The sequence below is a fragment of the Undibacterium umbellatum genome, assembly GCF_014284125.1.
GTDB lineage: Bacteria > Pseudomonadota > Gammaproteobacteria > Burkholderiales > Burkholderiaceae_D > Undibacterium > Undibacterium umbellatum.
Genome location: NZ_JACOFX010000023.1, coordinates 1 through 57,671 on the forward strand (window position 1 = coordinate 1; position 57,671 = coordinate 57,671).

Here is a 57,671-nt window from a genome sequence, read left to right on the forward strand (position 1 = left end):
ACTGACGCTATGGATTACTTGAATCATCGACCTAGAAAATGCCTTGGCTACAAAACACCGCACGAAGTTTTTATGGCTCAGATACAATCGCTATAACACAGGGTTGCACTTCGAGCTTGAATCCGCCTTTCAAAGCAGCAGACCAAATAAGAAGAATCGGCAGCAAGGTCGTCACACGACTCGCTTCCAACGTTGTAACTTGCAAACCACGCCGAGCCAATAGCGTATCCTCAAACGTCGCTGCACTTGGCCAATATTCCTTACTTTGAGACACATGCTTTAGCCGAGCAATTATTTCGCAAATCCAATTTATGGCGACATCTCTTTTATTCACGACTAAAAGAAACAGAAGTACCGCATGAATACTTGAGGCATGATGGTCATACGGTGGCAAAGCCGAAATACTATGTGATTTAAGCAAAGAAAGTGTAGCATTCAAGTAGAATTGCACCATTCCTGACGGCTCTTCTTTTGACTCTACTTCGAGAAAAGCCCAAATACAACCTTGCAGTCCCAAACGACCAAGCTCACTAAGAACGTTATCTGCAATGAATAAATTGTCGCTAAATTGAGACGCGAATGCGTCTTCAGTAATGTAATACGGCAATAATTTTTTGTGATATCGGCTAGCTGAAAGAAGCATTTGGAAAAAAATTTCCAAATATTCTTTCGTAAGCACTTCGTTGCCAGCTACCATTTCTGAATGAAAGGTAGCCCACACTCTTAGAACTGCATACTCTGAAAGGCGGTAAGGGGCTAACAAATTCTTTGCATCATCTGCCCACAACTGCAAAACGCTAAGGGTGGTACGTATTGCTCGTAATGCTAATAACTGTTTCTTCAATAGCTTAGATTTTGACGCAATATCTTTTCCATTTGCGTCAACTAACAGAGCATCTATAAGTTGACGACCACTAAATAAAGATAGTTCAGGTGTAGCGACATTCGCCAAAGTCCGTCGAAAAAGTGACTTGTTAGAACCTGATAATGCATTTTCATCTAGCAGTCCACGCTCTACCCATCCTGCAAGCTTTGACCCATTGACAGTTTCTACGTCTGCGTTGTTCCGGTTTTTCCAGCTTTCAAGATAGACCTTCATATCCTGATTTATGCTCGATAGATAATCACCGTTAGTTATTATTACCAATCGAATCGGCAGCTTGCGGTGTTCCGGTCGAATACTTGAAGCGATGTATGTCTCAACTTCATCCACCGATGGGCGTATTGCCTGAACTGAACCTCCATTCCATTCCGAACGCCCTATGTTTCCACATTTGACTAACCAAAGACAAAGAACTGGGGGCTTAAATGCTGTATGTTCAATAGACACAATATCGACGCCATATTGTCTGGGGCCTTTCTGAGCTCGGCAAACAATTTCATGATTTCTTGCGACAAGCACAGTAGGCAAAAATGCATCCAGCTCGCCCTCTTCTTTCATCAACCCAAGAAATTCTTCTAAGAGTAATCGAATACTGCTTGAGATCATTCAATTCCCCTTAAGATTTCTGCTCGACGTAGGATTCCGCCAATTGGGTCGCATAGTTCTGATGAAGGTAAATCTACTCTATGGCTATATTGATTTAACTCAAATACTTGTGGTCTTGCATCCAGCCCTATCCAAGTCGCCACACGTCTTCCTTGAGCGATATTCACGTTAGTTGAAATCGAAGAAAATATTGAACGCACCTCAGCACCTCGAATAATTTCTCTATTTTCTTGCTGGCGCACAGCTCGTAAAATTTGCGTTTGCAATGAGGTTGGTCGCAATTCATCTAAGACAGGTAAATTTTCAATTGCCTTTCGTCGTTCTAAACAATACTTATATATGCTCGCATAAAATTCTCCAATGACAGTTTTTTTTGAATGCACTATGCATCGTTCGCATAGAAAATTTTCGACCGCTGTGGGATACTCTTTCTCAATTTCATATAACATCTGGCCAGCGATATTAATGCCTTCTGGTTGCATTGATGGCTCCTCAGCAAAAGTCACTACGAATTCACAAACTGATTGTCCGTCATGTAAGAGGCCAAGTAATTTTCGAGCCACGTTATAGCGCTGACGATCATCTACATTTTCCAAAGTAAAAAGGTCAAGAGATGGATTTCTTCCGATAACACATCTCGTCAGCATTTCTCGCAAAGTAACATGGGGAATGTCTGTCCTCACTAGCCATGCGGTTAAAAGTTTTCCACACAAATCTTTTTTTGATTTAATTTGAGAAAACACACGCTCCAGCATTAGTACTGGATTTATTTTTCTGTTCGCTCCCAACTCGATTAAAAGATTCAACGCTTCAGATTGCATTTTTGAGCGTGAAAGACAGGTTACAATAGCAGTATCAATCTGCCTTAAAAGAGCGGGTTCAGTTATTTCATTTTGGAAGAGCCGTTCGATCACGGCTTTCATTGTCCAGGGCTGAGTTCTAAATGGCCAAACGCCTCTGGTAATACTTGATAGCAGCGCAGGTATAGCTGGCGAGTCGCCAATCTCCATTTCATGAAGCAGCAGCTCTTCAGCCTTTTGACTAAACTCGGCAATGCGTACTATTACTTCCCATGCTTGCTGCCTCCAAGTAGGTGAAGATGATGCTTCAATTAGTCTTTGAAGAATATTTTTTTCAGATTCTAGTATTGCTTTCTGATTTGCAGGAAAACTTTGAGTGCTAGCATGCAAAAGTAAGCAAGAAATGATGTTTGAATTTACCCCTGATATAGTGGTTGCCATATCAATTGCTTGGCTTGGCAATGCGCCTCCAAATGCAGTTGCCCAAGCTATAATCATTAGCTCGTTGATTGGTGATTGCACGCTAAATATCAATCCACAAGCGCGTGCCAAGTCAGGTTCTGCACAGAACGCCCCACTTAGCTTAGCGGCACCAGAGTACTGATACTCCATAGGTAAAGATTCAACAAAAGCAAGGTAGTTCATAACTGATTTTGCATCTGTACTAGGTATATGCTCAACTGCTTCCATTAGCGCTCTAACAGCGTCAATATGTCCCTCTTGTAACCAAGCACACAGTAATTCCGTTAATTCGTCAAGACTATTAAATTTTGAGGCTAATGCTAAAAGAATCGACTTTTCATCTTCGAACGGCAGTTTTATCCACTCAGTCCAAAAGTATGAGCCTCCTTTAGAAATTGCAGCTCTCAATATATCGATTTGCTTACCTTCGTCATTCTTGTGATGGAAATCTTTATCGCTCATTTCACTTCTCTCTTCAAAACACTTCCTGTCATTAACATCAGAATAGCTTTCTTAAAGCACAAGCATTCCTTGGATAAGCCATCTTACTGATTTTTTCAATTAAGCCTCAATTCTTGCCAAACAGTTCACGAGTAAAGCAATTGTCGACATAAGAAAATCAAAACTAATGTTGTATTTTAAATACGATAACTGCTATTCAAATCTCCATCCGCGTAAAAACCTTCTGCTAGCCTTGAGATTACATTAGCATTGACTTATTTCAATTAAATTGACATATTTTTAATTAAAATATTCCATTGCAAACCATCCCCGCCCCCCCCTGCGGACGTTTGCCTTTGCATTCCCAACCCTTAAAAGGACAAGGAATTTCGTGCTGCACAGATCAGGCGTCATCTTGGTGCGATGAATCAGCATAAGGCTTTACCGGTGACGGGGTCTCGGAAAGGTTTGCTGCGTGGTGGTGAATTTGTTGTCGACTGAATCTATCAGCGCGCAGCCTGGCCCTCAATCACAGCGCCAGAAGCCGCCGCTGAATCTGGAATTTTCTCCGCGTGATTATGTGACTTATCTCTTGTCCATCGATGCAGAGATTGAGCATTGCCTGATGGTGCAATACCTGTATGCGGCTTACTCGCTGGGTGGGTCGCAGGTGCCTGATGTGTATCGTAATGCGGTTCGTAACTGACAGTGGGTGATACTGGGTATTGCCAAAGAAGAGATGGGGCGTTTGATTTCTGTGCAGAATTCTTTGCGGCTGATTGGTGCGTGGCATCCCCGCAGAGCTGGGCTTAGACTGCCAATTACCGTTTAAGCACTCACCAATGTCAGCCTCGCCTATTGCAAATAATCGGATGATGGCCTGCCCGCGCAGGCCATCCATTATTTACGGCATCAAGGTGAAATTGACGGGCACCCATTGGTAGCTGGCACCTGTCTTTTTCAAGCGCCCCATGCCGGGAAACTGTATGTGTGTAGCGGCGACAATGACACCGTCTTTTGCTGCCTTGACGAATATTTTCTGGCGCATGGCAGAGGCTTCTTTGGCATGGCTATCAAAAGTCACCGTCACTTCAGGCTTGTCGAGTTGCACTGCGGCGACGTGGATCAGGTCGCCGACTACCAGCATTTTTTCACCCTGGCTTTCCAGCAGATAAGACGTGTGGCCTGTGGTATGCCCCTGGGTGGAATGCGCTGTCAGGCCGGGCAGCAATTCACCATCCTTGCTAAAAGTTCGCAGTTTGTTGGCAGCCTTGTAGGGATTGACCGAAGCCATTGCGCCCTGGAAAAAAGCTTTGGAATCTGCGGGTGCCTGTTCCATGTTTTTTTGGTCCAGCCAGTAATCTGCCTCTGCCTGGTTGACATGTATGTTGGCATTGCTAAAAATCATTTCTCCATTGATCATCAAGCCGCCCGCATGGTCGGGATGAAGATGCGTCAGGTAAATATCGTCTATCTGCGATGGTTCATAACCAGATGCCCTCAGGTTGGCAATGAGCTTGCCCAGGCTGGGGCCAAACAGGCTGCCAGTGCCTGCATCTATCAGTATCAGCTTGTTGCCAGTGTTGACCAGATAGACATTCACCGAGGTTTCCAGCGGTGCTTGCAAAAATGATTTGGCCAGCACTTCCCTGGTTTTTTGTTCTGGCTCCATGAGTATTTTATCGACCGGCAGCTTGATGGTGCCGTCGCTGAGTGCAGTCACTTCAAATGCGCCCAGCATGCTGCGGTAATACGCAGGTGCAGAAGTTTTTACCATGGGTGCGGCGGCATATGCGGCACTGCCAGTCACGCCGAATGCAGCAGCGATAGACAGGCATAAAGCGGCGCGGCTTAACTTGTGCAGGGTGTTCTTGATCATCTTGTTTTCCTTCAGGCTTTTCGCCGTGTGTTTGATGTGAGAGATTCTATTTCTTTGCGAAAAACGATACAATCATCATCAATGCAAACCATCTTTGCGATTTTCGCAAAGCAAAGGAAAGACAGCCATGTTCGATGCCATACAGATTTTTTTGGAGGTGCATGAGGCTGGCAGCCTGTCTGCTGTGGCGAAAAAGCATAATGTGGCTGTGTCGTCCATCTCCCGCAAGATAGATGCGCTGGAAAGCGAGCTGGGCATCAAGTTGTTCCACCGCAGCTCAAGGCGTTTGCTGTTGACCGATACCGGTGAGCAGTTTTTGCCCAGGGCAAAAAACATTGCGGCAGAACTGGATGACGCCAGACAGGCCATGTCTGATTTGAATGGCGACCCACGCGGTTTGCTGACGGTGACGGCCCCTTCGGCTTTTGGCAGGCGGCATGTCGCACCGGCTGTTGCCAGTTTTCTTAACCGTTATCCATTGATGGAAGTTGACCTGCATGTCAGCGATGAAATCGTCGATTTGTCCACGCGCAGGGTGGATGTCGCTGTGCGCATAGGTGTGTTGCCGGACAGCGACCTGGTTGCCAGCACGCTGGCACCACTGCACAGGCTGACCTGTGCCAGCCCGGCTTATCTGGCGCGCCATGGCAGGCCGGCCACGCCGCAAGATTTGCTCAAGCATGATTGCCTGACGATCGCGACACCGCCGATACCCGCCGGCTGGTGGTGCTACCCCGGCGTGAACCGGGAATTGAGCCTTCCGGTACGCGGCAGCCTGCGTTCTGACGATACCGAGTCCTTGCTGCATGCGGCACTGGCAGGCATAGGCATCGTCCACCTGGCCAGCTGGATGGCATGCGATGCGATAGAGTCGGGGCAATTAATCTCGCTCTTCCCTTCAATCAATCATACCCACACCAGGATACGCCCTGGCATACATGCAGTACGCATGCCAGGGCGCTCACATGCGGCAAAAGCGCAATTGTTTATCGCTCATCTGCGCAGTACGTTTGGTGAGCCGCCCTATTGGGACAGGATATTGCACAAATCCGCGTGATAATATTCCCGGTATTTGCTCATCGCGGAGACCATATGCGCCCCACCAAATCGAACTGCCTTGCAGCAGCACTTGTCATTGTCATTAGCAGCCAGTTAACGGCTTGCATGCATGTCGATATCACAGACAAACAATACATACGCCCTGACAGCGCGACTGGCTATAAGCTCAAGCAAAAATTGACGCAGGACGATATACAAAAAATCAATCCGTCGGTGCAGCTCAGGGATGAAACTGTTATCGCCACCGACCAGACCAGACTGGAAGGTTTGGCATTCCAGCAAAATGCCAGCAAAGTCACGGTGCTGTATTTTGGGGGCAATCTCTCGCATGTAGAAGACTCGCTGCCCTTTATGCTGAAGACTATAGGCAGTTGCAATGTCAATCTGGTGAGTTTTGATTATCGTGGCTATGGCCGCACGGCTGGTGTGCCTGACATTAACAATATGCAGGAAGATGCCTTGAAAATTTATGATGCCATGCGCGCAAAAACCACCGGCAAGCTGGTGGTGCATGGGCATTCCATGGGGAGTTTTGCCACTGGCTTTATTGCTGAAAAACGTCAGCCCGACGGCATCATCCTGGAAACCACGGCCAGCAATGTCAGGGACATGGTGGCGCTGTCCACGCCCTGGTATGCCAAGCCTTTTGTCAGCGTCAATATCCAGGATAGTTTGCAGCAGGTGGACAACATCAGGGCGATGTCAAACTACCATGGCCCGGCACTGGTACTGACGGCAGAAAAAGATAAGCAAACCCCGGCAGAACTTGGACAGAAAGTCTATGAAGCGATTCCATCCAAAGCCAAACGCCAGTTGTTCATCAAGGATGCCGGACACAGCGGCTTGCTGAGACGTGAAGATGTCCAAAAAGCGTATTGCGAATACATACAGCAAGTCAGTTTATAGGGAACTAAGCTTTATTTCAGATTCGCCAGATACATGGCGAGCGCCTGTATTTCTGCCTCTTTCAAACCTGCGGTACTGGCGCTCATGGGTTCGTAGATACGTTCGCCTGTCCGGTCGCGATAACGTTTGATGCTTGTTTTCAGGTAGTCAATTTGCTGGCCTGCCAGTCTGGGTGTGCTCTCATTACCTTGAGCATGCCCGGCATGGCATACGGCACAACGGGCGGTGTATAGTGCCTGCCCTGTCAGTGATGTTTCCTTGCCTGCCGGTTCTACTGTTTTGCTGGCATAAAAGAGCGCGACATTGATGCGCTCTTCTTCTGTCAACAGCTTCATCAAGCCTTCCATGAATTTTTCTTGCCGCTGGCCGCGGGAAAATTTATCTATTTGCGTCAGCAAGTAACTGGAGTTTTGCCCAGCCAGATTCGGCACATCGCCCTTGACGCTGCTGCCATTGACGCCATGACAGACATCACAGAAGAAAGTGACTTTCTTGGCGGCGGTGATGGAGGCACTGGTAGCGGCATTATCTGCCAACACCTTTTTCATACGTCCGTCCAAAGGCGAAACCTGGGCCTGGCTCTGGGATGCCATGCCAAGCAGGGAGGCCACAAGAACCAGGTACATGCCAAAACGAGTGGGTAACACCATCATTGCCTCCGGGGACATAAGGTCAGCGCGGGCGGTGCCTGAACAGGCGAGCGCAATGCAAATATTCTATAAGTCTGTTTGTGTAAGAAAAGACAAATGCATGTGAAATTGATTTGCATCAATGGCCGGAGATGTTGGTTTTGCAGAGCAAATTGTCAATAAAACGACGATAATTTCGCAATTTCTCTCGTGAATTGTCGAGAAACCGCAAGGGAAGTAGGGGATTCGGGGTATAATCCTATTGCAAAAGAATTCTCATCTTCTGATAAATCGCTGTATTTCTGACGAAGTGTTTCTTATATTAGCGCTGAGTAGCGTTCTGGTAACACGCTGCTACAGACTTGCTTTACCTTGCACTAATTACTGGCCTTTAGCACATTCTTCTGGTTGGTATCCAAGCACTGTGTTGATGTGATGGCAAAGCCATCTGTGCACAGCCTCTTTCAACACTCACACTCTTTTCGTCTTACCGTATCAGGCGATCAACAGTGAGTTCACCGTAATCCCTTGCAGATGATTATGTGATCGTCTGCCATCAGTGGCGCAGTCTGTGTACGGTGTCACGCCCTACTATAAAGATGAAAAAACCATGGCAAAAGAAGAACTGTTGGAAATGAGTGGTCAAGTTGAAGAAGTGCTGCCCGATTCACGTTTTCGTGTGAATCTGGAAAACGGTCACAAACTGATCGCTTACACGTCCGGCAAAATGCGTCAGCATCATATACGCATACTCGCCGGTGACAAGGTGACGCTGGAGTTGTCGCCTTATGATTTGAGCAAGGGCAGAATTACTTTCCGCCATATTGAAACACGTGGGCCATCTGGTGGTGGTCAACAGCGTCGCCGTTACTGATCATTGCTGACTTAGCAAATAGAGCAGATGTGAAATTTATGGGGCATTGGCCCCATATTTTTTTCTTACTCCTGATTTATTCTATCGCACGCATTTCATCTATCAAACTGGCGCTGTACCCAGTTGCGCACACCATCCAGGCTGCGAAACTCTGCCACTGACCGACAGGCAATCCGGGGATGCCGGACTTGCAGCATGTTCGACAAGGCCGAACCTGGCCCTAGTTCCAATACACACCGAATTCCATTTTCTGCCAATGCATCCATACAGGCATGCCAGTGTATGGTCTGCGTCATTTGTGCCAGCAAGCTGCTGCGTATGTTGGCAGGCTGGCTGATTTTTTCGGCATTGATGCCTGCCAGTACAGGAATATCTGTTGTGCACACTGGCGTGTCATCAAGCAGCTGGGCAAAGCCAGGTGCAGCAGCTTGCATCAAGGGTGTATGTGAAGCGATATGTACGGCGACTTCTGTACAGGTAATATCATGTCCTGGCAGGCTGGCCAGTTTTGGTATTGCAGCACTCATCTTGCTTGCCAGGCCAGCGAGAATGACTTTGTTGTCAGCGTTGATGATGGCGACATGCAAATCATGACCGACGGTGAATCGCTGGAGATCAGCAAGGACAGCACCAGACACTGCCAGCATGCGCTGCGGCATGTGCACACATGCCTGCATCAGGGCAGCGCGGGCAGTGGCGACGTGCATTGCAGCTTGCACTTCTATGCTGCCACTGACAGCGTGTGCGGCGATCTCGCCTATGCTGTATCCGGCAATCAAGTCTGGTGTGGGTATATCATCCCGCAGTGCCAGCCAGTTGGCCAGCGTCGCTGCAATAATCAAAGGCTGGGCATAGCGATTTTCAAACAGAAGATCAGGCGATGAAAGTGCATCTGCCAGCGTATGTTGCTCTATGCTTTGCCTCAACGCCTCTTGCACGAAACTGGCAGCTTGCCCGTGCTGATTTGCCAGCGCAAACATGTGCGCAGATTGTGCACCCTGCCCTGGACAAAGCAGGGCAAATTTATTCATGATTTCCCGTTGCAGAAAATTCCTTGATGCAGCAATGTACAAAGCAAGTGGCTGCCAGCAGGTCTGCAGTGCCGCCTGGGGACAAGCTGCGTGCGATAAATTGTTGATGACAGTTTTCAGCCATGCTCAACCATTGCGGATGAGCCGTGCCACCCTGCTCCATAAACTGCTGTGCCGCATCCCTGGCATAGGTGATGCCTGCTACACCACCACGGTGATACAGATTGGTGTCACTGATATGTGCCATCAGCGTAAAGAAACTATCAACCTGCGCCTGATACAGGCTGCGGCCTTCACGCAAACTTTGTTCAAGACGTGGCAGAGCCAGTTCAAAGACAGATGGGAAACCCAGCGCTGCCTCTTCCCGAGCACCACTGGCGGCATATTGTCTTGCTGCCTGCAAGCCATTACTCAGGTCTTGCGCATCTGCTGGGGTGCTATGTGCAAGCAGTGCCAGGCCCCATTGCGAGGCTATAGCTAGCCGCAAATTTGCAGCATTCAATGCCTGCCCATGCGAAATACAATAGCCTACCGCAGCACTCAACATACCCACAGCAAAGATGGCACCACGATGTGTATTGATGCCTCTGCTCGCAGTTAACATGCGCTTTTCTGCTGTCATGCCTAGTTGTTTTAATACATGGAAGCCAGCGTCATTTGCACCTGCATTGGCAATGTCTCTGAAGTAATGACGCAATGAAAACAGGCTGCGCATGAAGCAGGCTGCATCCATATCATCATGGCTGCCATTGTCGCGCAAGGATACCAGGCCAGGCTTGGGATACAAGACCAGCTCGGCATGCAGGCTGCGCACTGCCAGTCGGGCAATTTGCTGCGCTCTCTGTTTTTGGTGGTGTGGATGGGGGACGGTTCGTGGCTGAGGCAGGCACAAATCAGTTATCCCTTGTGGACTGTAACAGTTGAAAACAGAGTGCCTTACGCTTGCGCGAGGATCATGGCTGCGTTGCAAATGCTCGCGATGGTCCACTAGCATGGCAATTCACCCTCCGGCAAAAGATCAAGCAGGCTTTGCCTGGTGCGCAGGCTGACGCCATGCATGTCTTTCACCATCACACGCTGCTGGTTAAAGTCTTGCCCTGCATGGGCAGCTTGTATCCATTCTTTCCAGGCAACTGCCGCCTCACCGGGGAACACAATTTCGCCATCGATGGGCAAGGTTTGCTGCTCATGCAGCAAAGCCAGGCCTGCGCGTAGCTGAGCCTGTTGATAAGGGCGGAACAGGATGTCGATATCTGAAGTCGCGTTCAGGTAATCTTGCCCGGTTAAAAATTGCATGGCAACAGACCCATACACGCGCAGTTTGATACCCGCCATCAATGCGTGCTGGTGCATGCTTTGCAAACCTGCCTGCCATGCAGGCGGAACGACGGCAACGACAGTATGCAAGGACAAGGCAGACTGATGGAGAGCGATATGCTCTGCCTTCACCCTGGCGGCAAAGCGCAGCTTGTTGCCAGCGACAGGTGGCAGTGGAAAACCTATGCACACCTCATCTTCCGCAGCATCAGGCTGACGGCGTGTGACTACGGCTGGCCATTCTTCTTGCTGCCATTGCCTGAGCAATTCGGGCGCCGTGGACGTGCGCAAGATTCCCGCCCAGGCTTCTTCAGAAAGCCAGACCAGATCATGTCTTTGATATTGCACGATACTCTCCATGCCTTACTCTACTTGCGCTGTTTGCGCCGCTTGTAACATCACCGCATCTATCACTTGCTGCGACTTGCGGCGGCCACCGCGTTGCTGGCCAAGTTCACTGCGCTGGTCGCGGGGATCGGCCTGCAACAGGGCATCACGCAAGCACTGCGCGAGATCACCATTCCATATTGCCTGCACTCCGCCCATGCGTTCATAGTTTTTGGGGCCGGGCGCGAATACGGGATTGTGCAGTGCCAGTGCAGTCAGCTTTTCTTCTGCCACCTTGGTGATGCGTGCCATCGCGGGCAAGCCCATGACGCGTATGGTCGCGCCTGGCAAGGCATAGCAGGCATCAGCCATCATGCCGCTGGTGACAAAGCCGCCAGACAGTGCCTGGTCATATACCAGGGCGATGATCTTGTGGTCAGACTGTCTCGCCAGTTCCAGGCATTTACCCAGATGCGCCATATAGCTGTTAATGCCCAGCATTTCGTCGCGATGGCGCAGGCGCTGGCCCTGGGTGTCTACCAATAATAGTATCGGCCTTTGCGGATAATCACGCACCGTCGCCAGCACTGCCCTGGCTTGTGCCAGCGCTATCTCCACGCCTATGGGTGTATGGCTGCTGGTGCCAATGACACTGATGCCTTGTCCATCCAGGGTCGCAGTCCCAGAGATGAAATCATCGGCGATAGTGACCTCATGGCCGTGGGGAAATAATTGCGCCAGCAATTGTCGACTATCCATGTTGTCGCTCCGTCTGCCGGATGCTGGCTGTCAGTTGTAAGAAGACCTGGGTATCCAGCATGGCAATATCCTCTGGATGTTCTACACCCATCGCGGCCCAGATATCCATGGGGTCGGTCTTGTTGCCAAAATCTTGCAGGCGCGCTGTCAGCATTTCTTGCTCTGCTTCCAGCGCTGCAAGGCTTAGGGCGACTTCGCTTTGTATGCTGTCCTGCATGCCTTGCACTATGGCTGCCTTGAATGCGGCATCATCATCTGCCACCAGCATCTTGCAATCACCGAGCAGGTAGCGATGTTTGCCGCCCGTGGTACGCCACACCAGCGCACGGTCACGCGAATCAAATTCTTCTACGCCGTTAGCGGTCTCTATGACTTCAGGGCCTGACATGGCGAGGCGCGCTTCTTCTGACATGATGATGACATTCGCGCAGCGCGAAACGATGCCCATGCCGCCAAAGCAGCCATTGCTGCCACCGATGACGACAATCACGGGGATGCCAGCAGCACGCACGGCCAGCAAGGCCCGCATGACTTCAGACACGGCAATCAAGCCAGCATTGGCTTCATGCAGGCGCACACCGCCTGACTCTGCCAGCAGCACCAGTGCCTGCGGCTTGTGGATGACGGCAGCCCGCATCAGGCCCACCAGCTTGGCGCCATGCACTTCGCCAACTGCACCGCCCATGAAGCCGCCTTCCTGCGCAGCGACATAAACCTGCTTGCCATCGATAGTGCCGCGACCGATGATGACGCCATCATCAAACGAGACCGGTGCATTCAGTTGCGGCAGATGCGGGCTGGTCCATTCTTTTGCGGGTGGCAGAAATTCTGTGAAATCGCTGATCAGCGCGGCCACTCTTTGCCTGGCGGTTGCCTCCAGATAGCTGCTCATTTGGCTTGCTCCAGACAGGCCTCTATGGCCTGATCCATACGCAGGCTGACAACAGCAGGGGTAGCCCCCATATCGTTGATGGCGATGCGGCAATCGGCCAGTTGCCAGCGCTGGTTGAAATCATTCATCACGGCCTGCCAGATCACGCCAAAACCGACGGCGGCTGTGTTGACTTCTATTTCGCAGGCCGATTGCAAATCCAGCGACTGCACCAGCACTTCAAGATTGCCTGAACTGACCACACCAACCAGTTGCGCCGCAGAGCCCAGCTTGCGCTGTCCTTGTTCAAAGCGGTATACCAAAGTTTCCATGATGCCCCTTACCAGTTCCTGAAGCGCTTGGGCGGCTGATATAAACCGCCAGATGCGCGTACCAGGTCTTTCATATTCTTTGCGGCCAGCAGATCACGCGTGGCCATGCGTTTGTCTATACCCAGGTCTTCTGCCCGTTTGATAATGCCGCGGTCACGCAGGTTTTCTGCCATGCGTTTGTCACGTGCCAGGCCGACTGGCGTGTAACCTGCTACACCACGTATCGCCTGTTCGCGCTCTTCTTCACTGCGACACAGAAGCAGATTGGCGATACCTTCTTCAGTCAGGATATGGGTGACGTCATCACCATAAATCATCACTGGTGGTATCGCCATCTTCGCTTGTTCTGCTAGTTGCCAGGCATCGAGTTTTTCTACAAAGGCGGGTTGCATGTGTTCGCGAAAAGTCTCAACCATCTGCACCACCAGCTTTTGCCCGCGCGGTATCTGGTTGCTGCCTGCACGCGCTTCGCGCCCTGCTTTTAGCCAAGCCGGGCTGGCATGACGACGGCCACGTGCATCAGCACCCATATTCGGTGCGCCACCAAACCCAGCTATGCGACCCAGGGTGGCAGTCGATGAATTACCCTGCAAATCGATTTGCAGGGTGGAGCCTATGAACATGTCGCATGCATAATGCCCTGCAGCTTGCGAGAGTGCGCGGTTGCTACGCATGGAACCGTCAGCACCGACAAAGAAGACATCGGGCCGGGCACGGATATAGTCTTCCATACCCAGTTCAGAACCAAAGGAATGTACGGATTCTACAAAACCCGCTTCTATCGCGGGGATCAGGGCCGGATGCGGGTTCAGCGCCCAGTGGCTGGCGATCTTGCATTTCAGACCCAGCGATGCTGCATAGGTGGGCAATAGCAATTCTATCGCGGCAGTATCAAAGCCTATGCCGTGGTTGAGTCGCTTGACTTCATATTCGGCATAGATGCCCTTGATGGCCATCATCGCCATCAAGACCTGTATTTCGGAAATCAAGGCCGGATCGCGGGTGAACAGCGGTTCTATGTAATGCGGCGTCGGTGCCTGCACCACAAAATCTACCCAGCCTGCGGGGATATCGACACGCGGCAAGACATCGACTATTTCATTGACCTGTGCAATCACGATGCCGGACTTGAATGCCGTAGCTTCAACTATCGTCGGTGTGTCTTCAGTATTGGGGCCGGTATATAAATTACCTGCGCGGTCTGCCGACTGCGCAGCCACCAGGGCCACGCGCGGTGTCAGATCGACGAAATAGCGCGCATACAATTCCAGATAAGTATGGATGGCACCGATATTCAATTTGCCCGCAGAAACCAGCTTGGCCAGCCTGGCTGCCTGCGGGCCGCTAAAAGAAAAATCCAGTTTGCTGGCGATGCCCTTATCAAATACATCCAGGTGTTCAGGCAAGGCCAGCACGGATTGCAACATGTGCAAATCATGCACATGCGCCGCATCCAGTCTGGTCAGTGCCTTGGCCAGAAAGTCTGCCTGCTTTTGATTATTCCCTTCCAGGCAAACCCGGTCGCCTGTTTCCAGTACCGCATGCAGGCAGTCGCCTATGCGCTGCAGTGGGAATAGTTTGCCCTGCAAATCATTGCCCAGCACTTCCGCAGCCCTTTGCAGGCGCTGCTGACGGTTCGATTGCAGAGTATTCCAGCGCCCGGCTGCGGTCATTGTTTTCTCCATTTATCTGTCATTGCACACAAACATCCCCATGTATTGTGGTCATGGCTTGCGCTGGTTATCCGCCTTTTGTGTATCAAAGAAATAAGTCATGCGCTTGCGTGGACTCAGGTACTCGTACACTTCGGGAGTCAGTTGGCCGGGCTTGAGGCTGGCGGTGATGTCGAGTATGGGTTCATGTATCAGGTCGAGGATAATGGCCTCGGATTTAGGTACACTGGGGTCATAGATCAATACGCTGGGGCGCAGGGGTTTGCCCGAATTGACCCCCACTACCATGCCCAGGGTGCCGTCACTGAGTTTGACGATAGTGCCAGGCGGATAGACGCCCATGCAGCGTATGAACAAGTTCAGGGCTGGTGCATCGAATTGCTTGCGCTGATGGGCAAACATATACGACATGGCTTCATAGGGGCTGAGTGAATCGGCAGGATTGGGGCGATTGCACAAATTGTCATAGGTATTGGTAATGGCGACTACGCGTGCCAGCGGCGAAATACGCTCCGCTTTCAGCTGTTGTGGGTAACCACTGCCATCTGCCATTTCGTGATGTTGGGCGATGATCTCAGTCACGCCCTTGGGCAAGTTCAATTTTTCTGCTATCTGCTGGCCATAGTGGCTATGCATCTGCATGAGATTTTGCTCAGCCTTGGTTAGTGCAAAGGTCTTGTTGACGATGCGATCAGGAATTTCTACCTTGCCTATGTCGTGGAACATGCAGCCCATGCCCAGTTGCCTGATGTCTTCTGCTGGGAAAGATAATTCTTTTGCCAGCATCATGGTCAGTACAGCGACATTCAGCGAATGATAATAAGCTTCTTCCCCGACGATCTTGTCGTTCATGAGATGAATGGCGATGTCTTTATCGACCAGCAAGGAATCCAGCATTTGCTGCACCAGTTGCTCTGCTTCGCGCACAGATTCTTGCGGGCGCGAAAATAAATTCTTGGTAATATTCTTGAGCGTATTGGCAGCTTTGAGCAATTGCTTTTCACATTGGGCTATGGCATCACGTTCCTTGACCAGACGATCAATGCGCGCTTTTTTCTCTGCGATCAGGGCCAGTTCTTCGGGACTGTGCTGAATGACAGGTTCAGGTTCCACGGCGCCTGCAGTTTTTGGTTGCGGCGGCAATGGACGGTTATCGGATTTTGCCGGGCTGACCCTGATGGTTTTCAGTCCCAGTTGCTTTATGGCATTAATCTCTTCCTGGCTCTTGATCTTGAAACTATTGAGGGCAAAGGAATGTTCCAGCCAAGAAATATCCAGATGCACATATAAACCTATGCATAATTGTTCAACTGGAACATCAACGGTAATGGGGGCTGCGCACATGTAATCACTTTAAAGCGGAATTGAGCTCATTGTAGCAAATTGCTGATTTTGTCCATTTTCCAACAAAAGCCCTGGTCAATGTTGACAAGTTTGCGCGGGCTGCCTGAATATGACTGACACGCACATCTTGCTTTCGGCATAACAACAATACAACGACATTCCAGGATAAATCACATGACACGCCCACTTGCCAGTTACAAGTATTACGACTTTGTCATGGCAGCCTTCGTCACCGTCTTGTTGTGCTCTAACCTGATCGGGGCTGCCAAGGCTGCGCAGGTAACGCTGCCTTTGTTGGGGACAGTTACTTTTGGTGCTGGGGTGCTGTTTTTTCCTGTGTCTTATATTTTTGGCGATATCCTGACCGAAGTTTATGGCTATGGCCGTGACCGCCGCGTGATCTGGGCAGGCTTTGGTGCGGTGTTGTTTGCAGCGCTCATGTCCATCGTCGTACTTGCTCTGACACCGGCAGCCGACCCATTTAATACTGAATACCAGACGCACCTGAATGCGGTGTTTGGCAATACCCCGAGAATCATACTGGGTTCGGTCACTGCATTTTGGTGTGGCAGCTTTGTTAATAGCTATGTACTGGCCAAGATGAAAGTGGCGATGCAGGGCAAACGTCTGTGGATGCGCACCATAGGTTCAACCATTTGCGGTGAATTTGTTGATTCCAGCCTGTTTTATGTGATTGCTTTTTATGGAGTCTGGTCAGACAGCCAGTTAATCACCGTCATGGTCGCACAATATATTTTGAAGACCAGTTGGGAAATCGTGATGACACCAGTTACCTATAAAGTAGTGGCTTTTCTGAAACGTAAAGAGAACGAAGATTACTATGACAAAGATACTAATTTTACACCTTTTCAGCTAAGGGTCTGAATAGTCACAAACATTTCACTTGAGAAATTTAATTGTGTATTTAGTAAAAGCCGGCAAGATTGCCAGCTAAAGTTTCAGGCAATCTGGTCGTTCTAAGTGCGAACAGCCTTATTTCCAGCACTTATGCCATGTTTCCCTTAAAAGTATTCCGCATCTTTGAGCAAGCCGCCGAAACGCCGCATGCTACCAGCCAGTATCGCCGCCCTGCCGCTCATGCTCAAGCACAGGATGGCAAGTCCGCCAGCGAAGAACTGACCTGGCCAGAAGTTGAACGCCGTCAATCAGACAAGCGGCACAGCGCTGACCGCCGCGAAAAACAGCAAGCCATTTTGCTCAATACCCGTAAATTGCAAGGCAGGCGCAAAGACCCGGGACGTCGATTAAGCGACAAACTGGCGTCACCGAACTCGCGCATCCATTTTTCGATCGAGGGTTAGCGCCGCACTTTTTTCAGTTGCCTGCTCTTGCACCCAGCTTGCGCATCATGGTTTCCATCAAGCACCATTTGGTAAAACCACTCTGTAACAGGTTAACCCCCACAAACGCAGTAAAGGCCAGCCACCACTGATTAAGAAACAGCGGGCTGCCTGGGATCCCCAGCGCCAGACTTAACAGGATAAAGCAACCTGCAACGATACGTACGATTTGCCAGCTAGTCATGATGAAACTCCTTGTTGAAAATCAGGGTGGCTTTTATATGCGCTGTAATACAGCAGTGGTATCACCACCAGGGTAAGCACGGTGGAGACGAAAATACCGAAGATCAGCGAGATCGCCAGTCCATTGAAAATGGGGTCATCGAGAATGAAGAAGGCACCCAGCATGGCAGCAAAACCGGTCAAGGCAATCGGCTGTGCACGTGTGATAGCCGAGCTGACTATCGCATCCTTGAACACCATGCCCGCAGCGACCTGCACATGGATAAAGTCCACCAGCAAAATCGAGTTCCTGACGATGATACCTGCCAGTGCGATCATGCCTATCATACTGGTGGCAGTATATTGCGCGCCCAACAAGGCATGACCAGGCATGACACCGATGATGGTCAGAGGTATCGGTGCCATGATGATCAAGGGTGTCAGGTAAGAACCAAATTGCGCCACCACCAGCAGATAAATCAGAATCAGGCCCACGCCATAGGCAGCACCCATGTCGCGGAAAGTTTCATAGGTAATCTTCCATTCGCCATCCCATTTCAGGCTAAAACCGCGATACGGATCAGACGGTGTATGAATGAAAAATTCATTCAGCTTGCCGCCATCAGGTGCGATGATTTTTGCAATCTCACTACGCATGGCGAACATGCCATAGAGCGGGCTGTCTATCGCACCCGCCATGTCAGCAACAACATAATTGACGGCCAGACCATCCTTGTGAAACACAGGTTGCTCGCGCAGTGTGTCAGAGATGTTGACCAGCTCACGCACAGGCACCAGTCGCCCCTGGGCTGACCTGACACTCAGGCTCAGCAAGCTATCCAGATTGCCTTGTTCAGTTACCGGCAATTGCAATTGTATGGCCGTCGCAAATTTGCTTTCATCATGCAGATAGCTAGCCGTGTCGCCATGCAAACCGGCACGTAGCGTCGTCACTATGGTGGACTGGCTGACGCCCAGTGCTGCTGCCTTGCGCTGGTCTATCAGCAAGACTTTGCGAGGAGCATTGACTATACTGCTGTCATCAATATCCACCACACCCGCAGCCTTGTTGAACACCGCACGAACGACTTTGGCGGCTTGCTGCCTGCCATCATCGGTTGGCCCATAAATTTCAGCCACGATGGCTGCCATCACTGGCGGGCCGGGCGGCACTTCCACCACTTTGACATTGGCAGCATAGCGCTTGCCGATTTCCTGCAAGGCTGGCCGCAAGCGGCTGGCGATGGCATGGCTTTGTTCACTTCGATGCTGCTTGTCCACCAGATTGACTTGCAAGTCACCGACCTCACCGCCAGCGCGCAAATAGTACTGGCGCACCAGGCCATTGAAATTGATTGGTGCGGCCGTGCCTGCATATGCCTGGTAATCCGCCACTTCCGGCACCCTGGATAGATAGGCACCCAGCTCGCGCAATACTGCCGCGGTTTTCTCCACCGGAGTACCAGCAGGCATATCGACGACCACCTGGAATTCTGACTTGTTATCAAACGGCAGCATCTTCAATTGCACCCAACCCAGCACAGGCAAAAGTACCGACATGGCGATCAGTGCAAATATCGCCAGTGTCAGCTTCCAGCCATTCTTGCGCCCCTTGCGATCATCAAGGAAGGGGCGAAAAATCCTGGTAAATATACTGCCCAGTTTTTTCTGCAATTTGCTCTCATGCACACCACCACCATGCTTCATCCAGATGCGCGCCAGCCAGGGCGTGACGATGAAGGCAATTGCCAGCGACAACAGCATACCCATGCTGGCATTGATGGGAATGGGGCTCATATACGGCCCCATGAGGCCACTGACAAAGGCCATGGGCAACAGGGCCGCGATCACGGTCAATGTCGCCAGGATAGTGGGGCCACCGACTTCATCGACCGCAGCGGGTATGATTTCTGCCAGTGATTTATGCGGGAAGAGTGCCTGATGCCGGTGTATGTTTTCGACGACGACGATGGCATCATCGACCAGGATACCGATGGAAAAAATCAGGGCGAATAGCGATACCCGGTTCAGGGTAAAGCCCCAGGCCCAGGATGCAAACAGGGTTACGGTCAAGGTCAGTATCACGGCCGTACCGACGATCGCTGCTTCGCGCCGCCCCAGTGCAATGAAGACCAGTGCCACTACGGATGCGGTGGCAAACAATAATTTCTGTATAAGTTTCTTTGCCTTGTCGTCGGCAGTCTGGCCATAGTTGCGTGTCATGCTGACTTCAACACCCTCGGGTATCAAGGTATTGCGCAACTCAGCTACACGCTGTTGGATGGCATCCGCAACAGCGACTGCATTTTGTCCTGGCTGCTTACTGATGGCGATGGTGACGGCTGGATATTCAGCGGCATCCTTACCTGTCTGACCATGCCAGACGTAACTGCTGGCTGGTAATGCCCCATCGACTACTTTGGCAACATCACTCATGAAAATGGGCTTGCCTGCCTTGACACCAACCACCACTTCAGACACAGCACCTGCATCCTGCAAAAATGGCCCGGCATCAATGGCGATGCTGCGATTGGCACGGGTCAACTCACCAACTGGCAAACCCAGATTGACGGCTTGCAGACTGTTTTGCAAATCGGTGACGGTCAAGCCATTCGCCGCGAGCTTTGCAGGATCAAGTTCAATATTGATAGCGCGTCCTGGGCCACCTGTGGTACTGATTTCGCGCGTACCTTTTACCCGTTTAAGTTCGGCTTCCATGCTGTGGGCCACGCGTTCGAGATCATAGGCTGCGGTCTGCGGATTCTTGCTCCACAATGTCAGCGCGACTATCGGTACGTCATCAATGCCTTTGGGTTTGACGATGGCTTCCAGTGTGCCCAGCTTGGCGGGCAGCCAGTCACGATTGCTGTGAACAACATCATACAAACGCACCAGTGCTTCCGTGCGTGGCACCCCAACTTCAAATTGCACCGTCATGATGGCCATGCCTGGCCGCGACACCGACATCACGTGCTCGACATTGGCGATTTGCCCCAAGACTTGCTCAGCCGGTATCGCGACTTGCTGTTCTACCTGTTTGACAGAGGCACCGGGAAAAGGAATCAATACATTCGCCATCGTCACATTGATTTGCGGCTCTTCTTCGCGTGGTGTAACGATGACGGCAAACACGCCAAGTAAAAATGCCACCAGGGCCAGCAAGGGCGTTATTTGTGCCGTTTGAAAATATTGTGCGATGCGGCCAGAGTATCCCAATTGTGTAGACATAAGATATCCTTAGCGCGATTGCGCAGCGGAGAGCGGATTGACAAGCACTTTTTCACCTGCCGAGACTCCAGCCAGCACTTCCTGCTCACTGCCAGAGACAGGACCTGGCTTGATCTGTCTGAGCATGGGCTTGCCCTGAGGGTTGACGACATACACGGCGTACAATTCCGCTCGGCGGATCACTGCTTTGGCAGGTACATACAAGCGCACATTGTCATCTTTACCCAAAGCTTTCGCCGGGAATTGCAAACGTGCGAACATACCAGGTGCCAGTCCGCTAACTGACGGCAAAGCCAGGCGTAATTGCACAGTATGCGTACTGGCATCCGTCACTGGCAGGACGATGAATTTATCTACCTTGATGAGGCGCTGCGCAGTTGGCAAAGCTGGTATCTCTACGGTAATTGACTGATCATGCGCAAGTCTGGCAAGCTGGGCTTCTGGCAGCGTTGTCGTCACGCGCAAGGCACTGGGGTCGAACACTGCCATCAATGCTTTTCCTGGCGTCACCATATCCCCCTGGCTGACATAAACGTCCGCGATGCGGCCTGAGTAAGGTGCAGTGAGGTTATAAAAACCTGATTGTGTTTGCACAGCGCCAGCCTGGGCAATGAGAGAATTGGCATCTGCTGTGGCGGATTTGAACTGTGCTTCTGCCCGATCAAGTTGCGCCTGGCTGATGTACTGGCGAGAAAACAATTGCTTCTGTCTTTCATAATCCTTGCTTGCCACTTGCAGGCTGGCGCGTGCTGCCTCGACCTGAGCCTGGCTTGCGCGAGCCTGCTGGTTAGCGGCGCGACCATCCAGGCGCGTCAGTACTTGTCCAGCCTGTATGTTATCCCCAGCTTTGGCAGGCAAATCGGTGATGGCACCCGATACCTGAGCCGCGATCACTGTTTGCCGAACTGCTTCAACTACACCATCAGTTGTAATACTGCTGGAAGCAAGACTGGACCTGACCTCAGCTACCTCAAGACCGGCAGCCGCAACTTGCGATGCGAACAACACAGCGAACAACACAGCAAACAAAGCAAACATTTGCCTCATTATCAATTTAATTGATGGTGCGCAGGGTCTGGAAGTCATGTACTTAGCCTCGATTAAGAAATGGCACTTCAGAGAAAATCGTTTGCATGAGCCACGAACATATAATATTCTTATTTGCGCAATTACGCAAATAGTAAATTAAGCGTGCGAAATATTCTCTACTCAGGGTATGATAGAAACATTCCCAATACTCACTTGCATTCCTATGGATGGATTGTCTGATCAGGCGCTGATACAGGTCGCCCATTATTTTTCAGCACTCGCTGAGCCTACCCGCCTGCGTATCCTGAACTGCCTGCGCGAAAAAGAACATAATGTCGGTGAACTGGCTGAACGTTGCGCCTGCTCGCAAGCCAACGTCTCGCGCCATCTTTCTACTCTGGCCAAACACGGCCTTGTGGCACGCGAAGGGCGAGGCACTTCGGTTTATTACCATATCGCTGATGAGTCGATTTACGCCCTGTGCGATCTGGTATGTGGTAACGTGGCACGGCAGTTTGAATCACAAGCGGCCTTATTGAATGGCAAGCACAGCGCTTAATTAAAAGAACGGTATACCAGGCTGGCTGCAACACACGCCAGCAAAACAATAAAGATCATCTGTACTTTTTGAGGTGGCAGGCGCAAGGCGATGCGCCTGGCCAGCAACATGCCTGCTATCGTAGTGGCCACAAACATGGCTGACAGCATCACCGGCAAATGCACGCCACTCAGCAATGCTGATCCAACTCCCATGGAACCAACGATGCTGACAACCAGCAGCGACGTGGCGACCGCTACATGCATACTGGCATTGGTGTAATGCCTGAGCATGGGGACGATGACAAAACCGCCGCCCACACCCAGCAAGCCCGTCATGAAGCCAGACATCGCACCTATACCGGCGATGACTGCCCCGGTTTTAAAAGTCCAGTCAAAACGGCCTGTGCTGCTATTGATACGTGCCATGGCAGCACGCTTGTCGTCATCACAGTCAGGTGAGCGCAGTTGCATGATCAGGCGCACCGCCACCACAGCCAGGATGGCCGCAAACACCAGCATCAGCCATTGCTGCGACATGCGCTGGGCAACTTGCACGCCCAGCAGGGTCGGCAGGCTACCCGCCACCGCCATCAGGATGGCAGCGCGGTAGCGTACCAGCTTGCGTACCAGACCTTCAATCGCCCCTATCATGGCGGCACTGCTGACGGCCAGCAAGGCCATAGGCATTGCTTGTTGCATGCTGAAGCCCTGGGTATACACCAACGCAGGCACTGCCAGTATGCCACCACCAGCCCCGGTCAGGCCCATAATGAGACCGACCAAAGCACCGATGAGCACCACCAGGAATTCTGCCGCTGATATGAACATGTCAGTATGGATAAAGAAAGATGCGCTAGTGTATTCCTTGATAGGATACGCGTCGAGACAGATTAGGCAAGTTAATAGCACTCAAGCATGACAAATGTCAAAATGTGCAACAATTTTGCTATTATTCTGTAGAGCGCCTATTCGAGTCCATCATGAAACCTACCGTACAAAGTTACTTCGATACGCAAACCTGCACGGCTACCCATATCGTGTTTGATGCCCCTGGCGGGTATGCGGCCGTGATAGATCCCGTACTGAATTATGAACCCAAGTCAGGGCGAACGACGACCAGGTCTGCCGATCAGGTGCTGGAATTTCTAGCTGCCAATGGCCTGACACTGCAATGGCTACTGGAAACCCATGCGCATGCTGACCACCTGTCGGGCGCGAGGTATCTGCAAGAAAAAGCTGGCGGCCAAATCGCCATCGGTGAAAAAATTACTGAGGTACAAAAGGTGTTCAAAAGCCTGTTCAACCTGGATGCAGAGTTCCCGGTCGATGGCAGGCAGTTTGATGTCTTGTTTGCTGCGGATACAACATTCGATATCGGTAAATTATCAGCACTGGCCTTGTATGTGCCTGGACATACCCCGGCTGATATGGCATATGTGATCGGGGACTGCATCTTTGTTGGTGATACCTTGTTCATGCCTGACGTGGGCTCGGCACGCTGCGACTTTCCAGGCGGTGATGCCAGCCAGTTATATGGCTCGATACAAAAGATCTTGTCCTTTCCGCCTGAGACCAGGCTATTTCTTTGCCACGACTACCCACCTGCAGGGCGTGAGGTTTGCACACACACCACGGTCGCCAGGCAAAAGGCCGAAAACATCCATGTGCGCGATGGCGTCAGCGAAGCCGACTTTGTTGCATTGCGCCAGAAGCGCGATAGCGGGCTGGAAATGCCCTACCTGCTGATACCCGCCATACAAGTCAATATCCGTGCTGGTGCCTTACCCGAAGCAGAGGACAATGGCATACGTTATCTGAAGATACCATTGAACGCACTATAACCCTGAGCAGGCCACGATCATGAGCAATAAAATCAAGCGTATTGCCATCAGCACCGGCGGCGGCGATGCGCCGGGTTTGAATGCAGTGATACGTTCAGTAGTATTGGCAGCCGAACTGCGGGGCTGGGAATGCTATGGTATACGCGAAGGCTTCAATGGCATCTTGCTGCCTGAACGTTATCCTCACAATGGCGTAGTGCGCCTGACGGTAGACCAGGTACGCGGCATAGGACATCTGGGTGGCACCATACTGGGCACCACCAATCATGGCAATCCCCTGCGCTTTGCCACTACCATGCCGGATGGCAGCGTGCAGGAAATAGACCGCAGTACTGACATCCACAGACACCTGAAGCAAATGGATATTGACGCCCTGGTCTGCATCGGTGGCGACGGCACGCTGACCATCGCCAATGCACTGCATCTGCAAGGCTTGCGTGTGGTGGGTGTGCCCAAGACCATAGACAATGACCTGGACAAGACCTTTACCACTTTTGGTTTTGATACTGCGGTCTCTTTCGCAACCGAATGTGTGGACCGCCTGCACAGCACGGCAGAAAGCCACCAGCGCATCATGGTGGTGGAGGTCATGGGACGTTATGCTGGCTGGATCGCTCTGCACTCTGGCATAGCGGCAAATGCGCATGCGATCGTCATCCCTGAGATAGCTTACGACATAGAAAAAATTGCGGCGATGATACGCAATCGTGATGCCAATGGCCGTCATTATTCTATCGTGCTGGCAGCCGAAGGGGCATTGCCTGTTGGTGGCCAGCATCTGGTGCAGGCAACGGCTGGCAGTGGCTATGTAGAAAGGCTGGGCGGCGTGGGAGAGCAATTGGCCCATGACCTGCAACTACTGACCGGCAAGGAGGCACGTGCTGTCGTGCTGGGCCATTTATTGCGTGGAGGCAGTCCAACTGCATTTGACCGTTTATCTGCCATGCGCTTTGGTGCGGCTGCCGTGCGTGCGCTGGATGAAGGTCATTCCGGCATCATGGTAGCGCTGGCTTTTCCGAATGTGAATTATGTGGCACTGGAAGAAGTGGCAGGCCGCATGAAAGCCGTGCCGATGGACAGCGACACCCTGCAAACTGGTCGCGACATAGGTATTTGTTTTGGTGACTGATGTTGCGAGAAATAAGTCAGTTGACGCACAGGCTATTCCTGACAAAATCTGCAAACTGGCTGGCAGGCAAAGGACGTGAGTAGTAATATCCCTGCACTTCATCACAATGATGTTCCCGCAAAAACTCAAGCTGCTCTGCCGTTTCCACGCCTTCAGCAATCGTCATCAGCCCCAGACTCTTGGCCATACTGATGACTGCACTGACAATTGCGCGGTCTTCAGGGTCACTGTTAATATCTCGCACAAAACTCTGGTCTATCTTCAGCTTGTAGACCTTGAATTGCTTGAGATAACTGAGTGAAGAATAGCCCGTACCAAAATCATCGATGGACATGCGTATGCCACGTTCGTGCAGGTTATTCATGACGGCAATCGCGCCTTGCGGATCATGCATGGCCACACCCTCAGTCAATTCCAGTTCCAGGCAGGCGGGCGGCATATCAGCTTCCTGCAGTATGCGGGTCACCAGCGCAGGCAAATCATAGTGGCGGAATTGCACCGCCGACAGGTTCACTGCAATCAGCAAATTCTGCAAGCCATCTTTCTGCCACTGCTTCCATTGCGCCACTGCGGTGCGCAAGACCCATTCACCTATGGGCAAGATCAAACCACTGTCTTCTGCCACCGGAATAAACTCGGCGGGCGATACATTCCCAAGCACCGGATGCTGCCAGCGCAACAGCGCTTCTGCGCCGAGCACGGCCCCGGTCTGCATGGCAATCTGTGGCTGGAAATGCAGCTGAAATTGCTGCTTCTCCAAAGCCTGGCGCAAGGCATTCACCAACTCCAGATGACGGGTTGAACGCTCCTGCATTTCCTGGGTGAAGAAGCGATAAGAATTTCTGCCCTCTCGCTTGGCCCGGTACATGGCTGCATCGGCATTGCGCGACAAGGTTTCCAGATCTTTGCCATCATTCGGATAAATCGCAATACCCATGGATGCAGTGACATTCAAATCATATTCACCCAGATGAAAAGGGGCATTCACCACTTGCATGAGTTTTTGCACGACTTGTTCAACTGTGTGTTGATCCACCCCTGTCAAAAGCAAAATGAATTCGTCACCACCCAGGCGCGAAATTGTATCGTTCTCGCGTATGGCGGCAACCATGCGCCTTGACAATTCCACCAGCAAGACATCTCCCAGGCTATGGCCCAGGGTGTCATTGATGTCCTTGAAGTGGTCAAGATCAAAAAAAATCACAGCCAGCGCATCCTGATTGCGTTCTGCCAGGCTCAGTGCATAGCGGGCCAGTTCATCAAGCAAAGTACGGTTGGGCAAACCTGTCAATGCATCATAATGTGCCAGATACTTGATGCGTTCTTCGGTGCGTTTTTTATCGCTGATATCTTCCTGTATCGACAGAAAATGTGTCACCACGCCCTGCGCATTCCTGATAGGTGAGATATGCGCCAGGTCAGTATGCTCCAGGCCGTCAGCATAGCGATTGATCAATTCGCCTTTCCAGCTTTCACCCCGGCCCAGTTGCGCCCACATATCCGCATACACTTGTGGGGAAGTTTTACCGGTTCGCATAATGCTAGGCCGATGGCCCAGCACTTCGGCCAGTTGTTTGCCTGCATTTTTCAGGTAAGCTTCGTTCGCGTATTCTATCTTTATGTCCGTATCTGTGATGACGATGGCATTTGAGCTTTGCTCTACCGCTTGCGAAAGCTTGTGCAGATTCTCTTCAGATTGTTTGCGCTCCATGCCTATGGCGATCAGGTTAGCGGCCATTTCCAGCAAGTTCAGAGAAAACAGGTCTGGCACTGAGGGCTGGTGGTGGTAAATGGCAAATGCACCGATGACTTTTCGCTCAGCAGAACGGATAGGTTCGGACCAGCATGAACGCAAACCTGCCTGCTCTGCCAGCCGCCAGTAATCATGCCAGTAAGCATGGGTGGACAGATCAGTGGCAATGGTCCGCTCGCCGGTAAACAAGGTATTACCACAAGATCCTACGCCCTCACCGATCACCACACCTTCTATCGCCATGGAAAAAGCTTCAGGCAAACTGGGGGCAGCTCCAGTGCGCAAATGCCTGCCATCCCTGTCGAGCATCATGATGGAGCACAGGCAGTCCGGCAATAGCGACTCGACCTTGAGAACGACATCAAGGAACAATTCTTTTTGAGTGATGCTGGCGGTAATCCGCTCCAGCATAAAGCTGCGCAATTCCTCCATTTGCAAGGCGTGCAGGCGCGCATCTTCAAGTTCGAAACGATTCAGGACATGGCTGACATCAATGGAAAATTCCGTCAACAAATCCTGCGCTGCTTCGTCAAATGCGTTTTCATGCCCGGCATATAAATTGAAGGTTCCAACCACCTTGCCATTCTTCAACAAGGGCAAGGCGGCAGAAGCGCGCCAGCCTTGCGCTGCACCGCGCTCATGCCAGGGCGCAGTACGCGCATCATGTAAAAAATCCTGACACCAGTAAGGCTGATTATTCAAATATGCATGAGCACTAGGACCACGTGCGGTGACATCAGCCGGATTCACCGAGATATACAAGCCATCGAGGTAACTGGAACCAGCTCCAAATGAAGCGACAGGCTGAAGCACTTGTGTTCCCTCCGCTACCAGGCCTATCCAGGCCATTTTCAAACCACCTATGGTGACTGCATCTTCACAGATTCGTGGCAGCAAATCGTCCTTGTTCTCCAATCGTAATATCGATTGATTGCACTGACTCAGGGCATTGTAAAGCTTGCTTAGACGTTCGCTTTTTTTGGCGGCCTGATGACGCTGATCTTCGATATCGGCCAGCTTGGCCTGAGTGACGGCCAGCCAGCCCATGATGCTTTCGTCCATGCCAGGTTTGACCTTGACAGGGCTAGCGAAGTTGCCCTTGCCGAGATTGATCAGGGTAGAGGATACTTCCCGTATGCTGCCCCCCAGGCTCATATTCAGGGAGCGGTAAGCGCGCCACAGCAAGCCCACCAGCAAGATGCCAAGCAAAATAAAGAGTACTCGTACCCGCATGGCAAACTGGGCAGCCTGTTCTACCAGCGCGATTCCGCGTTTTTCCATCAAGTCACGCGCTTCCGCAATGGGGCGTAAGATCGCCAGTTTGGCTGTGCGATATTGCTCGTCATACAGCAAGTGACTTGCCTGCTCCCTGGCAGCCTTCACGTCCAGGCCAGGCTTTTCTATCAGGGCAATGGCCTGGTACTCTATCGCAGTAAGCGCGTCTGAATTCTTCTTGGCCCGCTCCAAGAGGTCTAATTCCTCCTGGCTAATGCCGGTTTTACGAATGAGGTCCATCAGTGGGATATGTAATCCGGCATGCACAACCGTTTCTGAAGATCTGGGCAGACTGGCTGGCACCAGGTCCCAGAACAAATTTTTGCCCAAGGCAGCTCGTGCCGCCTTGCCATTACGTACATCAAGAATTTGCTGGTAATAGGATTTATAGACTGGATCTGCGGTGACCACATAAGCGCGTACCATACGCGTCAGGTCATCTGAGCTTTCTTGTAACTCCATGGAGAGGGCATGGGATTCAAAGCGCAACTCATTGCGGCGGTCCACTTGTTTTTCTGAATACACATACCAGCCAAAAACCAGCGTAAACACAGCAAACACCACTAGCGTCAGCCAGAAGCTACGTGCATAGATGGATAAGCTGTTCTGCGAAGTCATTGCATCCGTGCTTTCAAGAACCGGGCAACTACAGTCAGCACACGGCGTGCTGACTTGAGAACTATTCTAAAACAAGTTTCCCCTGATACAAGCGATTACTTGTCATGGTTTGTTGCTTACTACTCGGATTTGGGATGTATCCTGACCAGAATGATACGTGGGCCATTCATTTTCTTGACGACAGCATCAAAGCGGTCAAATTCAACCTTTTGCCCTTCTACCGGCAAATCGCCCAATTTATGCATGATCAGGCCGCCTATCGACTCTACCTCATCGCTATCGACGTCAAAGCCCAGCGCGCTGCCAAGGGTGAACAAGGGCAGGCTACCCTTACCTATCAAGGTGCCATCATCGAGCAGGGTCCAGTCATTTTCATTTTGACGGAATTCATCGCGTATCTGGCCAACCAGGGCGCTTAGCAGATTATCCAGCGTCAGGAAGCCGACAGGTTTGCTGCCACGGTTACCGACAATGGCGAAATGCGGTGCACCTTTACGGAAGCGACGGAATAATTCCAATGCGGGCATGGTCGGCGGCACAAACTCAACCTGGCGCAAATGCTTGCTCAAGTCATCCAGCGGCTTGCCTGCCTGATTTGCCAGGAACAAGTCTTTCAGATGCAACATGCCGAGCACGGTTTCTTCATCCTCATCAAAATAGGGATAACGGCTGAAACGGTTGCGCGCTGCGGTTTGCATGTTTTCTTCAATACTGGAACCCTTGTACATGGCTACAACTTCGTTGATGGGACGCATCAGGTCAGAAATCTCCAGACCACCAAAGTCCAGCACCTGGGCCATGATGCTCCATTCATCGCGGGTCTCTTTTTCACCAGTATGGCTGCCGCGCAAGATAAGCTTGAGTTCTTCTGGAGAATAATGGGCATCGCCACCATGGCCAGCACTCAGGCCTATCCATTTCAAGAGCTTGTTGGAACTCCAGTTCAACGACCAGATGGCAGGATACATGGCCCAGTAAAACGCATACAGGGCGGGTGCCGTCCATAACGAGACGCGCTCGGGCATGCGTATCGCCATCGATTTGGGGGCCAGTTCACCCACCACGATATGCAGGAAGGAAATAACAAAGAAAGCAAAAAAGAAAGAAATGCCGTGTATCAACTCTTCAGAGTCGATACCAACGAGAGAAAATAGCGGATGCAGCAAACGGGCAAAGGCAGGCTCACCTATCCAGCCCAGGCCCAGCGATGCCAGGGTGATGCCTAGCTGGCAGGCGGATAAATAGGTATCCAGGTGTTGATGCACCGTGAATAAGAGGCGGCCTCGCAAACCTGAGGTCTTCGCCATACTGCGCACCCTGGTCTGTCGCAACTTCACCAGACCGAATTCTGCCGCCACGAAAAAGCCATTCAACAAGACCAGTAACAGGGCAGCCAGCACCAACAATAAATTATCCAACGCTTAACCTTTTTTATGAACGCCCCGACACTTTAGACTAAATTGCCTCTTTTTGCATGCAAATGCAATGGCTTAGGCCAGTGTTCCCCTTGAAAAAACGCTCGCCTGCAACATTTACATCCAGATATATGTGTGTAAGCCGCATGACAAAACCCGTGAATTGCGTTAAAAGCTTATGTTCATCGCATTTTGAGGAGGAAGGCTTGAGCTTAGACAGTGTTTTAGCGGAAATTGAGATCCGCCTTGGCGAATATCCTGCACTCAATGATATCCAGCACCTGCGAGACCTGATTGCAGAAATACGCCCACACCGCCCGCACGACATCACCAGGGCCACCGACAATTTACGCGCCCTGTGCTTCGTACTGCAAAGTAATCCGGCATGGCGCAAGTCGCTACGCTGTTATCTGGTACAGGTTTTGACCACGCGCAAACTGGTGCATTTATTTACCGATGTGGGTATCACCCAGAATATTGGTTTCTGGTCGGCGGCGAGACAGAGATTTTTGAATAAATTTTTGCCGCCTCTGATGAATGATGACTACATCAAGGATGTGTTTGGCCAGCTGTTTGATAAAAAAACTGACCATATCTGGATCAATGGCGTGACAGACCTGACCTGGATGGATTTGCTCAAGGCCATAGGCTTTCGTTCACCTGCCCCACGCACCACCTATGCAGCGCTGACCTGTGAAATCCTGAGTGCGGTACAGGTGCTGTCTTACCGCATCACCAATATCGGCCTGGAAGCTGAACTGGTGCGCAATTATCCTGATATAGAAAAATTCGAGTCTCCCTTCTTGCGCCAGAATGATGCCATCAATGACTATGTCATTTGCTATAGCAAATGGCTGGCAGACAAACGCCAGGAACGTGAAGATAGCAAACATATCGAAGTTCTGCTGACCCAGTGCGAAGACATTACCAACCGCATACGCAAGACCGCAGCCCTGCAGGGTGTGTCCATCAGCCTGACCCGTTTGCTGTTGCAACTGATACAAAGCATAGCGCGGCTGCGCCAGTTGCTCGACATGCTCGACAGTCGCAGCACTGAACATGCCGCTGCCATCGGCACCACGCTATTCAAGGAATTGTCTATTGCAGAAAACCAGCGCCATAGCCTGCGCAATCTGATGCAAAGCAATACTGAACTTTTGTCCCTGCAAGTGACAGAAAGAGCCGGAAAAAGTGGCGAGCACTATGTGACCAATAACCGTGCAGAATGGCTGGATATGTTGCGCTCAGCCCTGGGGGCTGGCTTCATCGTCGGCTTCATGGCGCTCATCAAAATCTTGTTTGGCACCCTGGCGCTGGCACCGTTTGGTTATGCGGTGCTATACAGCCTGAACTATTCAGGCGGCTTCATGCTGGTGCATGTACTGCACTTCACCATTGCCACCAAACAACCGGCCATGACGGCAGCCTTGCTGGCGCGCGCGATTGACGGTGGCAAACAAAAACTCGATGAACTGGCAGAACTCATCGTACTGGTGCTGCGCTCACAATTCATCGCCATCGTCGGCAATATAGGGCTGGCCATCCCAACGGCTTATGCCATTGCCTGGGCCTGGGTTTCTGTCACAGGCAAGCATCTGGTCTCGCCAGAAAAAGCCCAGCACTTGCTGCACGACATAGATCCCTTTGGCAGTCTGGCCTTGCCGCATGCAGCCATTGCCGGTGTCTACCTGTTCTTGTCGGGCCTGATTTCTGGCTACTACGATAACAAGGCCAGTTATTCCAATATCCCTGAGCGCCTGCGCCAGCTAGGCTGGTTGAAAAGCCTGCTGGGAGAGCCGCGTCTCTTGCGCGTCACTACTTACATAGGCGACAACCTGGGTGCACTGGCAGGCAATTTCTTCTTTGGCATCATGCTGGGCAGCATAGGCCAGTTGGGCAGTTTCTTTGGCTTGCCCATTGATATACGCCACATCACTTTTTCCAGCGCTAACTTTGCCTTTGCCCTGGTTGGCCTTGATCACAATATGAGCTGGCAACTGGCTGCGTATTCCCTGTTTGGCATCATGGCCATAGGCATGGTGAACCTGGGTGTCAGTTTCAGTCTGGCCATGCTGGTGGCCTTGCGTTCACGCCGCATCAGCTTTGGCCAGGGTGGATTACTGACTGTCCTGTTGTGGACACGTTTCAAGGAAAATCCACGCGACTATTTTCTGCCCGGAAATGAAGAGAAAATAGAGGAAAAAAAAGACGCGAACTGATTTTTTTCATTACCATGCGCCAGTCAACCGAAAGGCTGGCGCAACGTTATTGCCAGATGAACTTACCAGATTCTCCATTTGCCTGAGGTATTCCATGAAGCTTTTGCCAGCCCTGCTTGCCAGTATGATAGCCATGCTCATGACGCCCGCCGTCAGCGCACATGAGTATGAGGCCCTGATGAAGGCCAAGAAATATGCGGAAGCAGAAAAAGCAGCGAATGCCAAATTGAGCACCGATGCCAATAATGCAGGCGCTTTGCAGGTAAAAGCCGAATTGATACTGGTGGAAGGCAAGACCGACAAGCTCGATGATGCCGCAAAGTATGCCGAGCAATGCATTAGCGCCCATCCGCAACTATCTGAATGCCATGAGACGCTGGGCAATGTCCTGGGTACCAAGGCCACTGCCGGCAGCATGTTTGCAGCAATGTCGTATGCTGGGAAAATCCGCGATGCCTATCTCAAGGCAGTGGAGCTGGACCCCAAGAATTTCAGTGCACGCAGCTCTTTGCTGCAATTCTATTTGCTGGCACCTGCCATTGCTGGTGGCGGCAAAAGCAAGGCGCAAAACCTGGTCATAGAAACCGCCAAGATAAATAGTGCGGCTGGCAATTTATTGCAGGCGAATATAGATTTGAAAGATGAAAAATTTGCCAATGCAGAAACCTCGGCCCTGTCTGCCATTCCTGGCGATATTGAAAGCCTGAGCAGGTTGCAGCGTGGTGTCTTATTTAACATCGGCGCCTCGTATGTTCAGCAAAAGAAATTTGCCGATGCCGAGCGCATGTTTGGTGAATTGCAACAACGTTATCCTGATAAATACCAGGGTGCGTTTGGCATGGGCCGCTCTTTACAGGAACAGGGAAAGCACAAGGAAGCATACAGCTGGTTTGAAAAAGCCCAGACGCTGGAATCCAATGCTGCCATCTATTACAGGCTGGCGCAATGCCTGCAAGCCATGAGCGACAAACCCAAGGCGATTTCCTATTTTGAGAAGGCACTTTCCTACAAGCCATCCCTGAATAAAAAAATGCGTGCAGATGCTGAAGATCAGTTAAAAGCATTGAAAGCCTGAGCTAGACGGGCCATGTTGCAAATTGAATGAAGGTATTTGACGCAAGTCAATGAAAGCAGTAAAGCCAGTACTGCACTGGCTTGCTAGTGGCTAGAGCGGCGTACAATTCTCTATCATTTGCCTCTCCCCTGCCCGTCATGAAAACCGCCACTGTCTCAAAACGCTTTATCCCGCATAGCCTGCTGGAAGACGTGCTGGCGATCATCACTGGCACTTTGCTGGTTTCACTCGGGGTCGCCCTGTTTAACCAGGCTGGCTTGCTGACAGGCGGCACCGCCGGTCTGGCATTCTTGCTGCATTACTCGACTGGTTGGTCATTTGGCATGGTGTTCTTTTTGATCAATCTGCCATTTTACTGGCTGGCCTGGAAACGAATGGGCTGGCGCTTCACCCTCAAAACGTTTTGCGCCGTAGCGCTGGTTTCACTTTTCTCCAGCCTGCACCCCAAGTTACTGCATTTAACCAGCATGACAGCCGTCACCCCTTTCTATGTCGCACTGACTGGTGGCCTGATGATGGGCGTAGGCTTCATCGTTTTATTCCGCCATCAGGCCAGCCTGGGTGGCATCAATATCCTGGCCCTGTACATGCAAGAAAAACGCGGCATACGGGCGGGAAAATTACAAATGGGTGTCGATTTCATCATCGTGCTGGCTTCGCTGGCCGTTGTCACACCGATGGCCTTGCTGGCATCGGTACTAGGTGCTTTCGCCCTGAACCTGGCGATCAGTCTGAACCACAGGCCAGGGCGCTATATGGCAATGTGAAGTTTGATAATATAGAGTTTTTTAATCAGCCCAGCGCAGCACGGTACTGTGTTGGCGACATCTGCAAACGTTTTTGAAATACCCTGCGCAACTGGTCATCACTGCCAAAGCCACAGCGCGCTGCAATTGTTTTCACTGGTAGTGTTTGCTCAGACATATCTGCCAGCAATTGCCGGGCAAACTCGAGGCGAGCGCTCTCAATAAATTCGGTCGTACTGACGCCTACTTCATGCTGGAACAAACGGGTAAAATTGCGCAAGCTCATGCCTGCCATCTTGGCCAGTTGCGATACTGGCAGGCGTTGATGCAGATTGGATAATATCCACTGCTGCAATTCACGGATATTGGTTTGTGCCGTTTTCTGACTCATCAGATGCGTGCTGAATTGTGATTGCCCTCCTGGGCGTTTCAGGTAAACCACCATGTCACTGGCGACTTCGAGCGCCAGTTCATGACCACAGTCATCTTCCACAAAGGCGAGCGCCAGATCAATGCCAGCTGTCACTCCAGCAGATGTCCACAGGTTGCCGCTGCGGATAAAAATCGCATCCGCATCTACCTGCACGGCAGCAAAGTCATCTTGCAATTGCTGGGCGACACTCCAGTGCGTAGTCGCATGTTTGCCATCAAGCAAACCAGTGCGGGCCAGGAAAAAGGCCCCAGAACATAGCGCCGCCAGACGCTTGATTCTGGGTGCCACATGAGCAACCCAATCGATAATGGCCTGATTGTCTTCCAGCGCCTGTTGTATATGCCGCGAACCAACAATGATGGCATCGTCTGGCAAAGCCAGGGTATTGATGACCTTGCTGGCTTCCAGGCACATCAGGGTATCTGAACGTACCGGGCCCAGATGCGCCGCTGCAATCTTTACATCATAGGCGGCAGGTTTGCCCTGGCGCTGTAAATGGATATTGGCATATTCAAATACCGACATCGGACCTATCGCTTCCAGCGCCTTGAAGCCGGGGTAAACCACGATATCTACAGTGCGCGCCAATATTGGTCGTTTGACTATGTCCGACTTCGCTGCTTTATTCGACTTCATTCTCGGCCCTCGCTCAATAAATATCTATGCAGCCTTCATCATAATCGAAACAGCACCACCCGTCTTTTCAAGCCATTCTTAACGCAATATAGGCCATACATGCAAAAAGATTACAGAGCCATTGCGCTTTAAAGCACAATCAGCAAACTCATTTTAGTGTCAGACCAAGACCCACCATTTAAAGGACAGCCATGAAAACCAAAGCCGCCATCGCCTGGAAAGCCGGAGCACCACTGACGATAGAAGAAGTTGAGCTGCAAGGCCCGCAAGCTGGCGAAGTGCTGATTGAAGTCAAGGCTACCGGCATTTGCCACACCGACTATTACACTCTCTCTGGCGCTGACCCTGAAGGTCTGTTCCCGGCCATCCTCGGCCATGAAGGTGCAGGCGTCATCGTCGATACCGGCCCGGGCGTGACCAGCGTGCGCAAGGGTGATCATGTGATCCCGCTGTACACGCCAGAATGCCGCCAGTGTAAATTCTGCCTGTCCCGCAAAACCAATCTCTGCCAGGCTATACGCTCTACCCAGGGCCGTGGCCTGATGCCGGATGCGACCTCGCGTTTCTCGCTGGATGGAAAACCGCTATTCCATTACATGGGTACATCGACTTTTTCCAACTACATCGTGGTGCCAGAAATCGCCGTCGCCAAGGTGCGTGAAGACGCGCCCTTCGACAAGATTTGCTATATCGGTTGCGGCGTCACTACTGGCGTTGGTGCCGTGGTTTTCACGGCCAAGGTTGAAGCTGGTGCCAACGTCGTGGTGTTTGGCCTCGGCGGCATAGGCCTCAATGTCATCCAGGCTGCCAAGATGGTGGGGGCAGACAAAATCATAGGCGTGGACCTGAACCCTGCCCGTGAAAGCATGGCACGCCAGTTTGGCATGACGCATTTCATCAACCCGAACGAAGTAGAAAACGTGGTTGACCATATCATCCAGTTAACAGATGGTGGTGCTGATTATTCCTTTGAATGCATAGGTAATACCAAGGTCATGCGTCAGGCGCTGGAATGCTGCCACAAGGGCTGGGGCAAATCCATCATCATCGGCGTGGCTGAGGCAGGTGCAGAAATCTCTACCCGCCCCTTCCAGCTGGTCACTGGGCGCGAATGGAAAGGCTCTGCCTTTGGCGGCGCACGTGGCCGCACTGACGTGCCCAAGATTGTCGACTGGTATATGGAAGGCAAACTCAATATCGATGACCTGATCACGCATCGCTTACCGCTGGAACGCATCAATGAAGGCTTTGATCTCATGAAGAGTGGTGAATCAATACGTTCAGTGGTGTTGTTCTGATGACGCAGCATAATTCCAGCAATACTGCCGCAGACGACACAGAAGAAATCACATTGCTAAGCCAGCACGCCTGCCATGGCGGCGTGCAACGCTTTTATCAGCATGAGTCTACTGAGATAGGCTTGCCCATGCGGTTTTCAGTCTACCTGCCACCCCAAGCCATGGCAGGTGAGACTTGTCCAGCCATTATTTACCTGGCTGGCCTGACCTGCACTGAAGAAACCTTCATGATCAAGGCTGGCGCACAAGCCATTGCCGCATGCGAAGGCATTATCCTCATCACACCAGACACCAGCCCGCGCAATGCCAAAATCCCTGGCGACAGCGACGCCTGGGATTTTGGCGTGGCCGCAGGCTTTTACCTGGATGCAACGCAAGCCCCCTGGAACAAGCACTACCGCATGCACAGCTATATCGTCGCTGAGCTACTACCCATGCTGCTGGCCAGCCTGCCCATGGACAAGTCACGCGTCGGCATCATGGGGCATTCGATGGGTGGACATGGTGCCCTAGTACTGGCCTTGCGCCATCCAGAGCTGTTCAGCAGCGTATCAGCCTTCGCACCGATAGCCGCACCCAGCCAGTGCCCCTGGGGACAAAAAGCCTTCACCGGCTATCTGGGTACTGATGAAAGTGCCTGGGCCGATTATGACGCCACAGCACTGATGCAAAAGCAGAGCCAGCCGCCCTTCCCCAAAGGCATCTTGATCGACCAGGGATTTGCCGACAAATTTTTGGTAGAACAACTACACCCTGAAGCTTTCAAGACTGCCTGCACCAGCGTACAACAGCCGCTGACCCTGCGCTACCATGAGGGTTATGACCACGGTTACTACTTCATCAACACCTTCATTGAAGATCATTTGCTGCACCACAAACAGCAATTAAGCTCCTGATACTTGCATCCCCGCAGCAAATACTGCTTGTTCCAGACGCACCAAACTGGAACAAGCACTCTATTTCTGTGCGTTTCTAGTTTAACCGTCATCTTTATTGTGTAAAATCGAGCGACTTCGTCGCGCATTTTTGCGCCTACTTCAGAACGACATAACCAGAAAGCAAGAGATGAGTAAAGTAGTCATCAGCGGCACCGGCCTGTATACGCCATCCCAGTCCATTTCCAATGAAGAACTGATCGCCAGTTTCAATGCTTATGTCCAGCAACACAATGCGCAAAACGCCGCCGCCATCGCCAGTGGTGAAGTAGTCGCACTGGAAGAATCCAGTGTCGCCTTCATAGAAAAAGCCTCTGGCATCAAATCCCGCTTTGTCATGAACAAAGAAGGAGTGCTCAACATCAACCGCATGGTGCCACGCCTGCCAGAGCGCAGCGATGAAGAACCATCCATCATGTGTGAAATGGCAGTCGCTGCCGCCAACCAGGCACTGGAACGCGCAGGCCGCAGCGCTGCCGATATCGACGCTGTCATTTGCGCAGCCAGCAATATGCAACGCGGTTACCCTGCCATGGCGGTGGAAATCCAGAATGCGCTGGGCATAGATGGCTATGGTTACGACATCAACGTCGCCTGCTCTTCTGCCACCTTTGGCATACAGGCCGCCGTCACTGCCATCCAAAGCGGCCAGGCACGTGCGGTACTGGTCGTCAATCCAGAGATCACCAGCGGCCACCTGAACTGGCGCGACCGTGACAGCCACTTCATTTTTGGTGATGCCTGCACTGCCATCATCATAGAACGTGCCGACCTGGCGACATCGAAACACCAGTTTGAAATCGTTGGCTTGAAACTGAAGACGCAATTCTCCAACAACATCCGCAATAACTTTGGTTTTTTGAACCGCGCCGATGAAAGCGGCATAGGCAAGCCAGACAAACTGTTCCGCCAGCAAGGCCGCAAAGTGTTCAAGGACGTCTGCCCCATGGCAGCTGCCGTCATCACCTCCACCGTAATGGCAGCCGACATTGCCATCCCTGATGTCAAACGCTACTGGCTGCACCAGGCCAACCTGAACATGAATTTACTGATCGCCCGCATGATATTGGGCCGTGATGCTTCGCCAGAAGAATCACCGACCATTCTGGACACCTACGCCAACACCTCATCGGCGGGCTCCATCATCGCCTTCCACAAATACCAGGATGACCTCGAAGCAGGCAATGTAGGCGTGATCTGCTCATTTGGTGCAGGTTATTCGATAGGCTGCGTGGTAGTTAAAAAGCTGGCCTGCCCCCCCCCGCTTGAATAGCAAAAAGGCCGCAAGTGCGGCCTTTCGTTTGCTTGCCTGCTCCAGACAGGCAAAACTGAACTCTGAGATATTACAAACTTAAATTACATACCCAGAGACTTCAGTAATTCGGAGTTTTCGTCATCATCAGGCGCGGCGGGAGCAGAGGACTTTTGTTCCGAAGCCTGCTCAAAGTCCAGCAAAGCATCAGGATCAGCCACTTCATGCGTATCAAAGTCATGCAGTTTGATGAACTCTGTCCTGTCTATCGCCAGTTCCAGATAGAAAATATTGTTTTTCTCAGTGAAGAATGAAACCCTGCGCAGTTCCGGCCTGTCCAGCGGCGTATCCACACTCAACATGACCTGCTTGGTCAGCACCAACATCTTCGGCTGGTTCTGCGTGATATTGGTCTGCAGTTCGCGACGCACCTTGCCTGTAAAGTCACCCACGATCTGGTTCATCAACTCACCCAGGATATTCGCCACCTCATCCGAGGTAAACGAAGACGCCAGCTCAGACTTGGGCATGCCCATGTTAAGCATGTATTTCTCGTAAATTTCCAGCGCCGTATCACCATCAAAATTCAGCACTACCAGCCCGGAAAAGCCACCGTCAAACAGCACAAAACAACCGATGTCCGGCTTCAAGCCTATCTTCGTGATGCGCTGCACCATGGCAGAATAATGCACCTTGCTATTCGTGGCGACATTCAACACCCGTATTACCGAGTTACACAAACTCGTCAACAAATCTTCTGTACCGTACACTACACCGTTTTCTTCCGAGGCCATGACCAACTCCTGAATTTATTGCATGAAAATCAATCCACCCGCCCACTGAAAGCAGCAACACTGCCACTTACCCAACACCCTGATCAGATGGAGACACCGCATCACCGCACCCATCTACAGCAGCAGCGACAATACGAAACAACGCTAAAGACCGCACACCCGCGCACGGGTAACAAATGAAGTCTACTCTAATATTGAAAGAATACTGAAGCCCTAGCCCCCCGTCTACATGTTTCATGCAATGGGGATGATTTGAGGGTGTTCGGGCGGAAAAGGATTTGAAGAGGTGTTGCTAATTTGCAAGCAGATGAAAAAGCTAGCTTACACACAACTCAGCATTTTGAGTAGAAAAGTAAAAGGCCGCATGTAGCGGCCTTTTCATTTGGTGCATCTTTCAGCTTGTTAGCGTTCAGAGCACATATCCCAATCTGATAATGCTTGAACAATAGTGTGAACTTAATGCAAAGTCAATGCATTGACAAAAATACATGTAGAGAAGGGTATGCTTTGGGAAATGCGATATCGGTTGGCCCTTGATTTGGGTGCATCCTCACTTGGAGGGGCCATGTTACCTCAGATTTGGATATGTACCGTGACCAAGCCACAACAAGATTAAATCCTAGTCCAGCCGTCCATCACCCCCGGCTCACACCCAACCACCAGTCGCGCTGCCGACTCAGAAAAATCCTCTTCCGGTTTATAAATAACCAGCACCACCAAATCCACCAGCACATGCAGCAGTATCGATAGCCATAGGCTATTCGTGAGTATGGTCAGCAGGCCGAAAAGCAGGCCGCCTATGGTGGTGCGGATGATGCCGCTGATGCCCTGGTAGTAGTGGCATATGCCGAACACCAGGGCGCTGATTATAAGTGCAACGTTCAGGTCTACATGCCAGTTGGCATGTGATTGGCCTTGGATGAATTGCAGCAGGAGGCCGCGGAAGAAAATTTCTTCGCAGATGCCTGCGGTGAGGCTGAGTAGTATCCACCAGCGGCGTTCCTGTTTTGAAACGGGGAACAGGAAATAGTAGTTGCGTAGCTCTTTCCAATAGCTGAGGCGGGCCTGGGGTTTGATGATGCAATGTGCTGCGGGCATGAATGCAAGAAAGAAATAGATGACCAGGACGGTGATTGCCACGCCCGCGGCCAGCTGGCTATTGTTCAGCCATGCCATGTCATTCTTTGCGCCTGCGGCAATGAATAACTGCGGTGGATGGATGAGCAGGCCTGCTGTGAAGGCATATGCCCACCAGGTCGCAATGCCGCGCTTGTAAGTGGACAGGCGGGCAGCGCTGCTGGTGTGGGCTTGCAAGCGGGCTGTCTTGCGCTGGTCTTCCGTCAGGGTCAGGCAGATCACGATGGCGATGAAGATGGCTTGAAGCGTGACCGGCAATAAATCCATTAAAGCGGGCATGGCATATTCCTTATCAAAGGCATTGTTGAAACCAAAATGCAAATGCGAATTCACTTTTACATATTTTATGATTATTGTCTATACTATGCGTATGAACCCAGAAAATTTATCTCATGCCTCTCATGCCCCTGTACAGGAAAGAAGCCGTTCTACTGCCTTGCGCCTGTTGAGTGCCACTATCGCCTTGCTAGATGAGTCTGGCCTGGAGGGGGCGCTGATACCGCGCATTGCTGAGCAAGCCGGGGTGGCTCCTGCCAGTGTGTACCGCCGCTTTGCAGACAAGAATGCCTTATTGCGGGCGGCATTTCTGCACGCCTTGAAGGAGAGTAATGCTTCCAGCAGTGCAACATTGAGCAGCCATTTGCGGGGTGACACGCTTGCAGCAAGCGTGAAGAAATTGATAGACATGCTGTTTGATCAGTACCAGCAGCACCCGCATTTTTTGCGGGCGCTGTCGCAGTTCATTGATGCGGATACTGACAGGGCATTTGTCGGCGAGGCGCGCGCCATCATCCGGGCGAATATCGATTTGATTGTGGATCTATTGCTGCCGCATAGAAGTGAAATCAGGCATGCGGCACCAGCGCTGGCCTTGCGCTTTCTGGTGCTGAATGCGACCTGTTCGATAGAGGCTTATTCGCTGGACCCCAACTCCATGTGGCATGTAGAACCCTGCCTGAGCAGGGCTGACATGACGGCGCAATTGGTGCATGGGTTTGTGAGCCATCTGGCCTGACGCTCATGTACAGACTCAATTTTTCCCGTCCCTCACATGCCTAATTGCGCCAGGATTTTCTGGGCAGTTTCTATCCGTGCCTTGCCGGGAAAATTCTTGTTGGCGAGGATGACTATGCCCATTTTCTTGTGCGGTACAAAGGCGATGTAGGCACCAAAGCCGCTGGTGGCGCCGGTTTTGTGGATGAAGACATTGGCCCCTGCTGCCATGGGTGGGGTAATTTCTTGAACGGGGGTGGCTTCGAAAACCATGCGTTCAGAAGAGCCTTCAAACAATGCTGCCATCTCTGCAGGATAAGGGTACAACTCCCATATCAGGCTTTGGGTCATGCCCCCGGCTTTGAAGTAACCAGTGTGGGTGTTTTTCAAGGCTTGCGCAAACTCCGGGGCCAGTTTCATTTCGCCTAGGTTGGCCTTGATAAATTGAACCAGATCACTGGCGGTAGTCCTGACGCCATAGGCTTCGACGGAAAGCACATCGTCGCGCATGCGAACTGGGGTGTCGTCTTTTTTATAGCCCTGTGCATAATCTGCGCGCTTGTTGTCTGGCACGACGAGGTAACTGCTGTTCATGCCAAATGCAGGAAAGATTTGTTCTTGCATGATATTGACCGCGGGCTGTTGCAAGCTTTGGGCGGCGATGACGCCGAGCAGACCTATGCTGATGTTGCTATAGGTTCTGTGCGTGCCCTGCACATTTGCTGGCTTCCAGCTTTTCAAGTATGTCATCAGTTGCTCATCGTTCTTGACTGCCTCTGGCACCTGCAATGGCAAGCCACCTGTGGTGTGGGTAGCCAGGCTCAGCAGAGTGGTATCTCCAAAGCTGCTGCCTTTAAGGCTGACGAGGTGGTCTGATACTTTGTCATTGAGTGCCAGTTTTCCTCTTTGCTGCGCCAGCGTTGCCATGGTTGCGGTAAAGGTTTTGCTGATAGATCCTATTTCAAACAGGGTGGCATCATTGACTGGTGCATTGTCTGCCCTGGATGCGAGGCCATAGTTGAAGACATATTGCTGGCCATTGACATAGATGCCGACGGCCATGCCGGGGATGGCGTAGGTATCTTTAACAGGGAGAACGGCTGCATCCACGGTGCGTTTGATGCTGTCGATTTCTGCACTCATAGCCGATAGGCTAAACATGGTGCAAGAAAAAAATATGCTAGTGCGCAGAGCTTGCAATACTGATGATTTCATTTGGCAGTCCTTAATAATTCATTACTCGTGGTTGTTGGGTTGTGTTGATGGCTTGCCGTGCGGCCTTCCATTGGTCTGGACTACAACTTCAGTTCCCATACCAGGCGCCAGGTGCGCGCTGTTTGTTGCTGGCCGGCTTCTGTCCAGCGTGAACTCTCGTCGGTATAGCTACCGTATTCGACTTTGTCTTGTTGCAGGACGTTAGCGATGGAAAATCGTAGCTGGCTTTGCTTGCTTTGTTTCCAGGACAGGTAGATGTCAAGGTGGCGTCTGGGGTTGCTGTGTCCGGTAAGGTAGGCAGATTCACGCAAGCTGTCCGCAGCCTGGTAGTTGTAGTCTGCACCTATGCGCCAGGCTGGCTGTAACTGGTAATCGGCACCAACGTTGATCAGTAAACCGGTTTGATGTGCCAGGTGATTATCGGGACCTGGCACTTGCTCTACGGTAGACCAGTTACGGTTGAGGTTGCCATGTATTTCTATGGCGGGCATCTCAATGGCCAGCTTGCTTCCCAACTCTTGCAGATTGGCCTTGGCTTCAATTTCCAGGCCGACTATTCTGGCGCGACCATTATTGGAAAGGCTCGCTACCCAGCTTTTACCGTTCTGTTGGAGTTGCTCCAGCATGACATCATCGATGCGCCGCCAGTAGGCATTGGCGCTGATGACGCTGCCTTCTGTCAGGTAGTGTTCGTAGGCCAGCTCCAGGCCCCAGGCGCGTTCTGGCCGCAAGTTGGGATTGCCCTGAAAATCTGCATTCAGCGGAGTGTTGTTATTGTCGATGCGAAATCGGCGCGGCACCAGATTGGCGACCGTAGGCAGCTTGAAGCTGCGGTTGAGGGCCATGCGCCATTGTCTTTGTGCATCGAGCTTCCAGACGCTCTGCAGGATGGGGCTGAGCATGTTTGATTTATTCTGGAAGTCGAAAGCACCAGCCTCTTTGCTATTGCTGTTGATGCGCTCCATGCGCAAACCCAGGTAGGCTGACCAGGCACTGTTGATGGTCCATTCGTCTTGTATGTAGACCGCCAGTTTTTGCAAGCTGGCCTGATAGGCATGGGTATCGCTGGGTGTGGGGCCAGATGAGGTGAAAAATTCTAGTTCATCGCGGTTTTCATGCCGCAATGCGCGGCTGGCTTCCCAGCCCAGGCTGAGTACATGCGACTCTGAATATGGGGCCAGATATTTTCCATTGAAGCGGTATTCACTTTCATCAGCGTCACCAGTGACATAGCGGTGTACCGCCAGTGCTCCGGTCTTGTCTTTGCCCCAGAACTGGAATTTGGCAGAGCGGTCGAAGCTGTTCCAGCCAAAATTCATATTCAGCTTGGCACTGTCGGCCAGACGGCGCTCCCAACTGATATCGTTGCGTGAGGTGAGTATATGGGCAGCCCAGATGCTGTGGTTGTCAGGGAATTCTGTGCTGGCATACGGACCAGGGTTTTCTTTTTCATGTTTGGCTTGCTCCAGCCTGGTCAGGTTGAGATTGCCTTGCCAGTTGATGCTGTCTTGCGCATCGATTTTCCAGTTCAGACGTGGTGACAGGCTGGCGACGTCGCGACGATTTTGCTGGCTTTGCTGTAGCAATCTGTCGGTTTGCACTTGCCATGCAGTATTTGTGTTAGCTCGTGTCGAATAACTCTCGTTCTGGATCGCATTGATTTCCGTGCTATTGCTTTCCAGGGTACCTGCCAGGACATAGGAAATGTCGGCCTGTGTGCCGGGCAATTGATCACCCATACTCCAGGACAAATTGCCGGACAGACGGCCATCTTGCATGCTGGCATTAGATTTCATTTCAGACCCCTGCTTGCTGCTTTTTTTCTTGAGGATGATGTTGATGGTCCCGGCTATGCTTTGGGCGCTGACATCGGCACCGGCAACGCGCATGACCTCTATGCTTTCTATCAAGTCCGGCGCTATGCTGTCTATGCTGAAGCCGACTGGTGTTGCCTGACCATTGAGCAAGATCTGGGTATAGCCATTGCCGAGACCACGCATGCGTATCTCGGCGCCCCTGCCCTTGTTTTCTGTAACACTGATGCCAGGCAGGCGCTTGAGGACTTCACTGACATTGGTGTCACCGTATTTTTCTATGTCTTCATGGCCATACACGACGCGCATGCTTACATCGTCCTGTCTGTCGCGGTTGGGTTGGCTTTTGGCGCTGATTTCCACCTGTTGCGGGGTTTGCTGTGCCGTCGCTGCCTTGCTGGCGAATAGCGTCAGTATGCTCAAAGCAATGGTGGACAGACGTGTCGAGGTCTGCTGAAAAAGCATGATGTTTTCTTTCTTCTGATTTGAAAAGGCGTGAGCAGTCCCTGCGCCATTATTGGCGCAAGGCTGTCATGCGTGGAAAATTTGGTTTAGCTTTGTGTTGCTGCTTCCAGCGCGTTACGTATCTGCACAATATCGTCAGTGCGCACATCGCTGTTTTTTGCATTCAGCAAGACCATGATGACGGGCTTGCCTGCAATAATGGTTCGCATGGTCAGGCAACGGCCCGCGATTTTGGAGTAGCCAGTTTTAGAGAGGCTGATATCCCACTCCTTGTTGCCAGTCAGGTCGTTCGTGCTTTGGTATTCGTAGGTTTTGTCAGCGACGGTATATTGTCCTTCACTACGGCTGGTCAGCTTGCGCAGTTCAGGATAAGCGACGGTGGCCTTTACCAGGCGCGCCACATCCCTGGCACTGGAACGGTTGTTTTCCGAGATGCCAGCGGCTTCTTCCAGGTGGGTAGCCTGCAAACCCAGGCTGGCAGTTTTATTCTGTAAGGCAGTGATAAAGGCTTGCTTGCCACCGGGGTAGCTCCTGGCCATGGCCCTGGCAGCAGCATTGCTGGAAGGGATAAGCATCAGTTCCAACAATGTCTGGCGCGGCAAGGCCATGCCCGGCTGGAGTTTGACCTGGGTGTTTTGCCAGCCTATCAAATCTTCTTTGGTAAAGGTGATGCGCTCGCTCATATCCAGTTTGGCATCCAGCATGACCATGGCTGTCACCAGCTTGCTTATTGAGGCTATTGGTACGATGGTGTCGGCATTTTTTTCCAGCAAGACTTTGCCACTTTGCTCATCCATGACCAGTACATGGCCCGAGCTGGTTTTGACGTAGGCACTCAGGTGAACCGGCGTTTCTGATTTTTTGTTAGCAATTGGCAAGGATGGCTCTGGTGCAGCACTAACCTGGGTCTGCAATACCAGCAACAGGGCGGCGGCAATGCCGAGGACGGGCGCGGCCATTTTCCAGTGCCAGGGCTGAACGTCGGGGCGAACCAGACGTTTGATGCGTGATAACAAATCACCGCCGCTGGCTGCCAGGGCGGCCTGTGGCATGCCAGCAATCTGCAGCTTATCCAGCACTTGCAGGGCGCGTGCCAGCGGGCGTGCCTGCCCCATCATGGTCGCTGCCATGTCGTCGGCAATCAGCTCTCTTTCAGCATCAATACGCTTGGATATCCACCACACTGCGGGATGGTAAAACAGCATTGACAGGACCAGGTTTTGCAAGAGGTTGACGGCATAGTCCCAGCGTTTGATGTGGGCCAGTTCATGTGCCAGCAAGGCTTCCAGCATATCGGGTGACATGCCGGTCAGCAAAGAAGCAGGCATGACGACCACGGGCTTGAGGCAGCCATAGGTGACCGGGCTTATCAGGTCTTTCTGGAACTTCAACGTCACCTGGCGACGAATGGCAAGCTGGTAAGCCAGTTGATTGGTGCGTGCCTGCCATTGCTGCATCAGGGCTGCAATATCATTGCCATTTTGGCCCAGCCGATAAACCCATAGCAGGCCCAGCGCCAGGCGCATCAGCATGAGTAGTACACCCATGCTCCAGACGCTGACCATCAGCGGCAGCCAGGCTTCTATCCGGGCTGCCAACATGCTTTGTTTGACCCAGACCAGGTCCAGCGAGACATTGGCCTTGCCAGCCAGTTGTATCGCGGTCTCCAGGCTGATGGTTTGTGGATCTTGCCATTGCTGCAGCACACCCAGCGCTGGCCACAACAGGCACATAAGCATGGCCAAACAAGCCAGCATATAGCGCAATTGCGGACGGGCATTGCGGGTCAGGGCCAGCAGAATAGCGCAGACACTGGCGATCAGCGCGCCTTGCCAGACAAAGTGCAACAGGGGCCAGCCCAGTAGTTCAGTGAGCGTATATTCTGTAAATGTAGCTGGTGTCATGATTTTTTCTCGTCCTGCAGAATTTGTTCGATTTCATCACGTTCCTTGTCGGTGACATGGCCGCCGCGCAAGGCCGCCAGCACCATTGCCTTGCCTGAACCAGCAAAGACTTTTTGTATCATGTCCTTGAGCAAGTTGGTTTGCAGGGAATCCTGTTCTTGCGAAGGAGCATACACATGCGAGCGCTGGCTTTCATCGCGCGTCAGTATCCCCTTGCCATGCATGATTTGCAGATGGCGCAAGACCGTGGCATAGGCCAGGTCAGGACGTTCTTCCTGTATGGTTTCATGCAATTGCTTGGCACTCATGGGGCCATGCTGCCACAAGACCTTGAGCAGGTTCAGCTCAGAGGCAGTGGGCTTGGGGATAGAGGATTTTGCAACAGAAGAAGGCATACTCAGCATCCGATTTAAACAATGGATGCAGAATAAATGTTCTAGAAACTTTTGTCTAGAACTTTTTTTCTAGATTATCTACGTGCATAGCCGTATCGTCCTGGCCAGCGATACCGCATGGTCGTCGAAACCCATTCCCAGATACAGGCGATGCAATTGCTCATGCTCAAGCAAAACCCGCAAAAAGATCTTTTCCTGTTCTTGCAGGTGACGGCGTATCAAAGCGAGCACCAGTCGCCTGGCCCAGCCCTGCCCCTGGAAATCTGGATGAGTGCAAACGCCACTGATTTCCCGGTAGCCACCAGCACAATGACGCGCACCAGCCATGGCAAACAGATGCGGGCCATCGAAGACGCCAATGTAATCACCCAGTTGCAGGCTTCCTGCGCTGAAGGGACCAGGCTTGGTCAGGCTGACCAATTGCATGGCGGCGGGCGCTTGCAATGGCCCCAGGCGGATGGCGTTTAATGTCTGGTCAGCGGCGGGCATGCCAGCATTCCAGAGCATCTTTTGCAGATCGCACTCAGCATCAACTGCCCAGCCCTGTGGCAGACTGACTGTCTCCAAGCCATCGTAATACAGTTGCTCACCGGGTGCGACCAGCCCGGCCAGCGTGGCAAAATCAGGCCTGGCCTGGTCGGCAAACCCGACGAATGCAGGAAAACCAGCGGCATAGCGGCGCGCACTGGCATTGCCCACAGTGAATTGCGCATGCGGGCCCAGCAGGGTGTGCCATACAATATTGTCGAGCAAGTTTTCCATCTCCACCTTTTTTCAACTCTTTGCCAGCATTCTGTCTTCATGCCTGGGTGCTGGCCACAGACCTGCCGGACGTTTCAGCATGACAAGGACCATGGTCAGGCCCAGCAGCAACTGGCGCAAGACTTCAGGTTCTATCAACATGTGGCCGAACAATTGTTGCTGCACAGGTTGCACCAGATAGCGCAATACCTCGGGCAGTATGGCCAATAGTACCGCACCAAGAATCACGCCGGGGATATGCCCTATGCCACCCAGTATCACCATGGACAAGACCGTAATCGATTCATTCAGTGAAAACGATTCCGGTGAAACAAAACCTTGAAACACGGCAAACATGGCACCGGCCACACCACCAAAGGACGCCCCCATGGCAAAGGCCAGCAATTTGATATTGCGGGTATTGATACCCATGGCAATGGCTGCGGTCTCATCTTCACGGATGGCGACAAAGGCACGCCCCAGACGCGAGTCATGCAGGCGCACAGTCACGAAGATAATGCCAGCGCACAGGCTTAAAAAAAGAAAGTAGTAGGCATTCACGGATGGCATGGAAAAACCTGCAAAATGCACGGTCGCCTGCGAGCCTGGCTCTCCCCCCAGGGACACGCCAAAGATGCGTATGTGGTCTATCATGTTGATGCCCTTGGGGCCATCGGTGATATTGACAGGCGCATTCATGTTGACGATGAAGATGCGCACGATTTCACCAAAGCCCAGGGTGACGACGGCCAGGTAATCACCACGCAACTTGAGGGTCGGTGCGCCCAGCAGTGCCCCCAGTGCGGCGGCCAGCGCCGCAGCTAGCGGGACGATGATCCACACCGACAAATGTATGCCGTGCTGGGCAATCTCTGGCCCGTACAACCACAGCAAGGCCTGCCCCAGCATGGGGAAATTGTTGACCACAGATTCCAGCAAGACAGCGAATTGCGGTGAAGCCAGCAAGGCCGTCATATACGCGCCCATGGCATAGAAGGCGATATAACCCAGATCGAGCAAGCCAGCAAAACCGACGACAATATTCAAACCCAGCGCCAGCATGATGTAGAGCAAGGCAAAATCCATGATGCGTACCCAGGCATTGCCAAACTGCATGGCAACAAAGGGGAAAGCCAGCATCACGAAGATCAGTAGCGCCAGCAGGGGATATGCCTGGCGGGGGTTGGCTCGGGTATCAAAGTAATGGGACATGGGCCTTCCTGGCGGTTTAAGTGGGGATGATCTTAAGCATCCCTCACGCATGCCGCTACCACGATCTTGCTCAGATTCTTGCTCAAAGCATACTGCTGCGCTGGCGCGACTGCGTCGGTGTCATGCCAAACACGGAACGGAAGCTGGAAGTGAAGTGACTGTGATTGGCGAAGCCAGATGCATGGGCGATCTGCGTCAGGTCTGTGCATGCCACCTGCATGGCCCGCAGTGCCTGGGCCAGGCGCGTGCGTATCAGGTAGCGGTGTACCGGCAAGCCGACCTCTTCCCTGAATACCCTGGACAGGTGAAATGGCGTGGTATGCACATGGCGGGCCAGCTCATCGAGCGCCCATTCCTGATGTGGGTATAGCGAGAGCAGTTCTTTGACAGACTCGACTTGCTGGCGTCGGCGTGCCTGTGTCAGCTTTTGCCTGACACGCTCTTGCAGCCTGTTATCAACACATGCTGCCTGTACCGATGCCATCAGCATGGAAACGCTGATTTCTTGCACTGCCAGTTTATCGACGACAGGTGCCTGCAAATGCCGCCACAGCAATTCACGATTGAGTACACTGGCAGGCGGCAACAAGCAATGCGGCCTGAGTGCGGGTACATATAGCTGCTCTACTCCGGCAACTTCGGATAGTATTTGCATCAGTGCTTCTTTTGAGAAATCCAGTACCAGCGCCTCATCCCCTATGTCGCCAGGGAAAGTAATGCGATAGGGCTGGCCAACACCAAGAAAGATCGCATGATTCGCGTTCGCAATGACATGTTGTTTAGGACCGTCATGCTTGGCCAGCACACCGGCAATGGGTAGCAGGATCAAGTCGGCGGTTTCGCACTCCAGCTCTTTCGTATCCTCGGGCGCAGGTCTTGCCACGCCATGCCGGATGGATAGCAGCTCACTTTGAAAGAGGTTACGCAGCACCAAGGCCATAGTCAAAAAACCTAAAAAAACAAATTATTGCTCTATGAAAATATCGCAAGTCCTACAATAAGCCTGTTTAGCTTATCCCTATTTTTATGAATGAAAATTTTGATTTATAGGTTTTCACTGAACAAGCTATTGATAGAACAGTAGCGAATGGCGGAAACCTGGCTCATTCTTTTTTACTGCACTCACCTTGAGCTTGATCAACATGTCTGCCAGCTTATCTATGTAAAGCTGTATTACCTAACTATCGTTGACTGGCGCCATACATGACTACACCGATGACTACACCGGACTCTGCTGCAACTACCGGACTTAGCACGGCAACCTCAAGTGAGCGTCTGCTGGCAATCGGCCCCAATGAACTGCCTTCGGCCCAGCCACGCAAGGTCTGGGCCATCGCCTGGGCGGTATTGACCGAACCCATGCTCTTGCTATTGATCGCCTGCGGCAGTATTTACCTTGTGTTGGGGGATGTACATGAAGCGCTGGTGCTGCTGGCCTTCGTGTTTGTCATCATAGGCATCACTTTTTATCAGGAACACAAGACCGAGCGGGCGCTGGATGCCTTGCGTGACTTGTCCAGCCCACGTGCGCTGGTGATACGCGATGGCCAGCAGGTACGCATCGCTGGCCGTGAAGTGGTTCCTGGTGATGTGCTGGTACTGGCGGAGGGCGACAGGATTGCTGCAGATGCAATCTTATTGTCTTGCCTGAACATGACGGTGGATGAATCCCTGTTGACTGGCGAATCTGTCCCGGTCAGCAAAGCGGCACAGGAAAATTTGCCCGCCAGCATGGGCCAGGCTGGCGGTGAAGACACTCCCTTCGTCTTTTCTGGTAGCCTGGTGGTACAGGGCAAGGGACTGGCGCAGGTATTGGCAACTGGTGGCCAGACTGCGATAGGCAAGATAGGCAAGGCCCTGTCATCGGTGGATATAGAGCCGACCAGGGTACAGGTGGAAACCCGCAAGGTCGTCAAGTACGTAGCACTTTCCAGTATAGGCATGGCGGTACTGCTGGCAATATGGTACGGACTAAGTCGCCAGCTTTGGCTGGATGGGGTGCTGATAGGCCTGACCTTTGCCATGGCCCTGATACCGGAAGAATTGCCCGTGGTATTAACCTTGTTCCTGGGTATAGGTGCCTGGCGCATGGCCAGGCAACAGGTATTGACGCGACGTGTGCCTGCCATAGAAACGCTGGGGGCGACCACCGTCTTGTGTACCGACAAGACCGGCACGCTGACGCAAAACAAAATGGAGGTGGTGCAATTATTTGCAGGACAAAAAGTCATTGATTGCCAGCAGCCCAGATCTGACTTGCCAGAAGAATTTCATGAAGTGCTGGAGTTTGCCATTCTGGCCAGCCATCGGGAACCCTTTGATCCCATGGAAGTGGCCATCCAGAATGCCGGTAAACACATGCTGAGCAAGACTGAGCATTTGCACACAGGCTGGGGGCTGGTCGATGAATATCCGCTGTCAAAGGAATTGCTGGCCATGTCCAGGGTCTGGGCATCAGAAGACCGCGAACAGTATGTCATCGCCACCAAGGGAGCACCCGAGGCAGTCGCCGATCTTTGCCATTTGCCACCTGCTGAAGTCCAGGCTTTGCTGAAGCAAGTCAACCTGATGGCTGAAAAAGGTTTGCGTGTGTTGGGTGTTGCCAAGGCAAAGTTCAAGGCTGTTAATGCGCCTATACGCTTGGAAAACACAGAAGACGCTGATCTGCCTGAGATTCAGCATGATTTTGACTTTGAACTGGTCGGTCTGATTGCCATGGCAGACCCGATACGTGCCGGTGTGCCAGAAGCCATCCATGAATGCCAGACCGCAGGAATACGGGTAGTGATGATTACTGGCGATTATCCGGCAACCGCCAAGAATATCGCCGCACAATGTGGTTTGCCAGTGGCAGGTGGCGTCATCACAGGCGCTGAGCTCGATGACATGGACGAAGCAGAATTACAGCGGCGCATTGCCGACGTGGCGATTTTTTGCCGCGTTGCACCGGAACAAAAACTGCGCCTGGTGAATGCCCTGAAAACGGCAGGAGAAATCGTCGCCATGACAGGCGATGGCGTGAATGATGCGCCCGCACTCAAGGCCGCAAATATAGGAATAGCCATGGGCAAGCGCGGCACGGATGTGGCGCGTGAGTCGGCAGCACTGGTGTTGCTGGATGATGAGTTTTCATCCATCGTGACAGCAGTCAAATCAGGTCGCAGGATCTTTGATAATCTGAGAAAAACCATTTGCTTTATCGTTGCGGTCCACATCCCGGTCATCGGCATGTCAGTCATCCCCGTCATGCTGGGCTGGCCAGTGATGCTGATGCCTGTGCATATTTTGTTTTTGCAGCTCATTATCGACCCTACCTGTTCGCTGGTATTTGAAGCTGAAGCCGAGGAAAAGGATGTCATGCGCAGGCCACCGCGCTCCACCGAGGCAACCATCTTTAACCGCAAAACCTTGTTCAAGGGTTTACTGCAAGGCGTTGCATTGTTGCTGACCATACTGGCAATTTACTACATAGCCTTGCAACAGCAAATGACGGCAGACCAGGCGCGCACCATGGCATTCTCGGCGATGGTGATAGGTAATATAGGCCTGATCTTTATCAACCGCAGTTTATCAGCGAATATCCTGCATGCTTTGAGACTACCCAATCCGGTATTGTGGTGGGTGGTGGTAGCTGCGGTCACGGTATTGTCACTGGCCCTGTTTGTACCGGGTCTGGCAAGCCTGTTCTACTTTGCCGGAGTACCGCTGCAGCAACTGGGCTTGAGCCTGCTTGCAGCATTGCTGTGCATTACCCTGATGGCGGCCTTCAGGGTGTTTGGTATGCGGGGCAAAACAGCATAGCAAAAAAAATAATAATATTTTGCGCCAAAAGCGATAATTTCCTTGGCAGTATCCCTGATGCAACCTTCAGTATTGAATAATGCTCCCTCGCGATTCTGTCTGCCGCTTTACTTGCTATTCAAATGCCCTCACGCCATAGTCTGCGTTGCAAGATTTATTATCCGTCCACCACAAACAAAACAGCATGACTATGTTTAACACTATTTGGCGAACCACTTGGTCGTCTACCCTACTATTTATCTTATTTTTTGCAACACAGATTTCACATGCACGTTATCCCCCTGTACCTGAAATGGTCATGCAGATAAACACCAGCCTGGAGGTAAACCTGAACGGGTCCACAATCAAAATCAAGGCAGATGATACCTTTGAGCGCGAATATGAATTCGACGGCTGCAAGCTGAAAAGTCATTCCAGCCCAAGAAGCTCCAGATGGTTTGGCAGTTTGGGGATTAGTGACGCAGGTTCTGAACCATTTTTTTCATTTTTCTTACCGAGCGCATGTAAGGGAATCAGCCGAACTGTAGTAGAAGAAAATCAATTGCACTTTGATGACGCGAAATTTATGTATCAATGGTTGGCAAGCAGAAAAAAAATGGCGAATGGCTCATACAATTCTGTCTGGAACAGTGAAGGCCTTTCTGTGTTCTGGCAGACAGTGCCAGGCAGAGTGCAATTAAGTGTTGATGTGGTATTAATCTGCCTGAATGGACAACCGGCAAAAAATCTGGAAGGCGCTATAGATACCGCCATCAAATGGTATCCAAACGAGCAGGCACAGACTATGCGGCACTGTAACCCTGTAGATAAAAACGTTGTCAGAGAAACCCGTCACCAAATTGAAGGATTCTGGACATCTACTGAGTTCATGTTCAAGCAATTAAGAGAGCGGGAGGAAAGCTACAAGGCAAAAAAAATACAACAAGAAAAACAAGAAGCCGAGCGGAACATGAACAAGGCAGACTGAATCAATTAGCCATATATCTCGGTCCGCCAGCAACATAAAGCTGGCGCACGAGGCGGCCCTGGCACTGCTTAACTTACTTGGGCAACAATTTGCGCCGCTCATACTCAAGCTGATTGATATGCCTTTGTATGGCGACATCCATCTCATGTGGCAGCTTATGAAAACTGATGCCTATGCGGTATTTGCCCTGTTTGCTTTTTTCTATCTGGCTGACATGACGCACCATACCTTCGCAGCGCACTACATTGCGTATGCCTAGCACAATGTGTAATTTGGCGATGCGGTCCTGCACTCTGATTTGCGGCGGGCCGGAAACCTGAACACTCAAGCCGCCCACACATAAATCATAGATGGGCCAATAAGCCAGGGTTTCAGCCTGGTCGTTATATAACCGGACCTTGAGCGGATCGACGATGGGTAATTGATTGCGGAAATATTCGCGGCGCTGCATTCGAATAACCCGTGGTGGAATCGGCACCCAAAAGGCATCCTGATCGCCCCAGGTGAAGCGCTGCGGATCAAGCCCGCTGAATTGCACCCGTATGCCATCAGGCAAAGCCTGGAACACGCAGGAACTGGCTTTCTCCAGCAGTTTGTTGGCGCGGGCATCGCCACCTATATCAAACACCAGGCCATCATCGCGGGCAGAAAGTATCAAGGTGACGATAAATTCACGGCCCTCATTAAAATACACCGTAACCGGCTCACGCCTGTGCACAAGATCATTCAATATGCCCAGGATTTCTCTCTGACCAAGCAGGAAAAATTTGTCTTCTATTTGTTCATTGCTTAATGATGCAGACATCCAGCTACCCTTTTTATCTACTTTTTCTGAAAAATAGACTGCTTATTGCTTGAGGTCAATAGAAGAATATCGGCAGTGCCAGAGTAGCTAAGGATCAGTTGTTTTTTTGGCTTTACCAGGCAACATTCTGAGAATAGCACTTCATCAACAAGGACGGCTGGTTTATCGCATAATGCCTGTTCGAAGCATCCATCAACATCAATCAATGAAAATACTTGCGATTTGTGGCAGCTTGCGCGCAGCCTCTCTGAATGCCATGCTGATACGCGCCCTGATACGCCTGGCACCTGCCGATATCAAGATAACCGCCTATGCCGGCATGGCGACACTGCCTTTATTTAATCCCGACCTGGATTTGACACCACCCATTTGCGTGCTGGATTTGAAAGCCCAGATTGCGGCGACTGATGTCGTGCTGATTGCCAGCCCGGAATACGCTCATGGTGTCACTGGCGTCATCAAGAATGCCCTGGACTGGACAGTCAGCTCCGATGTGTTTGTCAACAAAGCGGTGGTGGTGTTGAATGCCTCGCCCAGAGCCACGCATGCAGATGCCGCGTTGCGGGAAATACTCAGCGTGATGTCAGCCAGGATACTGGAAACGGCATCGGTGACAGTGCCGCTCATAGGAGCGGGCCTGGACGAGGATGGCGTAGTCGGCCATCCTGAAATTGCAAGCATCTTGAAAGCTGCGCTGGAAAATGGTAAAGCTGAGTGGAAAAGCCAGCAATACTAGAACTCATTTCATCAATAGGGTGAGATGCGTTTGCCTCATAACGTGGGCTGGCAAGACGGACGAGGCAGTCAATAGCTTTGCCTATTGACAACGAGTCCAACGCAGTCCAGCGTGCGTTATGGGGCAAACCCTTCGGGAACTGACGATTTGGGCGCATTGCAGCGCGTAGTGTTTCACCCCTCCCTCGCTAAGGCACCAGCCTTAGCGAGGGTCACGCCTTGCTCTGCATCCCAAATCGTCTTGTTCGCACTCATCCTATTGATGAAATGAGTTCTAGGTAGCTAAAGCTTGCTCCAGCAAAGTATGCAGCTCTGAAAAAGATGGCTCACCGATATAGCGCTTCAGGATATTGCCTTGCTTGTCGATGACATAAGTGGTTGGCGTCAATTTGACATCGCCGAATGACTTCGCCAGTTTGCCCTGCAAATCCAGCGCGACATGGAAAGGCAGTTTGCGGGTTTCTGCGTAATTGAGCACATAATTCGGTGGATCATAGCTCATGGCAACGGCCACAAATTCCAGGCCCTGTTTATGATATTTATTATAGGTTTCTACCATCTTGGGCATTTCTGCCACACAGGTGGTGCAAGAAGTAGCCCAGAAATTCACCATGAGTACTTTGCCACGCAAGCTCTGTGACGAAATTTTTTCCCCCTTGAGATTGGTGAAACTGACATCGGGCATGGGAGTCTTGGCGCGATAGGTCACAAAGAATGTCACCGCCAGTGCGATCAGCGCCAGCGAGGCGATGACTGAAAATATGGCAAATTTACGGGGCGAAGAAGGAGCCAGCATACTTATTCCAAAATGAGTGTTTCGTCTGCCACTATTATACGGCGTTGAGATATCCCTGCCTGAGTAGTCTGAATATCGCGGCTTTGTGCCAGGTCAAGCCTGGCAAATTCAGTAGACGACGGGGACACTGATGGTTTTACCGGCCACATGGGTAGTCAGGACTATTGCCGTCGAGGTCGAACCAAAAGCATTGAGTTCATTAATAATGCGTTGCAAATGTTCAACGTCAGTGGCCAGTACGCGCATCACGGCACCATCTTCGCCGGTGACGGTATAGCAATCAATGATTTCAGGGCAGTTGGCGACATACTGGGCATAAGGCCGCCCCTGTTGTGTCGAGAGCCTGATCATGGCGGTGATTTGATAACCGAGTGCCCTGGGATTAATATCGGCACGATAGGCGCGTATCACCTGGGCAGCCTCCAGACGCTTGATGCGCTCTGACACAGCGGGCTGGCTAAGATGTACCTGGCGGCCTATCTCGGCATGCGACATGCGGGCATCCTGTTGCAATAATTGCAGGATTTTTTGATCAAACTGGTCGAGTTTATGATTCATAAGCATTTGACGTAGATTTCCAATCAAAGCCTTGGTCGATGAGGTAATTCCCTATGGAATCCCATTCAAACCATGACTTGCACTTGTTAAAGTAGAGCTTACACTAAACCTCAGGATGCCCTGGAAAAATTGCCATGACAACGACTATCACAGCCAACCAGCTTGCCCATATTGCCAGCGAATTCGATACACCATGCTGGG

Annotated in this window: 51 protein-coding genes (1 of these 51 running past the window's edge); 20 read left to right on the forward strand and 31 right to left on the reverse strand. The window is 51.7% G+C overall.

Translation table 11 applies throughout. The features are described from left to right. Nucleotides 1-70: 70 nt before the first annotated feature. Together H8L47_RS25950 and H8L47_RS25955 are read right to left on the reverse strand one after the other, a co-directional pair. A complete protein-coding gene (locus tag H8L47_RS25950; protein ID WP_186956675.1) occupies nucleotides 71-1,489 on the reverse strand; it encodes a hypothetical protein in 1,419 nt (472 codons plus the stop codon). Next, nucleotides 1,486-3,213, reverse strand: coding sequence for a hypothetical protein (locus H8L47_RS25955; protein ID WP_186956677.1), 1,728 nt, complete (start codon nucleotides 3,211-3,213; stop codon nucleotides 1,486-1,488). Before H8L47_RS25955 ends, H8L47_RS25950 begins: the two co-directional genes overlap by 4 nt. 469 nt (nucleotides 3,214-3,682) lie before the next feature. On the opposite strand from H8L47_RS25955, the gene H8L47_RS25960 reads away from it, so the two are divergent. Further along, on the forward strand, nucleotides 3,683-3,898 hold the full coding sequence (locus H8L47_RS25960) for a ferritin-like protein (protein WP_230413917.1): 216 nt from the start codon (nucleotides 3,683-3,685) through the stop codon (nucleotides 3,896-3,898). 198 nt (nucleotides 3,899-4,096) lie between these two features. Here the strand turns inward: H8L47_RS25960 and H8L47_RS25965 are convergent, their stop codons facing one another. Then, nucleotides 4,097-5,071, reverse strand: coding sequence for an MBL fold metallo-hydrolase (locus H8L47_RS25965; RefSeq protein WP_186956679.1), 975 nt, complete (start codon nucleotides 5,069-5,071; stop codon nucleotides 4,097-4,099). Between the two features lie 127 nt (nucleotides 5,072-5,198). On the opposite strand from H8L47_RS25965, the gene H8L47_RS25970 reads away from it, so the two are divergent. Both H8L47_RS25970 and H8L47_RS25975 read left to right on the forward strand, forming a co-directional pair. Next, nucleotides 5,199-6,128 (forward strand): LysR family transcriptional regulator, encoded by a 930-nt coding sequence (locus tag H8L47_RS25970; protein WP_186956681.1) that lies wholly within the window; start codon nucleotides 5,199-5,201, stop codon nucleotides 6,126-6,128. Between the two features lie 35 nt (nucleotides 6,129-6,163). Beyond that, nucleotides 6,164-7,036, forward strand: a complete 873-nt coding sequence (locus H8L47_RS25975; protein ID WP_186956683.1) for an alpha/beta hydrolase — start codon at nucleotides 6,164-6,166, stop codon at nucleotides 7,034-7,036. Nucleotides 7,037-7,047: 11 nt separating this feature from the next. Here H8L47_RS25975 and H8L47_RS25980 read toward each other — a convergent pair whose 3' ends face one another. Next, on the reverse strand, nucleotides 7,048-7,686 hold the full coding sequence (locus H8L47_RS25980; RefSeq protein WP_186956686.1) for a c-type cytochrome: 639 nt from the start codon (nucleotides 7,684-7,686) through the stop codon (nucleotides 7,048-7,050). A gap of 589 nt (nucleotides 7,687-8,275) precedes the next feature. On the opposite strand from H8L47_RS25980, the gene infA reads away from it, so the two are divergent. After that, on the forward strand, nucleotides 8,276-8,539 hold the full coding sequence (gene infA / locus H8L47_RS25985; RefSeq protein ID WP_110258049.1) for a translation initiation factor IF-1: 264 nt from the start codon (nucleotides 8,276-8,278) through the stop codon (nucleotides 8,537-8,539). Between the two features lie 95 nt (nucleotides 8,540-8,634). On the opposite strand, the gene H8L47_RS25990 is transcribed toward infA, so the two are convergent. The 8 genes from H8L47_RS25990 to H8L47_RS26025 form a co-directional block, all read right to left on the reverse strand. Then, nucleotides 8,635-9,570, reverse strand: a complete 936-nt coding sequence (locus H8L47_RS25990; RefSeq protein WP_186956687.1) for an ACP S-malonyltransferase — start codon at nucleotides 9,568-9,570, stop codon at nucleotides 8,635-8,637. Next, nucleotides 9,563-10,462: a triphosphoribosyl-dephospho-CoA synthase MdcB gene (gene mdcB / locus H8L47_RS25995; protein ID WP_230413918.1), complete on the reverse strand. Its 900-nt coding sequence runs from the start codon at nucleotides 10,460-10,462 to the stop codon at nucleotides 9,563-9,565. The genes H8L47_RS25990 and mdcB overlap by 8 nt, the downstream gene beginning before the upstream one ends. 95 nt (nucleotides 10,463-10,557) lie before the next feature. Then, nucleotides 10,558-11,235 carry a malonate decarboxylase holo-[acyl-carrier-protein] synthase gene (gene mdcG, locus H8L47_RS26000; protein WP_186956691.1) on the reverse strand — a complete coding sequence of 226 codons (678 nt, stop codon included), beginning with the start codon at nucleotides 11,233-11,235 and terminating at the stop codon, nucleotides 10,558-10,560. 15 nt (nucleotides 11,236-11,250) lie between these two features. Next, nucleotides 11,251-11,973, reverse strand: coding sequence for a biotin-independent malonate decarboxylase subunit gamma (gene mdcE / locus H8L47_RS26005; RefSeq protein ID WP_186956693.1), 723 nt, complete (start codon nucleotides 11,971-11,973; stop codon nucleotides 11,251-11,253). After that, nucleotides 11,966-12,865 carry a biotin-independent malonate decarboxylase subunit beta gene (locus H8L47_RS26010; protein ID WP_186956694.1) on the reverse strand — a complete coding sequence of 300 codons (900 nt, stop codon included), beginning with the start codon at nucleotides 12,863-12,865 and terminating at the stop codon, nucleotides 11,966-11,968. The genes mdcE and H8L47_RS26010 overlap by 8 nt, the downstream gene beginning before the upstream one ends. Then, nucleotides 12,862-13,176, reverse strand: coding sequence for a malonate decarboxylase acyl carrier protein (gene mdcC / locus H8L47_RS26015; RefSeq protein ID WP_186956696.1), 315 nt, complete (start codon nucleotides 13,174-13,176; stop codon nucleotides 12,862-12,864). Before mdcC ends, H8L47_RS26010 begins: the two co-directional genes overlap by 4 nt. A gap of 8 nt (nucleotides 13,177-13,184) precedes the next feature. Then, nucleotides 13,185-14,849, reverse strand: coding sequence for a malonate decarboxylase subunit alpha (gene mdcA / locus H8L47_RS26020; protein WP_186956698.1), 1,665 nt, complete (start codon nucleotides 14,847-14,849; stop codon nucleotides 13,185-13,187). 51 nt (nucleotides 14,850-14,900) lie between these two features. Then, nucleotides 14,901-16,193, reverse strand: coding sequence for an HD-GYP domain-containing protein (locus tag H8L47_RS26025; RefSeq protein WP_186956700.1), 1,293 nt, complete (start codon nucleotides 16,191-16,193; stop codon nucleotides 14,901-14,903). A gap of 174 nt (nucleotides 16,194-16,367) precedes the next feature. Between H8L47_RS26025 and H8L47_RS26030 the strand changes: the two genes are divergently transcribed. Further along, on the forward strand, nucleotides 16,368-17,078 hold the full coding sequence (locus tag H8L47_RS26030; RefSeq protein ID WP_186956702.1) for a queuosine precursor transporter: 711 nt from the start codon (nucleotides 16,368-16,370) through the stop codon (nucleotides 17,076-17,078). Nucleotides 17,079-17,206: 128 nt separating this feature from the next. Continuing rightward, nucleotides 17,207-17,515, forward strand: a complete 309-nt coding sequence (locus H8L47_RS26035; RefSeq protein ID WP_186956704.1) for a hypothetical protein — start codon at nucleotides 17,207-17,209, stop codon at nucleotides 17,513-17,515. Nucleotides 17,516-17,528: 13 nt separating this feature from the next. Here the strand turns inward: H8L47_RS26035 and H8L47_RS26040 are convergent, their stop codons facing one another. The 3 genes from H8L47_RS26040 to H8L47_RS26050 are packed head-to-tail and all read right to left on the reverse strand — an operon-like array spanning nucleotide 17,529 to nucleotide 21,982. Beyond that, nucleotides 17,529-17,738: a YgaP family membrane protein gene (locus tag H8L47_RS26040; RefSeq protein WP_186956706.1), complete on the reverse strand. Its 210-nt coding sequence runs from the start codon at nucleotides 17,736-17,738 to the stop codon at nucleotides 17,529-17,531. After that, nucleotides 17,735-20,944 (reverse strand): efflux RND transporter permease subunit, encoded by a 3,210-nt coding sequence (locus tag H8L47_RS26045; protein ID WP_186956708.1) that lies wholly within the window; start codon nucleotides 20,942-20,944, stop codon nucleotides 17,735-17,737. Before H8L47_RS26045 ends, H8L47_RS26040 begins: the two co-directional genes overlap by 4 nt. Before the next feature lie 9 nt (nucleotides 20,945-20,953). Beyond that, complete coding sequence (locus tag H8L47_RS26050; RefSeq protein ID WP_186956710.1) at nucleotides 20,954-21,982, reverse strand: efflux RND transporter periplasmic adaptor subunit; 1,029 nt, start codon at nucleotides 21,980-21,982, stop codon at nucleotides 20,954-20,956. Between the two features lie 214 nt (nucleotides 21,983-22,196). Between H8L47_RS26050 and H8L47_RS26055 the strand changes: the two genes are divergently transcribed. Next, nucleotides 22,197-22,532 (forward strand): ArsR/SmtB family transcription factor, encoded by a 336-nt coding sequence (locus H8L47_RS26055; RefSeq protein ID WP_186956712.1) that lies wholly within the window; start codon nucleotides 22,197-22,199, stop codon nucleotides 22,530-22,532. Here the strand turns inward: H8L47_RS26055 and H8L47_RS26060 are convergent. Next, nucleotides 22,529-23,341 carry a sulfite exporter TauE/SafE family protein gene (locus tag H8L47_RS26060; RefSeq protein WP_186956714.1) on the reverse strand — a complete coding sequence of 271 codons (813 nt, stop codon included), beginning with the start codon at nucleotides 23,339-23,341 and terminating at the stop codon, nucleotides 22,529-22,531. The genes H8L47_RS26055 and H8L47_RS26060 overlap by 4 nt on opposite strands. 152 nt (nucleotides 23,342-23,493) lie before the next feature. Here H8L47_RS26060 and H8L47_RS26065 point away from each other — a divergent pair, with 152 nt between their 5' ends. Next, a complete protein-coding gene (locus H8L47_RS26065) occupies nucleotides 23,494-24,354 on the forward strand; it encodes an MBL fold metallo-hydrolase (protein ID WP_186956716.1) in 861 nt (286 codons plus the stop codon). Between the two features lie 19 nt (nucleotides 24,355-24,373). Continuing rightward, on the forward strand, nucleotides 24,374-25,483 hold the full coding sequence (locus H8L47_RS26070) for a 6-phosphofructokinase (RefSeq protein ID WP_186956718.1): 1,110 nt from the start codon (nucleotides 24,374-24,376) through the stop codon (nucleotides 25,481-25,483). Nucleotides 25,484-25,499: 16 nt separating this feature from the next. On the opposite strand, the gene H8L47_RS26075 is transcribed toward H8L47_RS26070, so the two are convergent. Together H8L47_RS26075 and H8L47_RS26080 are read right to left on the reverse strand one after the other, a co-directional pair. Next, complete coding sequence (locus H8L47_RS26075) at nucleotides 25,500-29,129, reverse strand: sensor domain-containing phosphodiesterase (protein ID WP_186956720.1); 3,630 nt, start codon at nucleotides 29,127-29,129, stop codon at nucleotides 25,500-25,502. Nucleotides 29,130-29,248: 119 nt separating this feature from the next. After that, nucleotides 29,249-30,547: a hemolysin family protein gene (locus tag H8L47_RS26080; RefSeq protein WP_186956722.1), complete on the reverse strand. Its 1,299-nt coding sequence runs from the start codon at nucleotides 30,545-30,547 to the stop codon at nucleotides 29,249-29,251. 203 nt (nucleotides 30,548-30,750) lie between these two features. On the opposite strand from H8L47_RS26080, the gene H8L47_RS26085 reads away from it, so the two are divergent. From H8L47_RS26085 to H8L47_RS26095, 3 genes are all read left to right on the forward strand, one after another. Beyond that, nucleotides 30,751-32,763, forward strand: a complete 2,013-nt coding sequence (locus tag H8L47_RS26085) for a site-specific recombinase (RefSeq protein ID WP_186956724.1) — start codon at nucleotides 30,751-30,753, stop codon at nucleotides 32,761-32,763. A gap of 94 nt (nucleotides 32,764-32,857) precedes the next feature. Continuing rightward, a complete protein-coding gene (locus tag H8L47_RS26090; protein ID WP_186956725.1) occupies nucleotides 32,858-33,838 on the forward strand; it encodes a tetratricopeptide repeat protein in 981 nt (326 codons plus the stop codon). A gap of 137 nt (nucleotides 33,839-33,975) precedes the next feature. Continuing rightward, nucleotides 33,976-34,605, forward strand: a complete 630-nt coding sequence (locus tag H8L47_RS26095; protein WP_186956727.1) for a YitT family protein — start codon at nucleotides 33,976-33,978, stop codon at nucleotides 34,603-34,605. Between the two features lie 25 nt (nucleotides 34,606-34,630). On the opposite strand, the gene H8L47_RS26100 is transcribed toward H8L47_RS26095, so the two are convergent. Then, complete coding sequence (locus H8L47_RS26100) at nucleotides 34,631-35,653, reverse strand: GlxA family transcriptional regulator (protein ID WP_186956729.1); 1,023 nt, start codon at nucleotides 35,651-35,653, stop codon at nucleotides 34,631-34,633. A gap of 191 nt (nucleotides 35,654-35,844) precedes the next feature. On the opposite strand from H8L47_RS26100, the gene H8L47_RS26105 reads away from it, so the two are divergent. From H8L47_RS26105 to H8L47_RS26115, 3 genes are all read left to right on the forward strand, one after another. Next, nucleotides 35,845-36,951, forward strand: coding sequence for an S-(hydroxymethyl)glutathione dehydrogenase/class III alcohol dehydrogenase (locus H8L47_RS26105; protein ID WP_162057367.1), 1,107 nt, complete (start codon nucleotides 35,845-35,847; stop codon nucleotides 36,949-36,951). Beyond that, nucleotides 36,951-37,847, forward strand: a complete 897-nt coding sequence (gene fghA / locus H8L47_RS26110; RefSeq protein WP_222616689.1) for an S-formylglutathione hydrolase — start codon at nucleotides 36,951-36,953, stop codon at nucleotides 37,845-37,847. Before H8L47_RS26105 ends, fghA begins: the two co-directional genes overlap by 1 nt. 169 nt (nucleotides 37,848-38,016) lie before the next feature. Further along, nucleotides 38,017-39,159 carry a beta-ketoacyl-ACP synthase III gene (locus H8L47_RS26115; RefSeq protein ID WP_186956732.1) on the forward strand — a complete coding sequence of 381 codons (1,143 nt, stop codon included), beginning with the start codon at nucleotides 38,017-38,019 and terminating at the stop codon, nucleotides 39,157-39,159. Between the two features lie 83 nt (nucleotides 39,160-39,242). On the opposite strand, the gene H8L47_RS26120 is transcribed toward H8L47_RS26115, so the two are convergent. Together H8L47_RS26120 and H8L47_RS26125 are read right to left on the reverse strand one after the other, a co-directional pair. Continuing rightward, entirely contained in the window at nucleotides 39,243-39,932 is a 690-nt protein-coding gene (locus H8L47_RS26120; protein WP_186956734.1) for a DUF3334 family protein, read from the reverse strand. Nucleotides 39,933-40,544: 612 nt separating this feature from the next. After that, nucleotides 40,545-41,348, reverse strand: a complete 804-nt coding sequence (locus tag H8L47_RS26125) for a CPBP family intramembrane glutamic endopeptidase (protein WP_186956736.1) — start codon at nucleotides 41,346-41,348, stop codon at nucleotides 40,545-40,547. Between the two features lie 91 nt (nucleotides 41,349-41,439). Between H8L47_RS26125 and H8L47_RS26130 the strand changes: the two genes are divergently transcribed. Then, a complete protein-coding gene (locus tag H8L47_RS26130; protein WP_186956738.1) occupies nucleotides 41,440-42,084 on the forward strand; it encodes a TetR/AcrR family transcriptional regulator in 645 nt (214 codons plus the stop codon). Between the two features lie 32 nt (nucleotides 42,085-42,116). On the opposite strand, the gene ampC is transcribed toward H8L47_RS26130, so the two are convergent. The 7 genes from ampC to H8L47_RS26165 form a co-directional block, all read right to left on the reverse strand. Further along, nucleotides 42,117-43,277 (reverse strand): class C beta-lactamase, encoded by a 1,161-nt coding sequence (gene ampC, locus H8L47_RS26135; protein WP_186956740.1) that lies wholly within the window; start codon nucleotides 43,275-43,277, stop codon nucleotides 42,117-42,119. An 80-nt stretch (nucleotides 43,278-43,357) separates the two neighbouring features. Then, nucleotides 43,358-45,556: a TonB-dependent receptor plug domain-containing protein gene (locus H8L47_RS26140; protein WP_186956742.1), complete on the reverse strand. Its 2,199-nt coding sequence runs from the start codon at nucleotides 45,554-45,556 to the stop codon at nucleotides 43,358-43,360. A gap of 86 nt (nucleotides 45,557-45,642) precedes the next feature. Continuing rightward, nucleotides 45,643-47,460 carry a M56 family metallopeptidase gene (locus H8L47_RS26145; protein WP_186956744.1) on the reverse strand — a complete coding sequence of 606 codons (1,818 nt, stop codon included), beginning with the start codon at nucleotides 47,458-47,460 and terminating at the stop codon, nucleotides 45,643-45,645. Then, nucleotides 47,457-47,855, reverse strand: a complete 399-nt coding sequence (locus H8L47_RS26150) for a BlaI/MecI/CopY family transcriptional regulator (protein ID WP_186956746.1) — start codon at nucleotides 47,853-47,855, stop codon at nucleotides 47,457-47,459. Before H8L47_RS26150 ends, H8L47_RS26145 begins: the two co-directional genes overlap by 4 nt. 78 nt (nucleotides 47,856-47,933) lie before the next feature. Next, nucleotides 47,934-48,617 (reverse strand): GNAT family N-acetyltransferase, encoded by a 684-nt coding sequence (locus tag H8L47_RS26155; protein WP_186956748.1) that lies wholly within the window; start codon nucleotides 48,615-48,617, stop codon nucleotides 47,934-47,936. 12 nt (nucleotides 48,618-48,629) lie between these two features. Beyond that, nucleotides 48,630-49,808 (reverse strand): ABC transporter permease subunit, encoded by a 1,179-nt coding sequence (locus H8L47_RS26160; RefSeq protein ID WP_186956750.1) that lies wholly within the window; start codon nucleotides 49,806-49,808, stop codon nucleotides 48,630-48,632. Nucleotides 49,809-49,890: 82 nt separating this feature from the next. Next, nucleotides 49,891-50,748, reverse strand: coding sequence for a helix-turn-helix transcriptional regulator (locus H8L47_RS26165; protein ID WP_186956752.1), 858 nt, complete (start codon nucleotides 50,746-50,748; stop codon nucleotides 49,891-49,893). A 263-nt stretch (nucleotides 50,749-51,011) separates the two neighbouring features. Between H8L47_RS26165 and H8L47_RS26170 the strand changes: the two genes are divergently transcribed. Both H8L47_RS26170 and H8L47_RS26175 read left to right on the forward strand, forming a co-directional pair. After that, a complete protein-coding gene (locus H8L47_RS26170; RefSeq protein WP_230413921.1) occupies nucleotides 51,012-53,609 on the forward strand; it encodes a cation-translocating P-type ATPase in 2,598 nt (865 codons plus the stop codon). A gap of 190 nt (nucleotides 53,610-53,799) precedes the next feature. Next, on the forward strand, nucleotides 53,800-54,576 hold the full coding sequence (locus tag H8L47_RS26175) for a hypothetical protein (protein ID WP_186956754.1): 777 nt from the start codon (nucleotides 53,800-53,802) through the stop codon (nucleotides 54,574-54,576). Between the two features lie 73 nt (nucleotides 54,577-54,649). On the opposite strand, the gene H8L47_RS26180 is transcribed toward H8L47_RS26175, so the two are convergent. Continuing rightward, complete coding sequence (locus tag H8L47_RS26180; protein ID WP_186956756.1) at nucleotides 54,650-55,381, reverse strand: flagellar brake protein; 732 nt, start codon at nucleotides 55,379-55,381, stop codon at nucleotides 54,650-54,652. Between the two features lie 205 nt (nucleotides 55,382-55,586). On the opposite strand from H8L47_RS26180, the gene H8L47_RS26185 reads away from it, so the two are divergent. Beyond that, the gene (locus H8L47_RS26185; RefSeq protein WP_186956758.1) at nucleotides 55,587-56,117 is read left to right on the forward strand and encodes an NADPH-dependent FMN reductase; all 531 of its coding nucleotides are present in this window, start codon (nucleotides 55,587-55,589) and stop codon (nucleotides 56,115-56,117) included. A gap of 273 nt (nucleotides 56,118-56,390) precedes the next feature. Here H8L47_RS26185 and H8L47_RS26190 read toward each other — a convergent pair whose 3' ends face one another. Together H8L47_RS26190 and H8L47_RS26195 are read right to left on the reverse strand one after the other, a co-directional pair. Then, on the reverse strand, nucleotides 56,391-56,912 hold the full coding sequence (locus H8L47_RS26190) for a TlpA family protein disulfide reductase (protein ID WP_186956760.1): 522 nt from the start codon (nucleotides 56,910-56,912) through the stop codon (nucleotides 56,391-56,393). A 108-nt stretch (nucleotides 56,913-57,020) separates the two neighbouring features. After that, the gene (locus tag H8L47_RS26195; RefSeq protein WP_186956762.1) at nucleotides 57,021-57,470 is read right to left on the reverse strand and encodes an Lrp/AsnC family transcriptional regulator; all 450 of its coding nucleotides are present in this window, start codon (nucleotides 57,468-57,470) and stop codon (nucleotides 57,021-57,023) included. 134 nt (nucleotides 57,471-57,604) lie between these two features. Between H8L47_RS26195 and lysA the strand changes: the two genes are divergently transcribed. Further along, on the forward strand, nucleotides 57,605-57,671 hold the beginning of the coding sequence (gene lysA, locus H8L47_RS26200; protein ID WP_186956764.1) for a diaminopimelate decarboxylase. It continues 1,181 nt past the right edge of the window; the window shows 67 of its 1,248 coding nt (coding positions 1-67); it begins with the start codon at nucleotides 57,605-57,607; the stop codon falls past the right edge of the window.

Coding starts and splice junctions, on each gene's coding strand:
- H8L47_RS25955 (WP_186956677.1), bottom strand. CDS start 3,213: ATGAGCGATAAAGATTTCCATCACAAGAATGACGAAGGTAAGCAAATC.
- H8L47_RS25965 (WP_186956679.1), bottom strand. CDS start 5,071: ATGATCAAGAACACCCTGCACAAGTTAAGCCGCGCCGCTTTATGCCTG.
- H8L47_RS26155 (WP_186956748.1), bottom strand. CDS start 48,617: ATGGAAAACTTGCTCGACAATATTGTATGGCACACCCTGCTGGGCCCG.
- H8L47_RS26180 (WP_186956756.1), bottom strand. CDS start 55,381: ATGTCTGCATCATTAAGCAATGAACAAATAGAAGACAAATTTTTCCTG.
- H8L47_RS26045 (WP_186956708.1), bottom strand. CDS start 20,944: ATGTCTACACAATTGGGATACTCTGGCCGCATCGCACAATATTTTCAA.
- fghA (WP_222616689.1), top strand. CDS start 36,951: ATGACGCAGCATAATTCCAGCAATACTGCCGCAGACGACACAGAAGAA.
- H8L47_RS25980 (WP_186956686.1), bottom strand. CDS start 7,686: ATGGTGTTACCCACTCGTTTTGGCATGTACCTGGTTCTTGTGGCCTCC.
- H8L47_RS26035 (WP_186956704.1), top strand. CDS start 17,207: ATGTTTCCCTTAAAAGTATTCCGCATCTTTGAGCAAGCCGCCGAAACG.
- H8L47_RS26050 (WP_186956710.1), bottom strand. CDS start 21,982: ATGTTTGCTTTGTTTGCTGTGTTGTTCGCTGTGTTGTTCGCATCGCAA.
- H8L47_RS26030 (WP_186956702.1), top strand. CDS start 16,368: ATGACACGCCCACTTGCCAGTTACAAGTATTACGACTTTGTCATGGCA.
- mdcC (WP_186956696.1), bottom strand. CDS start 13,176: ATGGAAACTTTGGTATACCGCTTTGAACAAGGACAGCGCAAGCTGGGC.
- H8L47_RS26105 (WP_162057367.1), top strand. CDS start 35,845: ATGAAAACCAAAGCCGCCATCGCCTGGAAAGCCGGAGCACCACTGACG.
- H8L47_RS26150 (WP_186956746.1), bottom strand. CDS start 47,855: ATGCCTTCTTCTGTTGCAAAATCCTCTATCCCCAAGCCCACTGCCTCT.
- H8L47_RS26175 (WP_186956754.1), top strand. CDS start 53,800: ATGTTTAACACTATTTGGCGAACCACTTGGTCGTCTACCCTACTATTT.
- H8L47_RS26140 (WP_186956742.1), bottom strand. CDS start 45,556: ATGCTTTTTCAGCAGACCTCGACACGTCTGTCCACCATTGCTTTGAGC.
- mdcE (WP_186956693.1), bottom strand. CDS start 11,973: ATGGATAGTCGACAATTGCTGGCGCAATTATTTCCCCACGGCCATGAG.
- mdcA (WP_186956698.1), bottom strand. CDS start 14,849: ATGACCGCAGCCGGGCGCTGGAATACTCTGCAATCGAACCGTCAGCAG.
- H8L47_RS25975 (WP_186956683.1), top strand. CDS start 6,164: ATGCGCCCCACCAAATCGAACTGCCTTGCAGCAGCACTTGTCATTGTC.
- H8L47_RS26160 (WP_186956750.1), bottom strand. CDS start 49,808: ATGTCCCATTACTTTGATACCCGAGCCAACCCCCGCCAGGCATATCCC.
- H8L47_RS26115 (WP_186956732.1), top strand. CDS start 38,017: ATGAGTAAAGTAGTCATCAGCGGCACCGGCCTGTATACGCCATCCCAG.
- H8L47_RS26130 (WP_186956738.1), top strand. CDS start 41,440: ATGAACCCAGAAAATTTATCTCATGCCTCTCATGCCCCTGTACAGGAA.
- H8L47_RS26055 (WP_186956712.1), top strand. CDS start 22,197: ATGGATGGATTGTCTGATCAGGCGCTGATACAGGTCGCCCATTATTTT.
- H8L47_RS26065 (WP_186956716.1), top strand. CDS start 23,494: ATGAAACCTACCGTACAAAGTTACTTCGATACGCAAACCTGCACGGCT.
- H8L47_RS26195 (WP_186956762.1), bottom strand. CDS start 57,470: ATGAATCATAAACTCGACCAGTTTGATCAAAAAATCCTGCAATTATTG.
- H8L47_RS26010 (WP_186956694.1), bottom strand. CDS start 12,865: ATGAGCAGCTATCTGGAGGCAACCGCCAGGCAAAGAGTGGCCGCGCTG.
- H8L47_RS25990 (WP_186956687.1), bottom strand. CDS start 9,570: ATGAATAAATTTGCCCTGCTTTGTCCAGGGCAGGGTGCACAATCTGCG.
- H8L47_RS26060 (WP_186956714.1), bottom strand. CDS start 23,341: ATGTTCATATCAGCGGCAGAATTCCTGGTGGTGCTCATCGGTGCTTTG.
- H8L47_RS26190 (WP_186956760.1), bottom strand. CDS start 56,912: ATGCTGGCTCCTTCTTCGCCCCGTAAATTTGCCATATTTTCAGTCATC.
- H8L47_RS26070 (WP_186956718.1), top strand. CDS start 24,374: ATGAGCAATAAAATCAAGCGTATTGCCATCAGCACCGGCGGCGGCGAT.
- H8L47_RS25970 (WP_186956681.1), top strand. CDS start 5,199: ATGTTCGATGCCATACAGATTTTTTTGGAGGTGCATGAGGCTGGCAGC.
- H8L47_RS26040 (WP_186956706.1), bottom strand. CDS start 17,738: ATGACTAGCTGGCAAATCGTACGTATCGTTGCAGGTTGCTTTATCCTG.
- H8L47_RS26090 (WP_186956725.1), top strand. CDS start 32,858: ATGAAGCTTTTGCCAGCCCTGCTTGCCAGTATGATAGCCATGCTCATG.
- H8L47_RS26025 (WP_186956700.1), bottom strand. CDS start 16,193: ATGTGCGCAGCCCCCATTACCGTTGATGTTCCAGTTGAACAATTATGC.
- H8L47_RS26075 (WP_186956720.1), bottom strand. CDS start 29,129: ATGACTTCGCAGAACAGCTTATCCATCTATGCACGTAGCTTCTGGCTG.
- H8L47_RS26145 (WP_186956744.1), bottom strand. CDS start 47,460: ATGACACCAGCTACATTTACAGAATATACGCTCACTGAACTACTGGGC.
- H8L47_RS26185 (WP_186956758.1), top strand. CDS start 55,587: ATGAAAATACTTGCGATTTGTGGCAGCTTGCGCGCAGCCTCTCTGAAT.
- infA (WP_110258049.1), top strand. CDS start 8,276: ATGGCAAAAGAAGAACTGTTGGAAATGAGTGGTCAAGTTGAAGAAGTG.
- H8L47_RS26125 (WP_186956736.1), bottom strand. CDS start 41,348: ATGCCCGCTTTAATGGATTTATTGCCGGTCACGCTTCAAGCCATCTTC.
- H8L47_RS26120 (WP_186956734.1), bottom strand. CDS start 39,932: ATGGCCTCGGAAGAAAACGGTGTAGTGTACGGTACAGAAGATTTGTTG.
- H8L47_RS26165 (WP_186956752.1), bottom strand. CDS start 50,748: ATGGCCTTGGTGCTGCGTAACCTCTTTCAAAGTGAGCTGCTATCCATC.
- H8L47_RS26100 (WP_186956729.1), bottom strand. CDS start 35,653: ATGAAGTCGAATAAAGCAGCGAAGTCGGACATAGTCAAACGACCAATA.
- ampC (WP_186956740.1), bottom strand. CDS start 43,277: ATGAAATCATCAGTATTGCAAGCTCTGCGCACTAGCATATTTTTTTCT.
- H8L47_RS25950 (WP_186956675.1), bottom strand. CDS start 1,489: ATGATCTCAAGCAGTATTCGATTACTCTTAGAAGAATTTCTTGGGTTG.
- H8L47_RS26170 (WP_230413921.1), top strand. CDS start 51,012: ATGACTACACCGATGACTACACCGGACTCTGCTGCAACTACCGGACTT.
- H8L47_RS26095 (WP_186956727.1), top strand. CDS start 33,976: ATGAAAACCGCCACTGTCTCAAAACGCTTTATCCCGCATAGCCTGCTG.